This window comes from Rheinheimera pacifica, assembly GCF_024809855.1.
GTDB lineage: Bacteria > Pseudomonadota > Gammaproteobacteria > Enterobacterales > Alteromonadaceae > Alishewanella > Alishewanella pacifica_A.
In genome coordinates, this window is the sequence record NZ_JANUEM010000002.1 from 57,672 (window position 1) to 115,342 (window position 57,671).

The window sequence follows — 57,671 nt, forward strand, 5'->3', positions numbered from 1 at the left end:
TAATCCGGTACAAACGCTGCAATCAGCTTCGGTTGGTACTGTTCTGATGATTAATGAAACACCGCCCGTTAAAAGCGGTGAGTCTGCTGTAGCCATTGGTGTTGTGAAGTAGTTCTTACACCGGCAGTTCAGTGCCGGCGTTCATATCAGCTGGTCATGCGGTTAAACAAGCGCCGGGCTTGTAGCGCCAGCAATACACTTTGCCCAAGCAGGATGCCCAGATGCCAGGCACTGGCAAAGCCCAGATCAGCGCCGATAACCTTCAGCCCCAACTGCGACAGGTGAAAACTGGGCCATAGCCAGGCCAGTTGTTGCAGTGCTTGCGGTAACATAGTGACAGGTAGCCATAAGCCGGACAAAAAGGCCATTGGCAGATAAAGCAAGTTGACCACGCCGGGTGCGGCTTTGTCGCTGAGGGTTAACCCCAGAATTAAGCCAATAAGGGCAAATGGCAACGTACCTGCTAACAGCAGACCAGCCAGTATCAGCCACTGCCCGGTGTGCAGCCGTACGTTAGCAAACAGTGCCGCTACGCTGAACAATAGCAAAATAATAACCAGGGCAAACACCAGGCTGGTAACAAGCTTAGCCAGCAAGTAGGCGCCAACCGGCATGGGCGATAACCGTTTTAATGTCAGCCAGCCGTGGGCCCGGTCACTGGCGATATTCATAGCAAAATTAAACATCGCAGGGCCCATAATGCCAAAGCAGCCATAACTGACCAGCAGGTAAGTAGCATTGCCACCAGCAGAAAACACCACGCCGAAAAACAGATAAAACATCAGCGGAAAGGCCAGTGCTGGCAGTACAAAGCCAGGTGTGCGCCAGACACTGATGAGATCGTACCAGGCTTCTTTTTTATAAATCCGTAGTGTGCTCATGCTACCGCTCCTTTGCTGTTGTGCTTTGCGTAAGTTGTAAAAACGCTTGCTCCAGTGCTACCGGCCGCACTTCAATATCTGTGACATGGCTGTCCTGCGCTAACAGGGCCCGTAAAGTTTGTTCTACCTGATTACTTTGCAGCACAACACTGTGCGACAGGCGGGTAAGTTGCTGTACTGCAGGCAGGGCAGTTAGCTGCACATCATCTAAGGTGCTGCAACACTGAATAAATTTATAGGCTGTCATGGCTTTAAGTTGCGCCGGGCTGCCCTGGGCAATAATCTGTCCGTTGTTCAGTACCAAAATGCGATCGGCCAGTTGCTCAGCTTCTTCCAGATAATGTGTGGTCAGCACTACTGCTACCCCTTGCTGTTTTAGCTGGCGCACCTGCTGCCATAAACTACGGCGTGCTTCAACATCCATACCTAGGGTGGGCTCGTCCAGAAACACCAGTTGCGGTTTACCGGCCAGCGCCAGAGCAAACAGTAAACGTTGTTTCTGGCCGCCGGATAACCGGCCAAAGCGTTGATTAGCATGGTGATCTAACCCGGCCAGGTTAATCAGCTCTGTGGCGTTATGGCCATTTTGATAGTAACTGCTGAATAAATCGCACTGCTCAGATACGGTTAAATTGGCGCTCAGGCTGCCAATTTGCATCATTACCCCCAGTTTTTGCCGCAGAGCCGTATTTCTGGCTGTGCCGGTTTGCAACTGGCCAAACAGCCTGACCTCACCGCTGTCGGCCTTTACCAGGCCTAAAATAATGGATATCAGCGTGGTTTTACCGGCGCCATTAGGACCGAGGATACACAGCACCTCGCCGTTGGCCAGTGCTATGTCGACACCGGCCAGTACCGTTTTATCGGCATAATGTTTGGTCAGGCCGGTTATCTGTAACGGCAGGGCAGACATTATTGCCCCCTGTGCGGATGTTGTTGTAAAAACTGCTGAATTTGTTGGTTCAGCCACTGGGGGGCGTCGGCCATAATAAAATGCTTAGAGTCACGGGCAAATACAAAGCTGTGGTATTGCGTTGGCACATTGGCCAGTTGTTTTTCATAGTTGACCTGCACCTGCCCGGGCGTACTATATGGCGCGCCATGCTGCAGTGCCCCCAGCGTTAGCACCGGCACGCGGATATTGCTTAGCTGTGGCCGCAAATCGGCCTGCATCAGCTCGCCCATCACCCGGCCGCTGGTCATACTGTCGGAGCGGTACATATCAGCAACAATACGTTGCTGCCAGCTTGCGTCGTTGGTCATGCCTTTAGCCATTGCCATAGGGTCAAAGTTGCCACGTTGTGGAGCTTTGTCTGTGGCTTTGGCAGTTGTTGTTACTGTGTTCTGTGGATTACTTTGCGCAAACAGCGCTCCCAGCGCAGGTAAACCATCAACATTAATTGCTGCGCTAATCTGTTCTGGTGCCTTAGCGGCCAGTGCTAATGCCAGGTAGCCGCCGAGTGAGTGGCCAATTATTACCGGTTTATCCAGCTTTTGCTGATTGATATAGCGTAAAATCGCATCTTGTTGTGTCGTCAGGTAACCCTCGCCCCAGCTTTGCATTGGCAGCGGTGCTACCCCGGCAAAACCGGCCAGCGTGAAAACATGTAATTGATAATTGCCCTGCAGCGCCTCAACTGTGCTTTGCCACACTTCACCTGACGACGCTAAGCCGGGAATTAACATAATTGCCGGGCCCTGGCCTGTTACTTTAACCTCAAAACAAGCACAAGCCTGTTGCTGCGCAGCAACAGAGGCTTCTGTTTGTGCGGCGGCACCCAGGCTGCTTAAGCTGCCGGTTAAGGTTAGCGACAGAACCAAAGTGCTGATAGCGGTGTTTAATGTTTTCATGCTGGAAACCCCGTAGGTGTTGTTATGTTTGTAATGTTGACGGGGCCAGTTTAGGTTGCTGTTACGGCGGGCACAGCTAATGCTTGTCATCAGTTGGGCATGACAAATGCCATGACGTAATATGACCTTTGTCACTGGTGCTAAACCGGGGCTATTCATTACACTGGCACAGTGCAAAGTGTGGGAGATACGGATGACGCCTTACGATAAGCTGGAAAACAAATTAAGCTGGGTTTATCTGATAAACCTTATTTTTTATGTTATGCCGCTGTTTACCGGGCACTTTGCATTGTGGCAATACATCAGTATGGCGGCAGCGCTGGCGCTGTTTTTGGTGTGTTATTTCTGGGCCTATCGCAGTAGGCGCAGTGAAATGCACTGGCCAATTGCTGGCATAGTGCTGGTAGCAACACTGATTACCCCGGTTAACCCGGGCTCTATATCAATGTTTGCTTATGCCGGTTTCTTTATCGGTTTTGCTTATGCATTACCGCGTTACCTGCTGCTAATGGCGCTACTGATCACGCTGTTGGTACTGCTTGAGCTGACACTAACCATCTATTGGAACCTGTTTTTAATTATGGGGGCAGCTATAGTCACTGCAGTGAGTTTGCTGGGCCGCGCCGAGCAGGCAAAACTGCTCCACCGTATGGCTGAGCAGCAAAGCGAAGATGAAATTAAACAATTGGCTACTATGATAGAGCGCGAGCGCATTGCCCGCGATTTACACGATATTCTTGGCCATACCTTATCCAGCATTATCTTAAAAGCTGATCTGGCGGCTAAACTGTTGGCACATCAACACACTGATACCGCACAGCAACAGTTAACCGAACTAAGTCAGATTGCCCGCGATGCGCTCAGCCAGGTACGGCAAAGTGTGTCAGGTTATAAACATCAGGGGTTAACGGCAGAAGTCAGCAAATTACTCAGTCGGTTACGGGAAGCGGGCTTTAAAGCCGAGCTAAAAGGTAAGGTGCCAACACTGGATAACCGGTGCGAAACTGCCGTTATTCTGGCACTGACGGAGCTGGTAACCAATGTTATGCGCCACAGTAAAGGTGACAGTTGCCAGTTAAGTTTTACCAGTAAAGACAATATTCTATCGATTTGTTTAACTGACAATGGCAACTGTATTACGGCCAAAGAAGGCAATGGCATTACAGGGTTGCGCGAACGGTTAGCAGCTATGGGAGGGCGTTTGACAACACAGCAAACCGATGGCTTTAGCGCAGCAATTGAACTGCCGCTGCAGGAGAGTGTATGAATATTCTACTGGCTGAAGATCAGGCCATGATCCGCACGGCGTTGGCCAGTTTACTGCGCCTTGAAGCTGGTTTTCAGGTTACCGAAGCCACAGATGGCAACACAGCACTGGCACTGTTGCGGCAACAAACCTTTGATTTACTGTTAAGTGATATAGAAATGCCGGGCCTGACCGGTATCGAACTGGCACAGCATATACAGCAGCATAAGCTGGCTACCAAAGTCGTGATTATTACCACCTTTGGCCGTGCCGGTTATGTAAAACGGGCTATCGATGCCGGTGTCGGCGGCTTTTTATTAAAAGATGCGCCGGTAGAGCAACTGGTGCAGGCAATACAACAGGTAATGGCCGGTAAGCGGGTAATAGACAGTGAATTATTACTCAACTCACTGGGCGAACAAGATCCGCTAAGCGATAAAGAACGCAAAGCGTTGCGGCTGGCTGCCGACGGCCAGAGTACCAGCGAGATTGCTGCTGCGCTTTATATTGCCGAAGGCACAGCACGTAACTATCTGTCAGAAGCAATCAGCAAGCTTAACGCCGCTAACCGTATCGACGCCGCCCGTATTGCCCGGCAGAAGGGCTGGTTATAGTTTCACCTTTACAGGTAGCGGGCTTTTGCGCCACACTGGGTCAATTGGTGCAATACCGGATGCCTTCTATGGATTTTGGCAATAAAATCAAAGCAGAACGCCCGTTCCAAAGCAGTCACAGTGATTTACAAAGTGCGCTGGAAAGTGATCGGGGCCGTATAATTAACTCTGCTGCTGTACGCCGCTTACAGCAGAAAACCCAGGTGTTTCCGCTGGAGCGTAACGCTGCGGTGCGCAGCCGTTTAACCCATTCGCTGGAAGTGCAACAAAGCGGCCGCTTTATTGTGCAGTCGATATTCCGCCTGCTAACACCGCAACAACAGGCAGAATACGGTTTAACTGAGCTGGAGCGGCCCATGGAGTCGCTGGTAGAAATGGCCTGCCTGCTGCACGATGTTGGTAACCCGCCGTTCGGCCACAGTGGTGAAAGTGCTATTAATGCCTGGTTTAGCGACATACTGCCTGAACTGACCAGACACCATAAGCAGCAGGATAACGCTTTATGGCAGACACTGTGCACTGAGCTGGCACAGTTTGAAGGCAATGCCCAGGCAATACGGCTGGTAAACAGCTTACAGCGTATGAACCTGACCTATGCGCAAACCGCCTGTATTTTAAAATACACCCGCTGTGCCACCGCTTCCAAGCCCGATAAGCAGCACAGCCTGAGTTATTTGCAGAAAAAGCCGGGGTATTATTTCTCTGAGCAGCCGTTTATTGACGAGCTGTGGCAACAGCTGGGCACAACGCCGGGCTGTCGCCACCCGCTAACGTATATCATGGAGGCGGCAGACGACATTTCGTATTGCCTTGCTGATATTGAAGATGCCGTAGAAAAAGGCTTATTTAACCTCAAAGAGCTGGCCCACCAGCTTAACATTGCTTTTGCTGAGCTTGAACCCCGCGGCCGCTTAATTACCACCCAGCGCGGTGGTAGCGCCAGCTTTTCTGCACTGATTAAAGCCGCGCTGGACAGCGCTGAGGCTGAGCCGGTAAATACCGCCTCGACGTTTTTTATCAGGTTGCGTGTCATGATGATACACCCACTGGTTCGTCATGCAGCAGGCCAGTTTATCAGTAATATTACGGCGGTGTATGACGGCAGTTTAAACCGCGCCCTGCTGGAGGACGGCAGCCAGTATCATGCTATTACCGCCACCTTTAAACAGGTTGCCCGCCAGTTTGTGTTTAATCAACCTGAGGTAGAAACACTGGAACTGCAGGGCTTTCGTATTATTGCCGGTTTGCTTGGCAGTTATCAGCCGTTATTGTTGTTATCGCGGGCTGAGTTTGACACTGTGTTGCAAAACGACGGTTATCATTTAGCCCAACAGCAGCGGCTGGCACACCGGCTACCAAACAAACACCTGGCGGCCTACCAACTGGCTGTAGCGCAAATAGCCCAGGACGATACCGCGCAGGAGCTGTACTACCGTTGCCGTTTACTGCAGGATTTTATCAGCGGTATGACCGACCATTTTGCCTTTGACGAGTACCAGACTTTGGTGCACTGTCGTAGTTAACCTGGCTTAACGTTTAAACTTGATCAGCCAGTCCGTCAGCGTGCTTGCCAGCTTGCCATAAGGCGGTAGTAACATGCTGACGCTGTTAAAGGTGCCCTGATAAAATACCGGCCGTAGTTTGGAAAAGGTAACAAAACCTTCGTAGCCGTGATAATGCCCCATACCACTGTGGCCGATGCCTCCAAAGGGTAAGTCATGCTGGCCGACGTGCAAAATAGCGTGATTAACCGTTACACCGCCTGACATAACCTGTTCAAGATAAAACTGTTGTAGTGCTTTATCATGGCTAAACGGATAAAACGCCAGTGGCCTGGGTTTGGCGTTAATGTAGTTAACTACTTCGGTTTTATCATGGTAGGTTTTTACCGGCAGCAAAGGGCCGAAAATTTCGCGCTGCATAACCAGCATCTCGTCGGTAACATTAAAAAGCAGTGTCAGCGGAAATTTGCGCAGCCCCGGAGCGGTAGTTTGGCCAGGCATCAGGTTTACCGCAGTGGCGCCTTTGGCAATCGCATCGTCCAGTGTGTGCAGCAAGCGCTGGTAGGCGCGCTGGTCAATAATGGCCGTGTAGTCGTTATGGTTAATGTCGGGGTAGCGCTGTGCCACCAGCTTAAGCGCCAACTCAGTAAAGGCCTGCTCGCTGCCATGCGGTAAAAACAGGTAATCGACGTTGGTACAAATCTGCCCGGCATTAAACGCTTTGGCCCACAAAATGCGATCAGCAGCTTTATGTAGCGGGAAATCCGGCGCGACAACGGCGGGCGATTTTCCGCCCAGCTCCAGCGTTACCGGGGTCAGGTTTTTCGCGGCGCTGGCCATCACCGCTTTGCCGGTTTGTGCTGAGCCGGTGAAAAACAGATGATCAAATGGCTGGGCTGAAAAAGCCGGGCCGCTGCCGTTGTTGTCGGCAAAAAACTGCAGTTTGTCGGGCGCAAAGTACTTTGGCGCAAGCTCAATCAGCAACTGTGCCAGTTGGCCGGAGTTTTCTGACATTTTTACCATAGCGCGGTTACCGGCAGCAAAAATGGCTACCAGCGGTGAAAATGCCAGCATAATCGGGAAATTCCACGGTACTATCACGCCAACCACACCCAGCGGTTGTGGCAGCACTTTGCAGCTTGAGGTAGGAAACAACAAGCTGTCTATATGGCGCCGCTGTGGTTTAAGCCATTTTTTCAGCTGTTTTTTTGTGCGGCTTATGTCTTCCAGCACCATTAAAATTTCAGAAAAACGGGTTTCAAACCGGCTGCGGCTACCGTAATCGGCATTTACTGCTGCAACCAGTGCCGCTTCGTTGTCACTTATCAGTGCCGCCAGTGCGGTTAAATCGGCAATGCGTTGCTGATAACCGGGTACCGGATTGGCATGATAGGCCTGGCGTTGCAGTGTTACAGCCTCTGCAAACAGCGCAAAGGCGGCGTGTGTGCTTACGTCATTCTCAGCAGGCAGATGCATGGTTAACTCGTTATGCTGCTGGCTGAATCACGGCATACCAGCACCGGCTGAAATACATTTTTTAGTTGCAATGCCTGTTGCTGGTAAATGTTTTTTAGTACCCAGCGTGCCGCCATACGGCCCATTTCGCCGATAGGGTAATCAATAGTGGTGAGTTTGGGGTAAATGTAGCGTGCCAGGATCAGGTTATCAAAACCAACAATAGATAAATCCTGTGGCACGTTCAGGCCTTGTGCACGTGCAACTTCCATAGCACCGGCTGCCATCTCATCGTTGGCACACACCAGTGCGGTAAAGGGTATGCCTTTAGCCAGTAGCTGTTGCATGCAGGCGCTGCCACTGCTGTCCTGAAAATCACCTTCGGCCAGTAAGGCCGGGTTAAAACTCAGGCCATACTCTGCCATGGCGCGCAAGTGGCCGTTATAACGATCTTTAGCATCGCTTTTCCACATTGGGCCAGCCATATACGCCAGTTGTGTATGGCCTTGCTGCAGCAATTCTTTTGTTGCCAGATAGCCGCCCAGCTCATTGTCCAGGCTGATGCAATTATCTGCCAGTTGCGGGATAAAGCGGTTAATCAGTACTACAGGCATATTGCCACTGGCCAGTTTAATCAGATAATTGTCGGATACCGCTTCAACATGCAAAATCAGCGCATCGCAGCTACGGCTGATCAAAAACTCAATACCGTCTTTTTCACTGGCTTCTTCACTGTGACCGGCGGCAATAATAACGTGCTTACCGGCAGCACGGCATTCGTTTTCAATACCGCTTAACATTTCACCATAAAAAGGGCCGTGCAGCTCAGACACCAGAATGCCCACACTATTAGAGCGGTTTGACGCCAGCGATTGCGCAATAGAGTTGGGCCGGTAGCCCAGTTGCTCCATAGCCGCCAGCACTTTGTTGCGGGTGTTCTCGCTGACACGGGCGTTGTTATTCATTACCCGGGATACTGTCGCCAGCGATACCCCGGCTAATTCTGATACTTGGTATATGGTTGCCATTGCCTGCCTGCGTAATAAACTTTATGCAGTTACTCTAGCATGCTCAGGTGCATTGCCACCAGCTCGCAGCGCCAGCTGATGGTGGATATCCAGTACCCGTGGCCCGGTTAAGCGATACCGGCTCATTACCACTGCTACCAGTACCGAGCCAATAGCAGGCAGCACGGTAAAACTGAGCAAAATGCCCTGTTGTGCGGTTGCGGTTTGCGGCACGTCAGCCTGATAGCCATACCCGGCCAGTAACCAGCCTGCCAGTGCACCACCTAACGCCAGGCCGAGCTTAATAAAGAACACGATAGACGAGTACACCAGGCCGGTAATACGGATGCCGGTTTTATAGTGGCCGTAGTCAACAGTATCAGCCATTTTGGCCCATAACAGCGGTGTGGCCATTTGTAAAAAGAAACCCCAGAGAAAATACAACGCAAATGCCAGCACCAGTTGCTCGCTGCTGATAAAAAAGCTCAGTATGCAAATGGCTGCCGATATTAACTGTAAACCAATGTAGGCTTTTACTTTATCAACATAACGGCTTAGCCATTGGGCAACGGCGCAACCGGCAATATTACCGATCATGCCCAGCGTAACAAAAGCGGTAATTAAGTCTTCCCGGCCTAAAAAGTATTTTACGTAGTAAATGGCCAGAGTGGTGCGCAGCACCATGCCGGTAAGCAGAAAAAACGCGGCGACACACAAAATACGCCACTGATCATTTTGCCACAGCGAAGCGAAACTGCTGCGCAGTGTCAGTTGTTGATCCACAGGAGCCTGCACCCGTTCCCGTGTGCCGGCAAAGCAGAGTAAAAACAGCACCAGGCCCAATACACTCATAGCGGCGATAGTAAGCTGGTAACCTTTGGCATTATCGCCATTACCGAAAAAGTTAACCAGTGGTAGTGTGCAGGCAGTAACCAGCAAGCCACCGAGCATGCCAAACACAAAACGGTATGACTGCACCGACACCCGCTCGGTTGGATCTGCGGTTAATACACCACCGAGTGCAGAATACGGAATATTAATGGCGGTGTAGGCCAGCATCAGTAAGGTATAAGTAGCAAAGGCATAGATAACCTTGCCGTTGGCAGATAAATCCGGTGTGGTGAATGCCAGCACGCTGCAAAGCGCAAATGGCAATGCCAGCCACAGCAGATAAGGCCGGTATTTACCATGGCGGCTTTTGGTTTTATCTGCCAGAGCGCCCATTAACGGGTCGGTTACCGCATCAATAATACGTACCAGCAAAAACATGCTGCCTACTACCGCCGGTGAAATACCAAAAATATCGGTGTAGAAAAAGGTTAAAAACAGCATTACTGTCTGAAACACAATATTGCTGGCGGTGTCGCCAAGGCCGTAGGCCACTTTTTCCCGTTTTGTCAGCATGCTCACCCCGTGATAACTGCTTTATTATTATTTTTTACGCCCGGCGAACACGTCACGCAGTGCTATGGCACTGTCTTTTAATGTGCGCTGTTGTGTAGCGTAATCAACGTAGACTATACCAAAACGTTTGGCATAGCCTTCGGCCCACTCAAAATTGTCCATCAGGCTCCAGGCAAAATAGCCATCAATGCGCATGCCAGCGTTAATGGCAGCTTCAGTGGCTTGTAGGTGCTGTTCAAAGTACTTCACCCGTTGCGTATCGTGCACTTGCCCATTGTGCACGGTGTCAGGTACGGCGGCACCATTTTCGGTAATATACACCGGCGGCAGTTTATAGCGCTTATGTATTGCCAGTAATATTTCGGTTAAGCCTTGCGGATAAATTTCCCAGCCCATATCGGTTAAAGGCGGCGTGGTGGGTGGCACATCACTGAACCAGCCTTTGTTGTTTGCGCGATACACTGTGCGGGTGTAGTAATTTACCCCCAGAAAATCCAGCGGCTGGGCAATAATAGCCATATCGCCGTCTTTAATCTGTGGCTGTTCGGCCGCAGGCAGTTGTTGCAGCAGTGCCGGATAACAGCCTTCCATTAATGGCTGCAGGTACCATTGGTTGTGGTATTGATCAGCCATATCCGCAGCACGGATATCTGCAGCGTCGTTGCTGGCAGCATGACAGGGGCTGAAATTCAGCACTATGCCGTTAAGCGCTTGCGGTGCGTTTTTTTGCAATATTGGCATGGCTAAGCCATGGGCCAGTAATAAATGGTGTGCTACCTGACGGCCTTGCTGACGGTTTTGTACGCCAGGGGCATGAATACCGGCTTCATAGCTTAAATAAGCACTGCAAAACGGCTCATTTAATGTGGCGTAAGAATATACTCTATCGCCAAAAGCCCGGCTGACAATATCGGCATATTCTGCAAATTTATAGGCGGTGCTGCGGTTAAGCCAGCCGCCGTTGTCTTGCAGATACTGCGGTAAATCCCAGTGATATAGTGTAACAAAGGCTTTGATATTGCGTTTGTTTAGCGCATCCAGCAACTGCAGGTAAAAACTCAGCCCCGCCTGATTTATGCTGCCATCGGCTTTAATTACCCGGCCCCAGGCAATGGAGAAACGGTAGGCGTCTACACCCAGTGCAGCAATAAGCTCAACATCTTCCTGCCAGTGCGCGATATGGTCGCAGGCAATAAGGCCATTTGAGCCGTCTTTAATCCGGCCGGGTTCAGCACAGAACGTATCCCAGATGCAGGCCTCGCGGCTATCGGCGGCACCTTCAATCTGAAACGAGGCAGTGGCAACACCAAACACAAAGTCGGGTTTTAGCAGAGCAGAGCTGTGGGCTAAGGTTATTTTCATCGGTTTTGCTATCTTCCGGTCGTATTGTTACGGGCTGCTGAGCGACAAAAATGATTGCCAACAGCGTGATATATGCTATAAATGAAAGCGCTTACATCATACTAGACGGCGACAACGCGTACGTCAATCAAAAACATAAAACACCGGGGAGGACAAGATGGCTGTAACACCAACGCTTAGCGAGGCTACGCCACAGGCAGCATCAGGCCAGATCAATTACAGATTTGCTTTGACATCATTAACCACATTATTTTTTATCTGGGGTTTTATTACCTGCCTGAACGACATTCTGGTGCCTTACCTCAAAGGCTTGTTTGACCTGACATACACGCAGGCATTATTAATTCAGTTTTGTTTTTTCAGTGCTTATTTTGTTGTCTCTGTACCCGCCGGTATGCTGGTAAGCCGTATTGGCTATCAGGCAGGTATTGTTACCGGCCTGCTGATTGCCGGTGCCGGTTGCCTGTTGTTTTACCCCGCCGCTGCCGCACATTATTATCCGCTGTTTTTGATTGCGCTGTTTGTGTTAGCCGCCGGCATTACTATTTTACAGGTTGCTGCTAACCCCTATGTTAGTGTGCTGGGCCGGCCGGAAACCGCTTCCAGCCGCTTAACCATGACGCAAGCCTTTAACTCACTGGGCACCACTTTAGCGCCCTTTTTTGGTGCCTGGCTTATTTTTGGTGGTATGGAAGCACCTAAACCGGGTGAAGTAACTGAATCTACCGTACAAATACCTTATTTGTTACTGGCTGCGGTGCTGATTGTAATGGCACTGGTGTTTGCGTTTTTGCGCCTGCCCAAACTGGGTAAAAAAGATACAAGCCTGGATATAACCAGTGGCTCGGCCTGGCGTTACCGCCATCTTGTGCTGGGGGCTGTAGGTATTTTTGTTTATGTCGGTGCCGAAGTGGGCATTGGCAGTTTTCTGGTCAGCTTTATTACCCAGCCTGATATCAGCAGCCTGGATGCTCAAAAAGCGTCACATTATATTGCCTGGTATTTTGGCGGCGCCATGGTGGGCCGTTTTATCGGTGCCTATGTTATGCAATATATTGCCCCCGGCAAGGTGCTGGCGTTTAACGCGGTGTGTGCGGTGGTTCTGCTGGCGCTGACAATCAGCAGCAGCGGCAGCCTGGCAATGTGGGCACTGTTGTTGGTGGGCTTATGCAATTCCATTATGTTCCCGACTATTTTCAGCCTGGCTATTCATGGCTTAAAACAACATACCAGCCAGGGTTCGGGCATTTTATGTCTGGCAATTGTTGGTGGTGCAGTACTGCCGCTGGCGCAGGCCCGGCTGGCTGATGTGGTTAATGTGCAAATCGCCTTTATTATTCCTTTGCTGTGTTATGTATTTATTGCCTGGTACGGCGCGGTTGGCAGCAAACCGCGTGCTGTGGCGTAACGGAGAGCCCCTATGACATTTCGCCTGAAACCCTCACTCTTGAGTATAAGCTGCGCTGTTATTTTGACAGCTTGTGCCAAAGCACCAACAGAGCCTGATACCGTGACAGATAACACCGCTGCCATCTGGCCAGAATTACAGTTACCCATAGCCAAAGATGCGGCTATTGAGCAGAAAATCACCGACATTATGGCGGGCATGACGTTACAGCATAAAATTGCCCAGATGATCCAGCCGGAAATCCGCGATATTACCGTGGAAGATATGCGCAAATATGGCTTTGGCTCATTTTTAAACGGTGGTGGTGCCTTTCCAAATGACAACAAACATGCCACCCCTGCCGATTGGATAGCACTGGCTGAGGCAATGTATCAGGCATCAATAGACGACAGCCTGGACGGCAGCCGTATTCCAACCATGTGGGGTACCGATGCCGTACACGGCCATAACAACGTTATTGGCGCCACATTATTTCCGCACAATATTGGCCTGGGCGCGGCAAATAACCCGGCATTAATTGAGCAAATAGCCAAAGTAACCGCCCGTGAAGTGATGGTTACCGGTATTGACTGGGTGTTTGCACCTACGGTTGCGGTGGTGCGCGATGACCGCTGGGGCCGCACCTATGAAGGTTACTCTGAAGATCCTGAGATAGTACACGACTATGCCGCCGCTATTGTTACCGGTTTGCAGGGCGCGGCAGATAAAGACTTTCTCGGCGATGAGCGGGTGATCAGTACCGTTAAGCATTTTGTTGGCGATGGCGGCACCGTGGGTGGTGATGATCAGGGTGACAATATTGCCAGTGAGCAAGAGTTGTTCAGTATTCATGCCCAGGGCTACGTAGGTGGTCTGCAGGCTGGCGCACAAAGTGTTATGGCGTCATTTAACAGCTGGCACGGTAGTAAAATTCACGGTGATAAATACCTGTTAACTGATGTGCTGAAAACCCGCATGGGCTTTGATGGTTTTGTAGTAGGTGACTGGAACGGCCACGGCCAGATCCCCGGTTGCACTAACGACAATTGCGCCCAGGCCGCACTGGCCGGGCTGGACGTTTATATGGTGCCTACGGCAGCCTGGAAGCCGCTGTACTATAACCTGATTGAGCAGGTTGAGAGCGGTGTTATTCCGCTAAGCCGGATTGATGATGCCGTGCGGCGTATTTTGCGCGTAAAACTGCGCGCTGGTTTATTTGATAAACCCAGCCCGGCTAACCGGCCGTTGTCGGGTAAAACCGAACTGATAGGCTCTGCTGAGCACCGCGCTGTAGCACGTGATGCCGTGCAGCAATCACTTGTGTTGCTAAAAAACAACGATGCTATTTTACCGTTAAATCCTAAGCAGCATATTTTGGTAACAGGTGAAGGTGCTGACAATATTGGCATGCAGTCAGGTGGCTGGACGATCAGTTGGCAGGGCACCGGCAATACTAACAGTGATTTCCCCGGTGGCAGCTCAATTTATGCCGGTATTAAACAGGCAGTTGATGCAGCAGGTGGCAGCACAGAACTAAGTGCAGATGGCAGCTACAGCAATAAGCCCGATGTCGCCATAGTGGTATTTGGTGAACAACCTTATGCCGAAGGTAATGGCGATTTAGACAACCTGGAATATCAGCGGGGCAATAAAACTGATTTAGCTCTGCTGCGTAAACTCAAAGCCGACGGTATTAAAGTGGTGTCGCTGTTTATCAGTGGCCGGCCGTTATGGGTAAACCCTGAATTAAACGCCTCTGATGCTTTTGTCGCCATATGGCTGCCGGGCAGTGAGGGCGTTGGTGTGGCCGATGTGGTTATGGCAAAAACAGACGGCAGTGTGAATGTCGATTTTCGCGGTAAATTGTCATTTAGCTGGCCTGCTACAGTGCAGCAAATTGTAAACCGCCACGATGCCGACTATCAGCCGTTGCTGCCATATGGTTTTGGCTTGCGTTACGGTGATAAGAGCACACTGAGTAGCACGCTGGAAGAGCAGATAGCTACCGATACCGCACTGGATGATTTAGTACTGTTTGAACTGGCAGTAAAAGCGCCGTATCAGTTGTTGCTGCAAAGTGGCGGTGAAACCCGGGCTGTGGTTAGCAGTGTGCAGCAACAGGGTAATGTTGCCGTGCGTACTTTTGATAAAGCAGTACAGGAAGACGCGCGCCGTTTTGCTTTTAGCGGCGAGGCAAAAGTAGCGTTAACCAGTGCATTTCCGGCCGACTTACGTTCATACCAGGAAGCGGGCAGTGCGCTGGTGTTGCAGGTAAAACGCAGCGGTGCAGTGCCTGACAGTGTAATGCTGGGTATGGACTGCGCACAAGGCTGTAGCAGTGCACTGAATATAGCCCCGCAGTTACAAGCCATGGCAGATGAAACCTGGCAGACAATCAGTGTCGATTTAGCCTGTTTTGCCCGGCAAGGCGCTGACTTCAGCCAGATTTTCACGCCGGTATCATTAGCCACAACAGCGCCGCTGGTGCTAAGCTTGGCTGATATACGGCTAAAACCTGCGGTAGCAGGCGACGCCACTATTTCCTGCAGCGGAGACTAAAATATGCGTCGTTATCTCGTTACCCTGCTTGCCAGCGCTGTGCTGGCAAGTTGCAGCACTGTGCCACCAAAGCCTACTGAGCAAAGTGTGGCACAGCATCAGCCTGATGCCGTTGCCAGTACTGACTGGCAACTGGTGTGGCAGGACGAGTTTGACAGCAATAGTATTGATCTGAGCAAATGGAGCTTTGAGCAAAACTGCTGGGGGGGCGGTAACGACGAACAACAGTGCTATACCAACCGGCCGGAAAATGCCTATGTCGATAATGGCGTGTTATATATAGTGGCACGCAAAGAAACCTTCACCGGCCCGGCGTTAAATGAAGATGACCCGGATTTCAGCCCGCATCAGCGTAAAACACTGCCTTATACCTCAGCACGCTTACGCAGCAAAGGTAAGGGTGACTGGCTGTATGGCCGTTTTGAAATCCGGGCAAAATTGCCAACAGGTCAGGGTAGCTGGCCAGCAATATGGATGCTGCCAACAGACTGGTTATACGGCCCCTGGCCGTTATCCGGTGAAATTGACATTATGGAAGCGGTAAACCTGGGTACTGTTTCTGATGAACCCAGCGCGCTTGCCGATGACCCTGAGCGGCGCATTTACGGCACCTTACATTACGGTGAGCCCTGGCCGGATAATGTACACAGCGGCCAGAGTTATAAACTGCCCAACGGCCAAAGCCCGGCCGATGCATTTTATACTTATGCGATAGAATGGCAGCCGGGTGAAATTCGCTGGTATGTCGATGATGTGTTATACGCCACGCAAAAAAGCAGCGAATGGCACACCGGCGCTGTAACGTTAAAAACGGCCCTGCCGCGGCATGCACCTTTTGACCGGCCATTTCATTTACTGCTGAATTTAGCGGTAGGCGGCAACTGGGCTGGATCAGTGAATGAAACCGGCATAAACCCCAGCGCCTACCCGCAAAGCCTGCAAATTGACTATGTGCGGGTATATCAACGCCAGCAACCTTAACGGTTTAACCGGCTCAGCAACATGGCACGTAACTTACGTGCCGTTTGCTCCAGCATCGGCCCTAGTATGCCGCGTTTATCTGCCGGTAAATGTGCTGCGGTATCATTATTGGCATTAAATACATAGTGTTCAAACTGTTGCTGCCAGATTTTACGCTGTGCCGGTGGTAAGTCACGTATGCTGAGCATGGCATGCAGCAATGCGTCGGTGGGTAAACCGCAGTAAGCCGGGGTTTGCCGCCACCAGTAGTTAATCAGTAAATTCAGATCACTTAAGCTGTCTACCTGGTGCCACCACATTGAAGGGATATAAATAGCGTCACCGGCGTCCAGCTCTGCCGTGATCGCATGCTGCAGCGCCTGGCGAAAGCGTGGATAACGGGCAAAATCCGGCTGGCGAAAATCTACCATACTTACAGGTTGTCCGGCGGGGGTGAATTCAAGCGGGCCTATATATAAGTTAGCTATCTGCTCAGGTGCGAATAGCGTAAAACGCCGCTGACCGGCCGCTACACAGGCAATGTTGTCCGGCACGTCATAATGCGCAACCACATGGCTACGGTTACCCAGCCAGACGCTGATCAGCGGATTAATGTTGTCCAGTGCCAGCGTGTTTTGTGCTGTTAGCCCCGGTACACAGTAATCTGCGGTGGTAGAGCCCATATAAAACACCGGCGCATCGGTTTGCCCGCCATGCTGCAGTATGCTGCTTAGTACATCGTTAAGTTTGGTCTGGCGCTGCTGAAAATTAAACCCGGTCAGGTCATCATTATAAAAAAAACGGCCTTTTGCTGCGGGCTCTGCAAAAAATGCCTGCACCGGCACATCCGCAACAAAATCTTGCAGATAAGCTGCTGCCGCTGCATCAGATTGCTGTGCCTGCTGTACCAGCGGCCAGTGTTGTACCAGGCCACGCAGTACCAAAGGTGTAGTACGATTTGCCAGTAAGCTGTTGAGATTGCCACCGGTGTAATCTGCTTCGTCAATTGCCTGCATGTTTAACTCACCTGATTATGCCTGCATCGTTGCCAGCATTTTGCTGATATTGGCCTGCGATGCCAGCAGCAGATAAATAGCCTCCAGATAACCGTGCTGGTGCAATGGCTGTAACTGTGCTGCGTTTAGCTGGCTAAGCTGTTGCCGGTCAATATTATATAAACCGCCAACTTTATGCACCGCGCCCTGATAACTCAGTTCCAGTGTCAGGCTTTTTAGCAAATTTAGCTGGTTTAACATGGCACAAAATGCCTGGTTAGCCAGATGCCCCTGCTGGATATGTTGCAACACAGAGCTGATATGTTCCAGCAACGGGCTGTTACCGCCGTGCGGCAAAAATACCGCTTCGCCTTGCGTTAAACTAACACGCGGGTGGTCCAGATCTATACATACCACCGGAACCTGTTGTGGTACGCCGTTGTGCAGTTGCTGCTGAAAGCCAATTAAAAATGGCTGGCGCTGCATACTTAGCGGTATATACCCACTTTGCCAGCTATCGCCCTGCAAAAACAAATTTTGGCCCGGCTTAACGCCCAGTAATACCACCGGCTCAAAGTTATCTTGCTCAGCATTGTGGCGAAAAAACAGCGGATACCAGCTTTGCAACTGCATAAACTCACTGATAAAGGCTGTGCTAAGGCTGACATTGTCGCCGTAAGTGCGGCCACTTTGGGTAATAATTTTTATATCTTTATGGCTGATATTGTCCAGCACTGCGTGGTTGGCCATTATCTCTCCCTGGGTTTTATGCTGATAACTAACAAAAAGCCGCTTATTACAGCGGCTTTCTGGTTTAGCAAAAGGCATGCTGTTTAAAAGGTATAACGTACGCCTAAATTGTAACGGGCACCATACTGATATCCGCGCAGGAACTGCTCCGGAAAGCGGACATAGGTTCGCTGGGTTTCTTCGGTAATGTTTAAGCCTTCTACAAATACCGTCAGGTTGTCGGTTACGGCATAGTTTACGTTAATATCCCATTGGCCATACGACTCGGTAAATACCGGTGCCTGGTGCTGATCAAAACCTGACAGGAATTCGTCACGCCAGTTGTAAGACACCCGCACCGACAGGCCATAATTTTCATAAATTAATGAAAGGTTAGCAGAATCGCTCAAGCCTGGTAGTGCAAACTGGTAGCCAATAGCATTACGGTCTGCTTCAACATCACCATATACAAAGGTGGCATTAGCCTGCACACCGAAACCAGTGTCGGCAAACATATGTTGTGCAGCTAACTCCCAGCCCCAGAGATTGCCCGTTTCAACATTGTTTTGCCTTAATACTGAGAAAATAGTTAAAGGATCATTTTCATCACTGAAAATCGGACCTGATGGATCTGTGCCCTGATTCTGATGAATGCGGGCAAAAATAGCCGGATCCGTTGGCTGAATACCTTCGGCAACTAACTCGGCAATAGCCTGCTCTGCGCGTGGGCCATTAAATATATCACGCAGGTTATCCATTGTTTCTTCTGTGGTAACACCAACCAGGAAGTTATCTACCTGTTTGCGGTAATAACCTGCGGACACATAACTACCGGGCGCATAGTAGTACTCCAGTGACAAGTCGATATTATCTGAAGTGTAAGGTTTTAAAGAGGGGTTACCCACAGAAACCTTGCGCTGCCCTACTTTAGGGTTACCGTCAAACGACGTAACAGAGCGTAAATCATCCACCGGAGGTCTGGTCAGCGACCGGCTATATGAGAACCGGCCCATAAGATCATCAATAATCTCTACGTTTACATCAACATTAGGCAAAAACTCGCGGGTTTTTCCCCGGCCATCAGAATATGACTGTTCATTGGTGTAACTATATGCCCATTCGTTACCATTTACCCATTGCATGCTTATCGCCGGAGTTTCCAGGCTGTTTGCGGTTAAATCTGTCTGTTCGTAGCGCAGGCCAGTAACAATATTTACCGGCATACCGTTAAATTCGGTTTCAAATCTGGCTTGTGTATAAAGTGAAATGTTTTTCTCATTCACTTTATGGTTTTCCAGAATTGCATTGGACCCGAAGCGGCCATTTAGCGACGCAGGCCAGCTACAAGCCCCTATGCCACCGTCAGGATGATCACAATCAATACTCTCTGCAATATTTACAATGTCGTAGAAATCAGCAGCATAAAAATAATTAATTTGCTTATCACTACCGCCGCCGGAGAATTTGTCCAGTAAACTGCTGGTATCTACCCGGTAAAACATATCATCTGGGTACCAGTCAGCGGACCATAACCACCAACCTGCGGCCAGTTGCCCCGAATAGGCATTATTGTAGTTAAAATCCATATTGGTGTAAGAAATACCAAAATCCAGAGCAACCAGTGCGCTGTCGCTACTGTTTAGCCATTCACCTTTTAATTGCACCTGGTCCATGGCATTTTCATTGTGATTTTTACTGACACCGCCAAATAAAGAGCCCATATCGCTGGGCAGTATTTCTGGCTGGCCGTTTGTCAGGGTAAAATCGATAACAGGAATACCGCCAGGGGTAAAGTTGGCAGTTTTGGTTTCCAAATTAGCTGTTGCATTAGGGTGAGCGTCATCTCCCGCCCATGAAGTATTACCAATAATCATATAGGCATCATGGCCAAGACCTGTGCCTTTGCTGATGGCTTTTGAGCTATGAGCATCCAGCTCCAGACTCAGATTATTTGTAACCTGCCACGCCAGATTTAACCCCAGCGATTTTGTTTCACTGGCAGAGCCATTGCGGTTCAGGTTAGTGGCATAGTCGCCATTTACTTCCGTCATATTAACGTAAGTGCCGTTTTCATTAATGGTGGCGCTCTGTACGTTGCCACCGTTATTAAACCAGACACCAAAACCGTAGCGCTCTACATCCAGTTCCTGTTTGGCATAGGTGTAATCCAGCGTGGCTTTAAAGTTGTCGGTAGGTGCAAACTGCATAACCAACTGGCCGTTGGTACGTTTACGATCATTATCCAGAATTTCGTAACCGGCATTTTGCGGATACCAGGTATTGCCATCAGCGCGCTGGTTGTTATCGGTAAGCTGCAGGTTAGGTGAGTTTGACAGATCGACATTGGGGATCCAGTTATCTACGGCCATACCTTCAGCACGGTTTTTACGTTCCTGCACTGAACCTGAAATCAGAATACCAAATTTATCATCAGCAAAGGTGTTGCTGAAAATGGCGGACAGTTCCGGCGTAAAGTCGTCACCGCTTTCATTAGCGGTGTCGTATACTGCTTTTGCGCCTACGGCAGCTTTAAGACCAGGGTTATCCAATGGCCGGGCCGTTGAAATATTTACTGTGGCGCCAATACCGCCGCTGGGTACGTCGGCGCGGGCTGTTTTATGCACCTGCACACCAGAAACACTCTCTGTAGCCAGGTTGGCAAAATCAAATGAGCGGCCATCGTTAGTTGGCATCTGGCGGCCATTTAATGTCACCAGGTTAAACTCAGGGCCAAAGCCGCGTACGGTAATGCGGCTACCTTCGTTATTTGAACGGTCAATTGATACACCGGTAATACGTTGTAACGACTCAGCAAGGTTGGTGTCCGGGAATTTACCAATGTCTTCTGCCGTTATAGCATCCACTACCCCGGTTGACTCACGTTTAATATCCATCGACTTAGCTAAACTGCCGCGAATACCGGTAACCTGTATAACTTCAACTTCAGTAGTTTGTGCTGTATCGTCATTCGCATAAACAGGGGCCATAACACCGGCGCCTGTAATAAGTGACAAACTTATCGCCAGACGCGATAGTTTGAAACGTGTGTGGTTCATACCCTTTCTCCCGTGTTTTGCTGAGTGTGTAATCGTTTTAATTATTTGGTAGCGCTTACATTTTTAATCTTGTGGCTAAAACCTATAATGTAAGCGCTTACAAAAGGTAGATGATTAATGTCATAAGGTCAATACATCAGTAGCAAAAAGCTGCACAATATTGTGCAGGTCTGTGTTTATATTGGTGCATTGCGTTGGGCAGATACAGATGGCGTATTGATTTTACCTTTAAATACAATGCATTAAGTTTTCTGTTGATCTTGCCAAGAGGCGGTGTTGCTCTTTATTGGTGCTTTAAGGAAGGGCAGAGGCAACCAGCGTTTTTTGCCGGATCGGGTTTAGATAATAGGTAGAAAAACAGCAGCATAAAAAGTGCTGCTGTAATAACTATAACTGGAGTCAGCTGGCGTTAGTCAGCTAAATGTTTTAATAGCACCTGATGAAACTCCTGTTCAGCTTCTACCTGGGGTGAGTGGCCCAGTTCAGGTAGTTCCACCAGCGTCGCCCGCATGGCTTTAGCAGCGGCCTGACCCAGTTGTGGGTAGTTACCCAGTTTAGCTGCCAGCTCTTTACTGGCGCGGTTGGCGCCTGGTGCGGTGCGATCTTTTCCGCCAATAATCAGTACTGCCGGTACGCGGATATTGGCAAACTCATGTACTACCGGCTGGGTAAATATCATCTCAGAGGTTTGCGCCTGGTTCATTGCCACTATGTTTTTACCTGCGCCTGCGTAAAGCCCGGCCTGCATATTTACCCATTGCTCATACTCCGGTTTCCAGTTGCCGTCGTAATAAAACTTCAGCTGATACGCTTTAATACTGTCGAAGCTGGTTTTTAGTTCGTTAGCGTACAGGGCGTCAATAGTGGCATAAGGCACGCCTTCAGCCTGCCAGTCTTCCAGCCCGATAGGGTTAACCAGCACAATTTTTTCCACGTTTTGTGGGTATTGCAGCGCATAACGCGCGGTGAGCATACCGCCCATAGAATGGCCGATAACAACCGGCCGGGTAACCCCAATACTGTTTAGTAAACTGTGCGTATTAGCGGCTAATTGTGCCAAACTAAACTGATATCCCTGTGGCTTGCTGGATTTACAAAAACCGATCTGATCAGGCACTACCACGCGGTAACCTTGGCCGGTCAGTACCTTTATACTGGCTTGCCAGGTGGCGGCACAAAAGTTTTTGCCGTGCAATAGTACGGCGGTTTTGCCGTTAGCTGTTGTCACAGGAGCAATATCCATATAGGCCATTTCCAGCTTCTGGCCCTGGGTTAACAACGGGTAGTTTTTTACCTCAAACGGATAGTCAAAGCCCTCAAGGCGTGGGCCATAAGAGGTTTGGGCAAATGCCGGTGCAGAAAAAACATAAGCCATAGCCGTGGCAACAATAGCCGTGAAAATACGCATAAATTGTTCCTGTTTTGTTTTAACACCATTTGAGTGTAAATAAAAACACCGTTATTGCCTAATCTGGTACTGCAGTTAAGTTATTTAACGCGCTAAAGCAGTGTTCTGCCGAAATGCCGGCAATCTTTACCTAATCTTGACGTTTACCGCGTTGAGCCAATGTTAACGCTAACTTATAGTAAGCGCGGATTTTACTCAGGTTACAGGAATTACGGAAAATGGCGTTGCTGAAGAAACCTTTGCTGGTAGCAGGTGTAGTGGTGGTAGTTGCAACTGCAGCTTATTTTTTATGGCCAAAAACCGGTAGCCCCACAGCAGCAGCGCCTGCCAGGCAAATGAACCCCTGGGCGATGCCGGTTCCGGTGCGGGTAGTCACGGCCGATGCTGCCGATTTACGGGTACAAATAAAAACCATTGGTACGGTTACGCCACTAAATACGGTAGTAGTGCAAAGCCGGGTAACCGGAACACTGCAGCAAGTTGCTTTTACTGAGGGCGACAAGGTTACACAGGGCCAGTTGCTGGCAGAAATTGAACAGGCCGATTATCAAATTCAACTGGCGCAAGCTCAGGGCCAACTGGAGCAAAATCTGGCACAGCTAAAAAATGCTGAAGCGGATTTACAGCTGTATAGCAAACTGCGCGAGCAAAGCTCTATTTCGGCGCAGCAGTACAATCAGCAGCAGGCGTTGGTTGCACAGCTCAAAGGGACAATAAAATCGAATCAGGCACAGATTGATGCCGCCAAACTACAATTGTCTTACACCCGTATTCATGCGCCTATCAGCGGACGTTTGGGGCTGCGCCGGGTTGATCCGGGTAACCTTATTCAGGCCAATAATACCGAAGGGTTGGTCACTATTACGCAAAGCTCACCTATTGCAGTGTTGTTTGCGATTCCTGAAAGCCAGTTACAACAGGTACGCGAGGCCGTGCGCCGGGGTGAAAGCTTAACGGTAGAAGCCTGGGACAGATCTGAGCGGCAGTTACTCAGCCAGGGGGCACTTACGACACTGGATAACCAGATTGATGCCGCTACCGGCACACTACGGCTAAAAGCGGAATTTGCTAACGGGCAGGAAGAGTTGTTCCCTAACCAGTTTGTCAATGTCAGGCTGAATGTAGCGGTGCAGCAAGGCGCGGTAACTATTCCGCAAGATGCGGTGCAGTATGGCTCTGCCGGTAATTATGTGTATGTGATTGAGCAAAACAAAGCGCAAATCCGCCAGGTTAAACTGGGCGCTACAGATAACGGCCTGGTCGCGGTGGAAGATGGCCTGCAAACCGGGGATCTGGTGGTACTGGAAGGGCTGGACAGATTAAGGCCGGGCCGTGCAGTTGAGGTGATTACCGACCAGCCGGTTCCGGCCGGTTAAGGGGCGGTAATGAATTTATCCCGTCCTTTTATACTGCGGCCTGTTGCTACGTCGCTATTAATGCTGGCGATACTTATAGCCGGTATTCTCAGTTGGCGGCAGTTGCCGGTAGCTGCATTACCGCAGGTAGATTACCCTATTATTCAGGTGTTTAGTTTTAACCCCGGTGCCAGCCCCGACATTATGGCACGTACCGTTACCGCACCGCTGGAGCGGCGGCTGGGGCAAATTCCCGGCTTAAAGCAAATGTCATCCAGCAGTTCAGCCGGTGCATCGGTTATTACATTGCAGTTTGCGTTGGTAGTGGATATGGGCGTAGCCGAGCAGGAAGTACAGGCAGCCATTAACACTGCTGCGTCATTGTTGCCATCTGACTTGCCTACACCACCGGTGTATCGCAAAGTAAACCCGGCCGATGCGCCTATTCTTACGCTTGCCATCACGTCTGATACGCTGCGCTTGCCTCAGGTATACGACTTAGTTGACACCCGGATGGCGCAAAAGCTGGCGCAGTTGCCCGGCGTAGGCATGGTAAGCCTGGCCGGTGGTCAGCGCCCGGCGATAAGGGTTAAAGCCAACCCGGCCGCACTGGCCAATATGGATTTAAGCCTGGAAAACCTGCGCAGCGCCATTGCCGCCGCCAACACTAACCAACCTAAGGGCAGCTTTGATGGCCCGTTTCGCTCTACTATGCTCGATGCCAATGATCAGATCCGTGATATAGCCGAATATCAGCAACTGATTATTGCCTGGCGTGACAATGCGCCGGTGCGGCTGGCAGATGTAGCCACGGTAGAGCAAGGTGCCGAAGACCGTTTTCTGGCGGCCTGGGCAAATGAGCAGCCGGCTGTACTGCTGAATATTCAGCGCCAGCCCGGCGCAAACGTTATCGAGGTCGCCGACAGAGTACAGGCGCTACTGCCGCAGCTTACCTCCACCATGCCGGCGGCGGTAAATGTAACAGTATTAACCGACCGTACCCTGAGTATCCGGGCTTCGGTACGTGATGTACAAAAAGAACTGATTTTTGCGGTTTGCCTAGTGATCCTGGTGACCTTTGTGTTTTTGCGTACTATACCGGCCACTATTATTCCCAGCCTGGCAGTACCGTTATCACTTATTGGTACTTTTGCTGTCATGTTGCTGCTGGATTTTTCGGTAAACAACCTGACGCTAATGGCTCTGACGATTGCAACCGGTTTTGTGGTGGATGATGCCATTGTGATGCTGGAAAACATAGCCCGACACCGCGAGCAGGGTGCCTCGCCGATGGAGGCTGCGCTTAAAGGTGCGAAAGAAATTGGCTTCACACTGATTTCATTAACTTTTTCTCTTGTTGCTGTGTTGATCCCGCTGCTGTTTATGGCCGATGTAGTAGGCCGGTTGTTTTATGAATTTGCCGTTACTCTGACCGTAGCAATACTGATTTCATTAGTGGTGTCGTTAACCCTTACGCCTATGCTGTGTGCCCATATGCTAACCGCACTGCCACCGCACGAGGATAAAGATAACCCTGGTACTATGCAGCGGGTAATTAACGCCTATGGCCGAGCGTTGCAGTGGGTGCTGCGCCATCAGCGGCTGGCCATGGCCAGTATGCTGGCAACGGTAGCCCTGACAGCCGGTTTGTATATGATGGTGCCTAAAGGGTTTTTCCCGGTGCAGGATAGCGGTGTAATACAAATTATCACCGAGGCGCCGCAGGATATTTCGTTTCAGGCTATGGCGCAGCGTCAGCAACAACTGGCGGCGAATATTCTGCAGCATAGTGACGTTAGCAGCCTGTCGTCTTTTATCGGCGTAGATGGCAATAACAACAGTATTAACAGTGGCCGTATTCTGGTGAACCTGAAACCGCATGGTGAGCGCAGTGCATCGGCGGTGCAAATAATACATCAGCTGGAGCAACAGGTGCTGGCTGTGCCCGGTATTAAGGGCTGGTTCCAGCCGGTGCAGGAGCTTAGCATCGAAGACAGAGTAAGCCGTACCCAGTATCAGTTCAGCCTGAGCACGCCAGACCATGAAATGTTAAGTCTGTGGTTACCGGAGGTATTCAGTGCCTTGCAGCAACGGCCTGAGTTGTCAGAGGTGGCACATGATTTTCAGCAGCAGGGGTTACAGGCTTATATCGATATTGACCGCACAGCCGCTGCCAGGCTTGGCCTCACAGTGGCACAAATAAGCTCGGTATTGCAAAGTGCTTACAGCCAGCGGCAGGTTTCAACCCTGTTTACCCAGGCTAATCAGTACCGCATCGTGCTGGAGGCTGATCCGGCACAGGTTACCGGCATAGATGCGCTGGATAAACTGTACCTTACCAGTAGTAGTGGTGCCACAGTACCGTTATCAGCCGTGGCCACGGTAAGCCAGCGGCCGGCCCGCGTGCTGATTAACCAGCAGGGGCAGTTTCCGGCTATAACGCTGTCGTTTAATCTGGCCCCCGGCTATTCGCTGGGTGAGGCAGTTGCCGCCATTGAGCAGGTGCAGCAACAACTGCAACTGCCGCCTGAAGTTGAGCTAACGTTTCAGGGCGCGGCCGAAGCATTCCGGGCGTCGCTTAGCAACACGCTGTGGTTAGTGCTGGCGGCTATCGTTACCATGTATATAGTGTTGGGTATTTTGTATGAAAGCCTGATCCACCCGATAACCATTTTATCTACGTTGCCCTCTGCTACGGTGGGTGCCTTACTGGCTTTACTGATTACCGGCCAGCCGCTGGATCTTATTGCAGTGATCGGCATAGTACTGCTGATTGGCCTGGTAAAGAAAAACGGCATTATGATGGTCGATTTTGCGCTCGATGCGCAGCGTAACCAGGGCTTAACGCCTGATGACGCGATTTATCAGGCGGCGTTGATGCGGTTCCGGCCTATTCTGATGACCACTTTAGCGGCCTTATTTGGTGCTATACCACTGATGCTGGGTACAGGTTCCGGTGCCGAGTTGCGCCAGCCGCTGGGGCTGGTAATGGTAGGCGGTTTAATGGTAAGTCAGGTACTTACCCTGTTTACCACGCCGGTGGTGTACCTGTGGTTTGACCGCCTGTTCAGCAAGCGCAAACCGGCAATGCAGGCAGAGGCAACCGCAGTATGAACCTGGCACAGCCCTTTATTCAACGGCCGGTAGCCAGCTCGTTACTGGCCAGCGCTATTTTACTGCTGGGTTTATTAAGCTGGCGTTTATTACCGGTATCGCCGTTACCTGCTATTGATTTTCCAATGATTGTTGTTACCGCCAGTTTGCCCGGTGCCAGCCCTGAGAGCATGGCTGCAACGGTGGCAACACCGCTGGAGCGGGCACTTGGCAGTATTTCCGGTATCCGGCGCATCAGTTCGTCCAGCAGCCAGGGGTCTACTCAGGTACGGCTGGAATTTGAATTGCAGCGCAATGTTGATGATGCCGCCCGCGAAGTGCAGGCTGCTATTAATGCTGCCCGTGGCCAGTTACCCGCAGGTATGCCGGGTAACCCGGTTTACCGCAAGTTTAACCCGTCACAGGCACCGATAATGGCGCTGGCGCTAAGCTCAGGCCATCTGGCAGGCAGTGTGTTGTACGACAACGCCTCTACCGTGCTGGCACAAAAACTGGCACAAATTACCGGCGTAGGCGAGGTAGAGGTAAGTGGCTCCTCGTTGCCTGCGGTGCGGGTACAGCTTAACCCCGGTATGCTGGCGCACTACGGTGTGGCACTGGATGAAGTGCGCGCCGCCATCAGTAGTGTTAATGCTTCAGTGCCGCTTGGCGTACTGGAAAGCGATAGCCATCGCTGGCAACTGGCTACCAGTGAAACCTTACGTCAGGCTGCCGACTACCAAAACCTGATTATTAAATACATTAACGGTGCGCCAATCCGGCTGTCAGATGTGGCGCTGGTAACAGATTCCACCGAAAACCGTTACAGCGCCGGTTTTCACAACGACAAAGATGCAGTGATCCTGCTGGTAAGCCGGCGTACCGGTGCCAATATTGTTGAAACGATCGATGCAATCTATCAGCAACTGCCGTTGTTGCAGGCGCTGACCCCGGCCGGAGCTGATTTAGCTGTGGTGATGGATCGCAGCCCGGTGATCCGCGCTACGCTGGCGGAAGCGCAGGTTAGCCTGCTGATCGCTGCCGTGCTGGTGGTGCTGGTGGTTTGGGCATTTCTTGGCAGTTTACGCACGGCGCTGATCCCCAGTCTCACCATACCCATATCGCTGATTGGCGCTTTTACCGTAATGTACCTGTGTGGTTTTTCACTGAACAACTTATCGGTAATGGCCCTGATAGTTGCCACCGGCCTGGTGGTGGATGATGCCATCGTGGTGGTAGAAAATATTAAACGCCATTTAGAGCGCGGTTTGTCGCCGCTGCAAGCTGCCAGACAGGGCGTGGCAGAAGTAGGTTTTACCCTGCTGGCAATGAACCTGGCACTGATAGTTATTTTTCTGTCCATTTTATTTATGGGCGGCCTGGTAGAGCGGCTGTTTCGCGAGTTCTCAATTACGCTGGTGGCTGCAATGGTTATTTCGTTGCTGGTGTCATTAACTCTTACGCCCAGTATGTCAGCACTGATGTTAAAAGCCGCGCCGCTGGCACAGCAGAAACAAGGGCTGTTTTACCGTTTTGGTCAGGGTTACCGGCGCAGCATTGATATTGGCCTGAACCATTATCGCTGGCTGTTATTAGCGTTGGTGTTGCTGTTTGCCGCCAGTGGTTGGTTATACAGCAAACTACCGTCTGGCTTACTGCCAGAGCAGGATACCGGCCAATTGAATGGCTTTGTACGCGGTGATGATGGTGCTTCCTTTCAGATGATGCAGCCAAAAATAGAAGCGTTTCGTCAGTTTGTTCTGCAAGACCCTGCTGTAGCCGATGTTACCGGTTCCAGCGGCGGCACCAGTGGTGTCAGTAATTCATGGATGCGGGTGCGGTTAAAGCCGCTGGCCGAACGTCAGATTTCTGCCCGCGCTGTGGTTGACCGGCTGCGGGCTAATGCACCCAAGGTGCCGGGCGGCATTTTGTTTATGAATGTTGATCAGGATATTCGCTTGTCTTCGCCCTTTAGCCGCAGTGATTACGAAGTACAGCTGCTATCCGACGATCTGGCATTGCTGCGCCAGTGGGGTAAAAAAGTTGGCGAAAAACTACAGGAATTACCTGCGCTGGTTGATGTGAATACGCCAGGCGGTGAGGATGCGCAGCAAATTGAACTGCATATCGACCGAGAAGCCGCACAACGGCTGGGTGTTGATATGCGTACTGTGGCCACACTACTGAATAATTCTTTCTCACAGCGTCAGATTGCCACCTTATATGATCAACAAAACCAGTACCGTATCGTAATGGAACTGATGCCTGGTTACACCGCCCAACCAGAGGTGTTGCAGCAATTGCAGATTATTACCAGTGACGGCCGGCAGATACCGCTATCGGCTATTGCCAGTTACCGCTATGGTTTGGTTAATGACAGAGTACAGCACGACGGCCAGTTTGCTTCAGTTAACATCGGCTACGGCCTTGGACCGGATACCACTATGGAACAGGCATCAGCGGCCATCGATCAGGCACTGGCAGAGCTGATGGTGCCCGGTGCTATTCATGCGATAAGCGGCGAGAACCAGCGCAATGCAATGTTTAAAAGCAGCGATCAAACCTGGCTGATTATCGGCGTGATAGTGGCAGTGTACCTGTTGCTGGGCATATTGTACGAAAGCCTGCTGCAACCGCTGACTATACTGTCAACTTTGCCCTGTGCCGGGCTTGGGGCATTGCTGGCGCTGTATCTTACTAACAGTGATTTTAATTTAATTGCGCTGCTGGGCCTGTTTTTACTGATTGGCATCGTTATGAAAAACGCCATTTTACTGGTCGATTTTGCTCTGGCTGCCGAACGTAACCAGGGTTTATCGCCCCAGGAAGCCGTTGCGCAGGCTGCCAGGCAGCGGCTGCGGCCTATTTTAATGACAAACTTTGCTGCGCTGCTCGGGGCTTTACCATTGTTGTTGGGGGTAGGCGAAGGCTCTGAGCTGCGCCAGCCGCTGGGTATTACCATAGTAGGCGGTTTACTGGTAAGCCAGATCCTCACGCTTTACACCACCCCGGCAGTATATCTGCTGATCAGCAAGTGCCGTAAAAGCCCGGTACGCACTAAGGCTGTAACCTCAGCAGCGGGTTAAGTAGTTAAAACCCTGCCGGTTGCCATCAGGCAGCCGGTGCCTGCGATGGCTTTTTTACCGGTGAACCGGTAAATTTTTCTGCATCGCGCTTATATTGCTGTTTTAGTTTTTTTGCCATACCCCATTCAAACCTTTAAATATCAATAACATAACATGCACTCTAAAAGCTGGCATGTTACTGGCTATATTCCTACTGACAATTGACCCTGTGCATATTGCACATAAGGAGAACATTATGTTGGGCTGGGCATTAACATTCTTAATTATCGCACTTATTGCCGCTGTACTGGGCTTTGGTGGTATTGCGGGTGCAGCTGCAGGTATAGCTAAAGTTATATTCTTTATCTTTATCGTGCTGTTAGTTATTTCATTATTAGCAGGCGCTTTACGCGGTAAAACGCCAAGGTTGTAAGTGGTAAAAAGAGGAAATGTAGTATGACAATAACTAACGTATTATTCCGTTTGATGTTGGTAACAGCGCTGGTATTTTCTGTCGTAGCATGTGAAAAAAATAATGCTGAAGAGGCTGGCGAGAAAATTGATGAAGTGGTTACTGACGTAGGTAACAAAGTGGAAGATTTATGTGAGGATGTCAAAGACAAAGCTGATGCTAAAGACAAAGATTGTTAAGCATATAACGTAGCCGCCACAAGCGGCTGCGTTTGTTTTATTTGTCAGGCAGGCAACTTTGTCAGGAGTACAACCGGCTATGAATATTGCTCTGTACTATGTGTTACTGGCATTACTGTTGGCTGTAGCCAGTTGGTTTGTACCCTACCTGTTGTTACAACTGGTATTAGCCTGGGCTGCGCTTTCGTTTCTGGTGGTCAGTTCTGCTTACTGGTTAAATACTGCAGCAGTATTTCGTAAACGCGGTAATGGTAGCTTGCCTTGGTACAGCCGCTGGTTATTTATTCCTTTCTTGTTTAGTGCCAACTGTTATAACGTGCAGGCCAGACGCCGGGATAAAGTACCGCCAATACAGCGGGTTAGTGGCGGGTTGTATCTTGGTGCCCGTTTAACTGCCGCCGATATGGAGCAGTTACACGCTGAGCAAATAACCGCTGTACTGGATGTTACCGCCGAATTTGCTGCTTTGGACGAACTAAGCCAGTCTGATGACATTAGCTATCTGAATATTCCGGTGTTGGACCACGCCAGCCCCAGCCATACCCAGCTGCAGCAAGCGGTAAACTGGTTGCAACGGCAACGGGTTGCTGGCCGTAAAGTACTGGTGCACTGTGCACTGGGGCGTGGCCGTTCGGTGCTGGTACTGGCTGCCTTTTTACTTAGCCGACATAACAGCCGTAGTGCCGATAAGGCTGTAGCGTTGATCCGGCAGGTAAGGCATACCGCCCGGCTTAATAAACATCAGTTGGCAGCGCTGCGGAAATTTACCGACAATTACACTGAGCAAGGTCAGCAGCCGGTATGGCTGATTGCTAACCCCGCTGCCGGTGGTGGTAAGTGGGCAGATGCCGAAGCTGAGGTTGTCGATTTACTCTCGCCCTTTATGCAACTGAGCCTGCATATCAGCAGTAAAGATTGCACCGCGCGGCAACTGGCACAGCAGGCAAAACAGGCTGGCTGTACCCTGGTTATTGCCTGCGGCGGTGATGGTACGGTAACCGAGGTTGCATCGGTACTGGTTGGTACTGAGATCCGTTTAGGCATTATTCCTCTGGGCACCACTAACGCTCTGAGCCATGCGTTGTGGGGTATAAGTGCCAAGATAATGCCGTTGCGTTCTGCTTGTCTGAACATTATTGAAGGTCAGAGCCGCGCTATAGATACGGCTCGTTGCAACGACAAATTAATGCTGTTGTTAGCCGGTGTGGGTTTTGAACAGCAAATGATTGAGGCAGCTGATCGCAGCAGTAAAGATCAGCTGGGCCAACTGGCGTACCTGAATGGTTTATGGCAGGCGGTACAGGCGAATCATATTCAGCAGCTATGGGTGCAATTTGATAATAAACCCGAGCAAGCGTTAGATACTGCCAGTCTTGTAATAGCCAACGCTGCCCCCCTTACAACGTTACTGGCACAGGGACACGGTGCGCCGGATTTAACAGATGGCAAACTGGATATCACCTGGCTTACGGCCGACAACGCCGACAACAACGCCGTGTTGGGCCTGGCTGAGCTGGCGCTGGCAGGCTTAACCAACATCAGTCTTAATGCGATCAGTCAGCACTGTAGTGCCCGGCAGATAAAAATTCGCCGGCAAGACGGACAACAGCTGCAGTATGTTATCGACGGTGAGTTATACAGTGACAGCGTACTGGATATCAGCGTTGTTCCGGCGTCATTGCAGGTAATGCTGGCCGACAGTCCTGACAGCCAGCAGGGCTCAGGTTGAAGCGCTTACTGTTCAGTTTGCTGATACTTTTCCAGTTTGTTATACAGGGTTTTCACACTGATCCCCAACTGCTGCGCGGTATCGGTTTTATTACCGGCATTTTGTTCCAGCGTATTTAAAATCGCCGCTTTTTCCAGCGCTTCCAGTGACACACCACAAGGAACTTCGGTCAGGCACTGCTCATCAGAATCATCCGTAACGGCTTCTAACAGCAAATGTTCGGGTAAAATAAGCTTATCTGCCAGAATATAAGCGCGCTCTATAGCATGCTTTAACTCGCGTACATTACCAGGCCAGCTGTGCTGGGCTATCAGGTGCAATGTTTCAGCAGCTAGCTGTTTTTGCTGCTGCTCTTTGGCATTGCGGTAAGCCAGAAAATGTTGTGCCAAACCGCAAATATCATCGCCGCGGTCACGCAGAGGCGGTACATGCACCGGAAATTGCGCCAGGCGGAAATACAAATCTTCCCGCAGTGCGCCTTCTGCAATAGCCTGTTGCGGGTCACGGTTTGTTGCCGCCACAATACGCACATTAGCCTGGCATACTTTGTCACTGCCCACCGGGCGGTACTCACCGCTTTCCAATACCCTTAATAGCTTAACTTGCTGATCCAGTGGCATTTCGGTTATTTCATCCAGAAACAGGGTGCCGCCTTCTGCCTGGGCAAATACTCCTTGATGCTCGCGCAGAGCGCCGGTGAAAGCCCCTTTGTTATGGCCAAACAGTTCGCTGTCTACCAACTCCGGGCTTAGTGCTCCACAGTTAATCGCCACAAAAGGCTGCTCGGCACGGTAACTGGCTAAGTGTAATGTGTTGGCAACTAACTCTTTACCTGCACCACTCTCGCCAGCGATCAGCACGTTAGCTTCCGTTACCGCCACTTTACGTAAAATGCGGTAAAGTTTGAGCATACAGCGGGAGGATCCCACCAACAAGCCGAACTGATCTAATGCACTGGCACAGGCTTTTGCCTGTTGCCGGCTGGTGCTGAGCTGTTCGTAAAAATCCTGCAAGATATCGAGAATACAGGCCATATCCAGCGGTTGACGGAAATGATAACCGGCTCCGCTGCGCATCATCTGATCCAGTACCGGATCAGGGCTGCCGTCGCTAACGACAATAAAGTCGATTTCTGCCAGTAATTTGCTATGTAGTAGCCGTTGATAGTCAGCCTGGCTGTGTTTGTCTGCCTGAATAAATGCCAGCTCACAGGGCTGCTGCTGTAATTGCTCAGACCAGGGCGCAGAATCGCTGCTTCTTACTACCACGAAGCGGCGTACAGCGGGAGACTGTAGCAGCTGGGTAGCCAGCCCGGTGTCCTGCACATGCAGAAATAAACGTGGTTGTGTCATCTGTCAGATCTCAGTTGCGATATATAACTCTAAGCCAGCACTGTAACTTTAACAATGTGGATGGGTAAAACTTACCAGTATTTATTACGACGAGATGGTGTATGCAGAAAATAATAAGCTAAATCATTAATTTAAGCCTTGGTACATGAATTGAATATGAACTATGACCGCTAAAACCGCACAGGAGGTACCCTTATGCAGTATGTAGGTTCAGCAAAGTCAGAATATGGCGAAGAAAGAATGTTATCTGGTGTTTATGCTGTTTGTGTCGCTGCACAACGATTTTTCCAGCAGGCAGCACAACATGCTGCCGACAGCAATCTGCGTTATAAATTCCGTGAACTGGCAAATTTGCATGAAACAACCGCACAGCAGCTACCTGCAACAGCAAAACAGCAGGCCACACCACAGGATTACAGCAGTGAACTGGCTGCAGTGCAGTTTTGGTACCTGCACCAGCAAGCTGTATTGCATAGCCAGCCGGTGACGCAATCTGTGCTGACTGAACTGGCCGGTTTACTGCAACAGCAACTACACGCATTAAAGCAACTGATCCGGGCAGTACACTGCCGCACAACTAAAGTAACGCTGGCGCACTTATCTGCTGCACTGCAAATGGCCAGCGATCAGTTACAACCACTGCTGCAAGTTTTACCGGTTGGCAGGCAAAATGTACAAACAAAAAATTAACATAACATGAATGTAAAAATAATATATAATAAAAACATGAAGTTAATTGTTGGCATCAAACTGGCATTAGTTATATCGTCTCAACAAAAAGGAGCGACAACATGAAACGTACAACTTTAGCAATGATGATGGCCCTGGCATTTGCCACCACAACAGTAGCGGCAAATGACTGGAAAGACGGCGCCAAAGATGCGTGGATTGACGGCAAGGCCGAAACAACATTACTGTTAAACGGTAATCTGAATTCGTTTGATATTAATACCGACGTTAAAAACGGTAAAGTTACGCTAACCGGTAAAGTAAAAAGTGATGTAGATAAAGCTTTAGCGGAAGAGCTGATTGAAAATCTGGATGGTGTAACCGGCGTAGACAACCAACTGACAGTGGTTAACTCTGGTCAAACAGCTAACAGTAAAGACGGTAGCGCCCTGAAAGACGCTAAAATTGCTACGGTAGTTAAAACCCGTTTGTTATTTGAATCAGAAGTCAGTGGCACTTCGATCAATGTAGACGCTGACAACGGCGTGGTTACATTGCAAGGTGAAGTTGATTCTGACGCTGAAAAAGATTTGGCGGTAGCTATTGCGAAAAACACTTCTGATGTTACTCGTGTAATTGACAAGTTGCAGGTTGCCCGCTAGTACATCTGTAGCTATAAATAAAAAGCCGATCTGAGCCTGCAAGCCAGATCGGCTTTTGCTGTCTGGTACAGTATCCGGTATGCTTTGTCGATGATTTTCCCGGCACTTTTCCCCTTATGCGTATTCTGCACACTTCGGACTGGCACCTCGGCCAGCACTTTATTGGCCGCAGCAGGCAGGCTGAGCATCAGGCCTTTTTAACCTGGCTGGTGCAGCAGGTAACTGAGCTTAATATTGATGCCATTATCGTAGCAGGTGACATTTTCGACACCGCTACACCGCCTAGTTACGCCCGTGAACTCTATAACCAGTTTATTGTTGAGCTGCAGGGCAGCGGTTGTCAGTTGGTTGTTCTGGGGGGAAACCATGATGCTGCTGCAGTGCTGAATGAAAGCAAAAACCTGCTGCAGTATTTAAACACCAGAGTAGTTGCCAGCAGCAGTGATGATCTGGCCCGGCAGTTGGTTGTGCTGCATAATCAGCAAAAACAGCCCGCCGCGTTGTTATGCGCTATACCTTTTTTGCGTGCGCGTGACTTGCTGCAAAGCCAGAGCGGCCAAAGCGCCCGCGACAAACAACTTAGCCTGCAACAGGCTATAGCGCAGCATTACCAGCAGCTTTATACTCTGGCGCAACAATACAACGCTGAGCAACAACTGCAGTTACCTATTATCATGACCGGCCACTTGACCACCGTGGGTGTTAGCACCTCGGAATCGGTGCGTGACATATACATCGGCACGCTGGAAGCCTTCCCGGCGGATGCATTTCCGCCGGCCGATTATATTGCGCTTGGTCATATTCATCAGAGCCAGCAGCTAAAAGCTGCTACCGACATCCGTTACAGCGGCTCGCCGATAGCACTGAGCTTTGATGAGGCCAAAGCACAAAAGCAGTTATGGCTGCTGGAACTTAGCGCAGCAGAAAAAACCGTTACCAGCCTGCCGGTGCCTTGTTTTCAGCCCTTGTGTAGTATTAAAACCAATCTTGCCGATGTGGCGCTAAACGTGCAGCAGGCACTGCAGGGCATTTCTGAGGGCAACACCTTGTGGCTGGAGCTGGTGATCAGCGAAACGGATGCCTATCTGACAGATTTACAGCAAAGGGTTGAACAAATATTGCAGGATTTACCCGTGCAGTTGCTGCGCTTACGCCGCCAGCGTAGCAGCCAGGCGGCTGGTTTAACTGCACCGGTGCAGCAAAGTTTATCTGAATTAACACCAGAGCAGGTATGGCAAACCCGGCTACAAACCGAAGCGCTGAGCGATGATCAACAACAGCAACTGACTACGCTGCACCGCCAAGTGTTGGCTAAAGTGACAGGCACAGCATGAAAATTTTGTCAGTAAGGCTGCAAAACCTAAACTCTCTACGCGGCGAGTGGCTGATAGACTTTCGCCAGCCGCCTTTTAACCAGAGCAATATTTTTGCTATTACCGGCCCTACCGGTGCCGGTAAAACTACCATACTGGATGCTATTTGTCTGGCGTTGTACCACGAAACGCCGCGGTTAAGCACCTCTGCTACCAATAATGAACTAATGACACGCCATACCAGCGAGTGTCTGGCTGAAGTTGAATTTGAAGTAGCCGGAACAGGCTACCGGGCGTTCTGGAGCCAGCGCCGTGCCCGTGGGCAGAGTGATGGCAAGCTACAGGCTGCTAAAACTGAACTGGCGAAACTGGACGGCACCATTCTGGCAGAAAAAACCAGCGACAAACTGCGCCTGGTTACCGACATCACCGGGCTGGATTTTGGCCGCTTTACCAAATCTATGTTGCTGGCGCAGGGTGGTTTTGCCGCTTTTCTTAATGCCAATGCCAATGAGCGGGCTGAATTGCTTGAAGAGCTTACCGGCACCGATATATACGGCCGTATTTCACAACAGGTATTTAATGACTGCCGTGAACACAAAAGTGAGCTGGATCTGCTGCAGGCCAGAGCTGGTGCGGTAGAGCTGCTTAGCGAAGAACAACAACAGGCACTCAGTAGCGAGCTTTCAGCGTTAAAAACCGCACTTACCGGACAGCAGCAGGTAGTAGCGCAGCAACGTAAAGTGCTGGCCTGGCGCGAGCAACTTAATAGCGCAAAGCAAGAACTGCAGCATGCAGAGCAGGAAGTGCAGCAAGCACAAGCCGCCAACGCCGTACACCAGAATGAGCTGGCCCGGCTAAGTGCTTATCAGCCCGCCAGTAAATTGTTGCCTTTGTATACTGCTATGCAACAACTACAGGGGCAACAACAGCAGTACCAGCAACAGCAGGCGGCACTGGTGCAGCAATTAACCGCTGGCGGCCAGCAACAGGCTAATTTGCTGTGGCAGGGGTTGCAGTTCCTGAAACAACAGCAACAGAGTTTTGCCCGACAGGCACAGCAGCTTACAGAACAACAGCAGCATACCCGGCAACAGCAACTGACGCTGACAACGCAGTTGGCCGGGCTTGGCAGCCAGTTGCAAGAGTTGGACAACGCATTAAGCGGTATCGGGCCAGATAGCCTGCGCCAGCAGCAACAACAGCGTCGCGAACAGCAATACCAACTGCAACAATTGCAGCAAAAATTACAACAGCAAGGCAAGCTGCAGCAAAAAAGCACAGAATTACAGCAGCAATTAAGCCATTCCGCTGAGGCACTAACACCGGTAACTACGCAGTTAGTCATGCTGCGACAGCAATACAAAACGCTGGCAGAGCAGATCAATGACAAAAAGCAGCTACTGGCTCAGCAGCAGTTGATTATGCAACTGTCCGAGCACCGTTCCCGGTTACAACCGGAGCAGCCTTGCCCGCTGTGTGGTGCAACAGAGCACCCTGCTGTTGCTGAATATCAACAGCTTAACAGCTCTGCTGCCGAACAGCAGTTGCTGGCAAAAGAAGCGGAGCTTAGCCAGACACAACGTCAGGGCGAGCAGCTTAACAAGCGTGAATCAGCGTTGCAGGCAGAGCAACAACATGTAACCCGGCAACTTGCACAACTGAATACCGAGCTGGCAGAGCTAAAAGCTGAAATTAGCCGGCAGGCTGAGGACAGTTCGCTGGTAACGGTTAATACCCGGCTTGACGCTATTGCGGCAGAATTGAGTAAAAACGAGCAACAGCTGCATCACCTGGAACAACTGCAACAGCAGCGTCAGCAAGTGAAGGAGCAACAGCAGCAGCTTGAAAAGCAAATAACGGATAATCAGCACCAACTGCAATTATGGCAGCAGCAGGCGCTGCGTTTAGATGAACAGCAGGCAGAGCTGGCAGAGCAGCAAGAACACTGGCAACAGCAATGGCTGGCAATGCAAACCGAACCTGTATCAGAACAAACCACAGTAACTGAGCTGGCTACCGTAACAGCGGCTTTGCAGCAGTTACAACAGCAAATGCAGCAGTGGCAGGGCCAGCAGCAGGTGTTGCAGCGCCAACAGACGGGTGCAGCTGCAGAGTTGCAGCAGGCAATTCTGCAATGGCAACAAGTGCTGGCGGGTAGTACTTTTGCTGACGAAGCGGCATTTAAAGCTGCGTTGCTCAGCGAAGCCGAGCTCAGTGCCCTGCAGCAATTGCAACAGCGTTTACAGCAAAACGAAATCGCCGCCAACCGGCTGCAGGCCGACTGGCAGCAACGGCTGCAGCTTATTGCGCAGCAGCAGTTGTCGGTGTTATCCGCAGCCGAACTGAGTAGTGTGTTACAGCAGCAAGAAGCACAAGCGCAGCAAATGACCGAACAACTAGGGCAGTTGCAACAGCAACTTAATAGTGATGCCCGGCGCCGCGACAGCCAGCAGCAATTGCTGCAGGATATTGCCGGCAAACAGCAGCAGTATGAATACTGGCAACGGCTGAACAGTTTAATTGGTTCAGCAGATGGTGCCAGGTACCGGCGTTTTGCCCAGGGGTTAACCCTGCAGCAACTGATTATGCTGGCTAACCGCCAGTTGGCTTTGTTACATAACCGCTATCAACTGGCCCGTCACGCCGATGCTGAGCTGGAGTTGGTGGTACTGGACACCTGGCAGGCCGACAGTTTACGCGATACCAAAACGTTGTCGGGGGGCGAGAGTTTTCTGGTCAGTCTGGCCTTGGCGTTGGCATTGTCAGATTTGGTCAGCAGTAAAACCCGCATTGACTCGTTGTTTCTTGATGAGGGCTTTGGCACCCTGGACGCTGACACGCTGGACGCAGCTTTAAATGCGCTGGATAACCTTAACGCCAGTGGCAAGATGATTGGCATTATCAGCCATGTAGAAGCGTTAAAAGAACGGATCGCAGTACAGATAAAAGTAGAAAAACAACAGGGGCTAGGCTACAGCCAAATTCGTGTGGTCAGTTAAGTTGCATAAAACAGCCCGCCAACAGGCGGGCGTAGTAATTAAAACGAGTACACCAGAGTCAGAGACGTTTGGGTATCGGTACTTTTCTTACCCACCGGTACGTCGGAGTCATTTTGTACCAGAAAGGCGGCTTTCATCTGCAGTGAGCCATTAATTTTGGCCAGCAATGAGGTTTCTGCGATAGAGCGGGTATTGTCGTCACCGTATTCTACGCTTAATGTCTGGGCGAAACTGGCTGATTCACTGATTGTCCATTTAAACGACGCCGCGCCGCGCACAATCAGGCCATTTTCGGTTTCACCGGTAGAGCGTTTGCCAGTGAAATAACCCGGACCTATTTCCATGTCCAGTGATTTGTCTTCAGCGTTATATACTCTGGTGCCATAACCGACAGCCAGTGTGGTGTATTCGGTATAAGCACCAAATTCGTCATCCGTATAAGAACCAAAAGCAAACAGCTTGTCGAATTCGCTTTCCAGTTTGTAGGCGGTTTTCGCCGAGATCATATAACGCTCTGCCGACTTCTCCGTTACTTTGTCGCCGTCGGCATTGGTTTTTTCATCTTCTTTAAAAAAAGCGCTGAAAATATACTGGTTGCTCCATTGTTCCAGCTCCTGCTTAGCGTCAATTTTACCGGTAATAGAAGTACCAACGGTGTTGCCTGAGGTGGTAATGGCACCCAACTCAGCAGAGGTGGTCCATACTTTACCGGTAGCTGCTGCATCATGTGCCTGAGCCTGCACACCGCCTGCTACCGCCAGTGCCAGAATTGAAAAATACTTCATACTTACTCCTGCTTGTCTTTTTTGATATGAACATCCATTTGCGGGAATGGAATGCCGATACCTTGCTCATCGAAACTCAGTTTTACTTTTTCCAGTGTGTCCCAGTATACGCCCCAATAATCGGCCGAGTTGACCCAGGGCCTTACGTTAAGGTTAACTGAAGAGTCAGCCAGTGCTGCCACTTTCACTGTAGCGGCTGGTTGTTGCAGCACCCGCGTATCATTTTTCAGAATATCTTCCAGTATCTGCTTGGCTTTGCGTAAATCAGAGTCGTAGCTGATGCCAATGACCAGATCAACCCGGCGGGTTGCTTCAGCTGAGAAGTTAGTTATAGCGCCTCCGGTTATTTTGGCGTTAGGCACAATAACCTTTTTGTTGTCTGGTGTTTTCATCAGGGTTTGAAAAATCTCAATTTTATCTACAGTGCCGGTAATGCCGCCTGCATCGATAAAATCGCCGGATTTAAACGGCCGGAACAGAATAATCAAAATACCGGAAGCAAAGTTTGCCAAAGACCCCTGTAATGCCAAACCCACTGCTAAGCCAGCAGCGCCTAAAATGGCGATAAAGGATGTAGTTTGCACACCAACTTGCGATAACGCCATCAACACGGTAGCAATCAGAATAATGGCGTAAATCAGGCTTGCGATAAACGCGACGACGGCTTTGTCTACCGAGCGTGCCACAAGCGTTCTTTCGATAAAGCGTGAAACAGCTTTTGCTACCATGCGGCCAATATAAAAAATGAAAAGTGCAGCAAGAAGCTGCAGCACAATGTGTAGCGAATAGCCGAGCAAAAACTCGTGATTATCCTCCAATAACTTGGTTATTTGTTCCATAACGCTCTCCGGTAGCACAGGTAAGATGGCAAAACATTGAAAGGATACCACAGAATAAAAGCGGGCTAAATGAAAACGACAACAAGCTGTTAACTGATTTACCGCCTGAAAAGACTTGGTGTTGAAAAAAAACTTAGTTAGAATAAGCGCCCGCAACGGTGACTGTAGCTCAGTTGGTAGAGCCCCGGATTGTGATTCCGGTTGTCGTGGGTTCGATCCCCATCAGTCACCCCAATTTTTCTCCCGCTGCTAAGCTTGTATCACTATGTTATTAACTACCGGCTTGCCCGCTATGACCGATTTGTCTGCTTTACAGCACCATCTTACCCAGCCGGGCCTGGCACCGGTTGAAAGCTGGAACCCGCCGTTTTGCGGTGATATTCCGCTGCATATTGATGCTCAAGGCCAGTGGTTTTATCAGCAAAGCCTGATCCAGCGCCCGGCTTTGGTGAAACTTTTTGCTTCGGTATTAATTTGCCAGCACGGCGAGCACTTTTTGCAGACGCCGGTAGAGAAAGTACGCATCAGTGTCGCAGATGCCCCATTTTTAATTACCGACTGGCAGTGGACAGATACCGCAACCGGCCCGGCATTGTTACTGACCACTAACCTGGAGCACCAGTTGCTGCTAAGTGCGGAGTATCCAATGATGGTCAGGCCGGATCCGCAGCAGCAATTATTGCCCTACATTCAGTTATGGCGTGGTTTGCAGGCTAAGCTTAGCCGTAATGTGTATTATCAGCTTAGCAGCCATGCCTGGCCGGTGTATTGCAATGGCCAACAACATTTCCAGTTAAAAAGCGCCGGTTATCCTTACACTTTTGCTATTGTTTAAGCCTGCACTGGTCGGTTAAAACCGTCCAACTGTCTCAAGCTGGTTGTTCATTGCTACGGTAATGCTATCACTGAAGCGCAACTACTATTAAAAGGCACTAATAATATGAATAAAACGCCCCTTGCTATATTTATCAGCACCTTATGTATCAGCCCGATCGCCAGCGCCGCTACATTGATCCACGCTGGCACGCTTATTACTGCTGAAGATAAAAAAGTACATAGTAATCATACTATTGTGATAGAGCAGGACAAAATTACCGCTATCGAAGCCGGTTTTCGCAACCCTACTGCGGCAGATCAGGTTATTGATCTGCGCCAGCATACGGTTATGCCGGGTTTAATGGATATGCATACGCATTTTTACAGTCAGTTCAGCCCGACGGTGTACAGCGAAGGCTTTACTATGAATGAAGCAGACTATGCTCTGCGTGGCGCAACATTTGCCGAAAAAACCTTAATGGCGGGTTTCACCACAGTACGCGAGCTGGGTGATAATCATCAGATCAGCAATGCGTTGAAAAAAGCGATTGCCAAAGGCTATGTTAAAGGGCCACGTATTTTTGCTGCCGGTAAATCAATTGCTACCACCGGCGGCCATGCCGATCCAACCAATGGTGTGGCTTACGCATTAATGGGCGATCCCGGCCCGAAAGAAGGCGTAGTTAATGGCGCAGATGAAGCACGCAAAGCAGTGCGTCAGCGTTATAAAGAAGGCTCGGATCTGATTAAAATTACTGCGACAGGTGGTGTGTTAAGCGTTGCGAAAAGCGGCAGTAACCCACAATTTACCGATGAAGAACTGACGGCTATCGTCAGCACAGCCAACGACTACGGTATGAAAGTCGCAGTACATGCACATGGTAAAGAAGGTATGGATCGGGCCATTAAAGCCGGGGTACATTCTATTGAGCATGGTACTTACATGGATAAAAACACCATGGCGATGATGCGTAAGCAAGGAACCTACTTTGTGCCAACCATCAGTGCCGGTAAATGGGCAGCCGAAAAAGCAGCTATTGCAGGCTTTTTCCCTGAGCTGGTACGGCCCAAGGCTGCAACTATCGGCGCTAAAATTCAGCAAACCTTTGCCGAGGCATATAAAGCCGGAGTGAAAATTGCTTTTGGCACCGATGCCGGAGTGTATGAACACGGAGAAAACTGGCGCGAGTTTATTTATATGACAGAAGCCGGTATGCCGATGCTGGAAGCTATTCACAGCGCCACCATTGAAGGCGCGCGTTTACTTGGTGTAGCAGATGAACTGGGTAGTATTAAAGCCGGCAAAATTGCCGATATTATTGCAGTACCGGGTGATCCGCTGCAGGATGTACACCAAATGGGCAAGGTAAGCTTTGTGATGAAAGCCGGTCAGATATACCGGCAGTAGAGTTGCGCACAGCCATTAAAATGCCAGCCGGCTTAGCCCGGCTGGAAGCGCTGCAACAGGGCGGCAGTATCTGCCAGAATAAAATCTTTTAAGTCTTGCTCCGCTTTTAGTCTTATTTCATCCTGCTGGCGGGTAAGGGCTTTATCCTGCTCTTTGCGGGCTTTGTGGGTTGGCATATCTTTAACCACCTGATACATCTGGTGCAAGCCAGGATAAGTAATAACCGGATCAGGTTGGCGCTGAGGCACCAGATGATCCAACAATACCCACAGCCGTAACGCGCCTTCTGATAGTTCACACTGTTGTTCCAGCATGGCTTTACAAATCAGCGTAATGCTGTCGCGCAGGTGCTGTTCTTTTGCGTTCTTTTGTTGCTGTTGTTGCCGGTTTTGCTGTTGCAACTGCCACAGCAGGCTGCCGGCATAAAACGCCAGCGCTGCTACGATCAGGCTGCCAACAATTATTACCGCTACCAGAGTACTGCTCAATGTTAGTCCTCGTCGCCCAGTAAATCTTTACGCCAGTCTTTACTCTCAAAAGCTGCCAGAGGCTCAACAATATCATCTTCTTCGTCTTCTGTTAAACCGAGCTGCTGCAATAGTTGCTCCAGGCGTGCTGTCTTAGCGTTAAAGTATTTAGCGTCTTTACCTGTCAGCACTTCATTGTTTTCAACCCGTTCCAGCAGTTGCTGCAAATGGCTGTCATTTTCAATTAATGCCAGTTCCTGCTCCGCAGTTAATTCTACCGCTTTTACTTTTGCTAAGCTGGCTTTGGGTTGTAGCAGTGGCTGGATCACAACCGGCTGCTCAGCTACAGGCACCAGAGCTATGGGGGTTTTGCTGCCAATACGCTTGTCTTTTTTGGTACCGCCTTTAGCCGCTTCAGCTGTTTTCACCGGCGCAATATTGTTGCGGCTGCCAGATTTAAGGCCTGCTCCCTTTTTTTTGGTTTCTTCTCTGGGCTCGCGGGTTTTGCGGGCATCTTCCGCAGACAGATGGCGTAAGCCATTAGGGCCGGCGGAACGGGTTTTTTTCTGACGAGTCATGTTTGTTACCTGTAAAAAAGGGCGCACATTTTAACCAGTTTTGCACTGAAACACTAATGCTTTATGCGCTGTAGAATAACCACATCTTTATCAGCAAAGTTCAGGCTAAAACCATCGCGTTGGGCTAGGTAAGTAAAAGTGGATTCAGAAAAAAAACTAACGTGGGTTGGGTCCAGCTTGTAGTGCCAGTCAGCAAAAGCAGCGGCTGTGGTATAGCGTTTGGTCATAATCGCCAGAGTACCGTGCGGTTTGAGTAAACTAAGCCACAGTGCCCATTCGGCAGCGGGCTGCGAAAAATGCTCTATTGCTTCGCTACAGCTGATAAAGTCGTATTTTTGCTGTAATGCTGTGTTGTCAGCTGCAAAATAAGGGTCCCATACCGACATCTGCTGGCCAGCTTCGCTTAGCATCCTGGCCAGCAACGGGCCGGGGCCGCAGCCAAAATCCAGCCCGTTAAGCCCTGTAGCCGGTAAAGCAGCCAGCAGCGGGCCGGCCAGACGCTGTAAAAAGCAGCGATAACCTGCGTCGTTGATATCATTATTGTGCAGCTGATATTGCGCCAGTTCATCTTCGGCAGACAACAGGCTGGCACGATCGGCAAATACCAGCTGACATTGCTGGCACTGGTAGTAACAACGGCGTTTATCTTGATGAAATAAGCCACAGTGCAGGTGTAAGCACAGCGGGCATGCGGTGTCGGGCATAATTGCTATTGCTGAATTCAAAATAAAAGAAAAGGCGATAAGATCACTTATCGCCCTGGATATGCTTGTGTCAAATGGACACTTCTCTCATTCGCTGTCATCATCCTGATGTTGCTGCAACGCCCTGTCAGTGTGTTCCCTTTGTTATTTTGGCTTTCCGTACCAATTATTTATTCTTTACGATCATCCTGATACTTTCGTAATCATCCCTGAGCGTGAATCACGCAGCACATCATCCAGATGTGTTTACTAAGGCACCGCGCACTTTCGTACTGGTACAACCCCTTCCTTGCGACGAATCCCTGTTTTTTTCAGTTACAAAATGTAACAGGTGGTAATTTACTCTGATCTGCTAATATGGCAAGACATTGCTGCAAAAAAAACCACAATTTTCTTTTGGATTTAAAGTATAGAGATTATTTTCAATGACTTAGTGTTGATTTACTAAATTTGAAAAGTTCCCTAAAATTACAATGCAGGCGTTTTTCCTACAGCATTTGTAAGATATATCTCACAAATTTCGGCTGTGTAAATAGCAAAAACCGGCGGTGAACGCCGGTTTTTTTGCGATTATCTGCGTAAAATTGGGTAATTAATGCAAGCCGCCAAGGTACTGCGACAGTACGTCGATATCATCGTCAGTTAATTTTTTCGCGATATCCTGCATCATACCGTTAAGGTCATTGGAACGCTGTCCACTGCGGAATTCCTGCAGAGTGGTTTTTAAATAAGTAGCATTTTGAAATGATATCTTCGGGAAGCCGCCCAAACTGTTGCCCGAACCACGTGGGCCATGGCAGGCAATACAGGCTGCAATGCCGCGATCTGCGTCACCACCGCGATAAAGTTGTTCGCCGCGGGCAATCACATTTTCCGGAGTCGTACCCGACTTCATTTTTTGCGACGCAAAGTAGGCTGCCAGATCTTTCATGTCCTGATCAGACAGCGATGCGACCATACCAAACATAATACTGTTGTTACGCCCTTGTTTGCCGCCGGTTTCCATGCCTTGTTTGTACTGGCGCAACTGCTTATACAGATAAGGCGCATGTTGTCCGGCAATTTTCGGATACATATCAACCGGGCTGTTGCCATCGGGGCCATGACAGGCCGCACAGGTTGCCGATTTAGCTTTACCTGCTTCGGCATCACCGTCAAATGCATGGGCTGTTCCGATTAGACCGAATAACAGCGTCAGTGGAAGTAGAAGTTTTTTCATTTTTTATCCGTCTCTGTCCGCATTAAACCGCCAGCATACTGGCAACCAAGAGTAATAACCTTAATTTTTATGCCTATTTTACACGAAACTGCCCAAAGTAAAATCCCATACAGCGCGCAAAAGCTTCTGCCGATCTGCCAGATCCGCTACAATGGCATCAAATTATTCGCCGGAGAAGGCTGTGTACAAGTCAAAAATCAATTATCAGCAAACTACTTTTTTAACCAGTGCGCCTGATATCAAAGCATTACCAGCAGACGAAGGCATTGAAGTTGCCTTTGCCGGCCGTTCAAATGCCGGTAAGTCCAGTGCGTTAAATACGCTGACGCGGCAAAATAGTTTGGCCCGCACCAGTAAAACCCCTGGCCGTACCCAGTTGATTAATACCTTCAGCCTGGATGGGCAGCGCCGGTTAATTGATTTGCCTGGGTATGGTTTTGCCAAGGTGCCACTGGCGGTAAAAGAAAAATGGCAAAAATCTCTTGCCGAATACCTGATGAAGCGCACCAGTTTAAAAGGTTTGGTGGTGCTGATGGATATCCGTCATCCGTTAAAAGATTTGGATCAGGATCTTATTCACTGGGCAGTGGAAAGTAAGCTACCGGTGCTTATTCTGCTAACCAAAGCCGATAAACTGGGGCCGGGGGCAAGAAAGAAAACATTGCTTGAGGTGCGTGAAGCAACACTGGCATTTATGGGCGATATCACGGTGCATGCATTCAGTTCGCTGAATAAACTCGGGCTGCCAGAGTTAGAGCAAGTATTGGACCTGTGGTACGGCGCGGCTGCAGATAGTGAAAGTACAATGTAGTAGCTTGCAGACATAAAAAAACCGACACTCGGAAGTGTCGGTCATAGCAAACGGGGAGAAGCTATAATTTCAAATCAACAGGGTGTCTTATCGCTAAGACAACTTCATTATACAGCAAATCTTTATTGTTTGAAGTATTTGCTCTAAAAAATCTAATAAATTTTCATTTTAGCGGGTGTGCCGTTACTCAGTAACCAGATTGATGTGCTGGTATTATGAACATATAGTAGCAGGCTTGCTGGTTTTTCAGGCAAAAAAAACGCCCCACTGTAAGCAGTGGGGCGGCTAAATAAGCCTACTTTCATTCGCTGGAGCGCTAAAGCTCTGGCACTGAAAGATAGAACATCTTACCTCTGTACCCTACGCATCAAATTTTAACCAGCCAGCTTAATAAAGCAAGTTCTTTTTGTAATAAAACTACAAAAACTGCTTGTTTTTCGTTCTTATTACCATTTTTGGTAATTTAATTACCTTTTGTGCAGTGCTAAGCATAAAAAAGCCCCGCTAGGTGGCGGGGCTAAAAAGTGTACACAGGAGAGATGAATAACTTAACTATAACGTCAGACAGGCGCTGACATAATTAGTTCAATATTAATGTGCTTCGTCCCAATTATCTCCGTCGCCTGCCTCTGCCAGCAGCGGCACATCCAGCGTTGCGGCCGTTGCCATCAGCTTAACTAACTGCTGCTTTGTCTGGTCAACTTTGTCGGCGTCCACTTCAAATACTAACTCGTCGTGTACCTGCATGATCATGGCGGCAGCGGGCTGTTTTTGCTGTTGCAGCCAGTTATCTACCACTATCATGGCTTTTTTTATAATGTCGGCAGCGGTGCCCTGCATGGGAGCGTTAATTGCTGCACGCTCTGCACCTTTACGCCGGGCCATATTCTGCGCATTAATTTCTGGCAGATATAAACGCCGGCCAAACAGGGTTTCAACATAGCCCTGCTCATGGGCTTGCTTGCGGGTACGCTCCATATAATTAAGTACGCCGGGAAAGCGCTCAAAGTACCGATCAACGTACTGTTGTGCTTCTGAGCGGCTGACGCCAAGTTGTTTGGCTAAACCAAATGCTGACATACCGTAAATCAGGCCAAAGTTAACGGCTTTGGCACTGCGGCGTTGATCTGGAGTGACATCGTCCAGTTTAACGCCAAAAACTTCTGCTGCTGTAGCACGGTGAATATCACGACCCTGGGCAAAAGCATCCAGCAGGGCCCGATCCTGTGACAGATGCGCCATAATACGCAGCTCAATTTGGGAGTAATCCACGGCAACAATTTTTTTGCCTTCAGAGGCAATAAACGCCTGCCGGATACGCCGGCCTTCTTCAGTGCGAATGGGGATATTTTGCAGGTTAGGATCGGTTGAACTTAAACGACCTGTTGCTGCAACCGCCTGATGATACGAGGTGTGTACCCTGCCTGTTGCCGGGTTCTGCATTTTCGGCAGTTTGTCGGTATAAGTAGATTTAAGCTTACTTAAACCGCGGTGTTCGGTAATCAGTTTGGGGAATTCATATTCCAGCGCCAGTTCTGCCAATACGTCTTCAGCGGTAGAGGGGGTGCCGGTTGGGGTCTTTTTCAGCACTGGCAGTTTCATCTGCTCAAACAGAATTTCCTGCAACTGTTTGGGCGATGCCAGGTTAAACGGTTTACCTGCCTGCTCGTAAGCCAGTTGTTCCAGTTCAGCAATACGGCTGGCCAGTTGCTCACTTTGTACTGCCAGTAACTTGCTGTCTATCAGTACGCCATGGCGTTCAATCCGCGATAAAATATCTACCAGCGGCATTTCAATATCCTGCAATACGCTAACCAGGCCGTTATCACGCTGTAGTTGCGGCCAAAGTGTCTGGTGCAGCTGTAGGGTAACATCGGCATCTTCTGCGGCATACCGGGCGGCTTTTTCCAGTTCTATCTGGTTAAACGTCAGTTGCTTAGCACCTTTGCCTGCAATATCTGCAAAGCTGATGGTTTTACGGCCTAAATACTTTAGAGCCAGGCTATCCATATCATGGCGCGAGGCTACTGAGTTCAGTACATAGGATTCAAGCATTGTATCAAAGCGCACACCTTGTAGCTTAATGCCGTAGCGCGCCAGTACACTTTGATCATACTTCAGGTTCTGGCCGACTTTGGCTTTGCTGTTGTCTTCCAGCCAGGGTTGAAGCTGTACCAGCACCCAGTCGCGGCTTAACTGCTCTGGAGCGCCGATATAATCATGTGCTACCGGCACATACCAGGCTTCACCTGCTGCAGTAGCAACGGATAACCCAACAAGTTCAGCCTGCATATAGTCCAGGCTGGTGGTTTCAGTATCAAAAGCAACCAGTTCGCAACGGTTCAGTTGTTGCAACATGCTGTTGAAGGCAGCTTCGTCCAGCACCGTGAGGTAGCCGTCAGCTTCCGGGTTACCTGCATCGGTGGCGCTGTCGGTATCATCGCTGCTGGCAAACATATCCGCTTGTGCAGCTTCGGTTTGCGGCTTGGCTGCTACCGGTTCATTGCTTAGCACTTCACTTAGCCAGCGGCGAAACTCACACTGCTTATATAACTCGGCCAGTTGCCCGTTATCGGCAGTTTTAATCATTAAGTCTGTGAGCTGATAAGGCAAATCAACATCGGTTTTTATCGTTGCCAACTGATAAGATAATTCCAGTTGTTCACGGAATTCTTCTAACTTTGCTTTCATGGTTTTGGCGCCACGAAAACTTAACTCAGCTACCTGATCCAGTTGCTGATAAATCTGTGTAATTGAGCCCAGCCCCTGCAATAATGCGGCAGCGGTTTTTTCACCTACACCAGGCAAGCCCGGAATGTTATCCACTTTGTCGCCCATCAGCGCCAGATAATCAATAATCAGCTCAGGGCCGACACCAAACTTGTCTGTAACGCCCTGCGGGTCAAGCAGGGTGTTGGTCATGGTATTAATTAACGTGACATGCTCATCTACCAACTGCGCCATATCTTTATCGCCGGTAGAGATCAGCGTATGGCGGCCTTGTGCGCTGGCCTGGCGTGCCAGAGTACCAATAACATCGTCGGCCTCCACACCACTAATACACAACAGCGGCAACCCCATAGCTTCTATAATACGGTGTAACGGTTCGATCTGGCTGCGCAGGTCATCTGGCATCGGGGGGCGGTGTGCTTTGTATTCACTGTACATTTCGTTACGAAAAGTGGGGCCTTTAGCGTCAAATACCACTGCCATTTGCGAGGGTTGATACTGGCGCAGCAAACTTTTCAGCATATTAACTACGCCATAAATAGCGCCGGTGGCTTCGCCGCGCGAGTTAGTTAAATGTGGTGGTGAATGATAAGCACGGAACAAATAAGACGAGCCATCGACCAGGATCAGCGGAGTGCCGGAGATAGAAACCATGGGTAGTAATATCCTGCAGAAATAAAGTTATAGCATGCCACAGCACGTGCTGTGCTGCCAGTAATACGGTGTTGGGCTGCTGGGTGATAAGCTGTGGATAACTTTGTGCAAAACATAGCTGAACGAACCATAGCCTTTTATAAGGCATAGTTTAGTTTTATTTTAATGCTTTGTTTTATAAAGAAAAAATGGTGCTTGTTGCAGCGCCCATATTACTATTTTCTAATTTTTATTTTGTGGAAAAGCTTTTCCATGTTAACCCAGCACTTCACAAAGCTGCAGAAGAAATCGCGAATTACCGGCCGGATAGACTACCACAAACCTGGCGGATTCAAAGCAAAAACATTAAATAATTTAGCTTTAAAAGAATGTCTGCAAGGAACAAAAAAGCATATAGCAGATCCGCCAATATTTGTTGCAGATCTGGCGACAGACTGGTAATAACAACTTACTTTGTTGCGCATTTATAACTGCAGCCATGTTGGGGCTTCCCCTTGCTGTAGCTTGGGGGCTATAATGCCTCAAATTTTGTGCGGCTTTTACCACAGGAACCCAGTAGATGAAAAAATTAACTCTCGCTTTCGCCTTGTTGTTAACAACAGTGAGTGTCAATGCCAGTTCGGATGCGGATAAAGAAGCGCTGGCTAAACGTCTTGCTCCTGTTGGTCAGGTTTATGTAGCCGGAGCTGCCGCTGCATCTGACGCTGGCCCATCTGGCCCGCGCAGTGGTGAAAAAGTATACCAGACTGCCTGTTTTGCCTGTCATGGCACCGGCGCACTGGATGCACCGAAAAAAGATGATGCCGCCTGGAAAGCACGTATGGAGCAAGGCTTCGATGTTATGCTTAAGCATGCCATTGAAGGCATTCGTAATATGCCGGCCCGCGGTACCTGTGCCGATTGTTCGGATGATGAAATTGCTGCTGCTATTAAGTTTATGACCGACGGCGTATAACATTATATTGCTACACTAAGGCCGCTTGATGCGGCCTTAGTTGTTTTTATCTGCGCAGAAAACAAATTAGCCTAAGCAATTGTTAATTAGTAGCGGTTCGGCTCTTCCATGTGGTTAAACTTTGTGCATAATGAGTCGGTCAAAAATAAAATTGGCCACCTGCAACTGGCCATATAAGAATCGTATCTGCGTTGGAGGGATCAACTACACTGAATAAACGTTTACGTCAGGCTGAAATCAGGCTGCGGCGCCTTAGGTTATTAGCGCAGCGCTATAAGCAAGCCTATATCATTCAGGGCGCATTACTGCAGCTATCTGAACTGGCCAGTACTATCAGTGATATGCGGGAGTTTTATCCGGCTATTCACAAGATGGTATCTGAGCTGTTGCACGCAGAAAATTTCTATGTTGTTTTCTATAACAGCGCTACCGAACAATATTTACCACAGTATTTTTCTGATGAAAAAGATCAACAGATTATTGCACAGGTACCCTCAAGTGCCTTCTCAACCGGTTTAACCGGTTATGTTGCCCGTAGTGGCAAAGCGTTAATGTGCGATAGCCAGCAGTTTGAGCAACTCGTGCTTAACGGCCACATTCAGGCACAGGGCTCACCCTGCGCGCACTGGTTGGGCATCCCCTTGTGCCGTGGCGGGCAGGTTATTGGTGTAATGGCTATTCAGTCGTATAACGCTGAGCATTTATATACCGAGGCCGATCTGGCATTGTTCAGCAATATTGGTGGCCACACTATTACTGCGCTGGACAGAGTAAAAAGCCGCGAACTGCTTGAAGACACCGTGCGCCAGCGCACACAGCAACTGCAAAGCATTAATCAGTCATTGCAAAAAGAAATAAAAGAACGCACCAGTGCTGAACAACTGCAGGTGGCGTTGTACCGTATTTCTGAGCTCACTGCCAGCAGTAGTGATATGAACAGTTTTTATCGCGCAGTGCACCAGGTGCTGTCTGGTTTGATGCACGCCGATAACTGTTATATTGCCTTGCTTAACAATGAAAAAACTAAACTCACCTTCCCGTTTTATATTGACCAGTATTCGCCACCGGCGCGTGAGCGGCCGCTAAGCCGTGGTTTTACCGAGTATGTAATACGCTGTGCCGACGTAAAACTGATTAACGCCGATACCGCCGAAAAACTGGTTGCCGACGGTGAAATATGCCGTGGTGTAAACGGCCTGGCTTCTGCTATGCGCTACTCTACCAGTTGGCTGGGGGCGCCGCTGATGCTGGATAAACAGGTTATTGGTGTTATTGCCCTGCAGTCTTATGAAAAAAGTTATTGTTATTCAGAGGCTGAGCTGAATATTCTGCGCTTTGTATCGCAGCATATTGCGGTAGCGATTCATCGTAAGCAAACAACCGAACAGCAAAAGCGCCACCAGGAAGAGCTGGAGCGCAAAGTATTTGAAAGCACCCGCGAGCTGCGTCAAACCAATCTGTTTTTACGGCTGCAGGTGGAAGAGCGGAAAAAAGCTGAACAAAAGTTGTTTTACGAAGCCAACCATGATGCCTTAACCGGGCTGGCTAACCGGCAGATGTTTTTGCAGCAACTCAAACAACAATTTGCGCTGAGTAAACGCCAGTCGCAGTTGAAAACAGCTTTGCTGTTTATTGATCTGGACCGTTTTAAGCTAATTAACGACACCTTGGGGCATCATATTGGGGATGCATTTCTGGTTGAGGTAAGTAAGCGCCTGCAAACCATAGTACGTGAGCATGATCTGGTTGCGCGCCTGGGTGGGGACGAATTTGTGGTACTGCTCACCAGCCTGGTTGATGAAGTGGATGCTGAAGAAGTAGCCGAGCGCATTATTGAAATGATTCGCCAGCCATTTCTATTACATGGTCAGCAGGTGCACTCTGGCGGCAGTGTTGGCATTGCCTATTTTAGCCATGAACACAGCAAAGCAGAAGCTCTGCTGCGGGACGCTGATGCTGCTATGTACCAGGCCAAATCGATGGGCCGTAACCGCTTTGTCATTTTTAATGAAACTATGCGCGAGCAAATGCTGCAGGCCCTTAGTACCGAGCAGGTGATGATGCAGGCGTTAGAGCAACAGCAGTTCACTGCCGTATATGAGCCGGTGTTGTGTGGCCAGGCACGTAATTTAATGGGCTATGAGTTGCATGCACAGTGGCAGCATCCGCAACTGGGCACCCAGTATAATTTTTGCCAGCATGCGGCCCAGGTAGGTATTTTACCGCAAATTGAACAACTGCTGTTGCAACAGGCTTGCCGCCAGCTAATGCTAAGTGAAGCCAGCGCTGGTTTGCTGACTGTGCGCCTTAGTGTGCAGCATCTGCAACAACATGACTTGTATGATGCATTAAAGCGGCAACTGGCAGGGGTAGCAGAATTACACCGCTTGTGTCTGGCGTTTTCAGAAGCTGACTTACTGCAAAGTGGCAATGCCGCAACAGTGCAGCATAATTTGCAGCAATTAAAACAGCAGGGTGTGCGATTGGCGCTGCACAACTTTGCTGCCGACATGGCACCACTGAGTTTATTGCTGCAGCAGCAGTTTGATTTTGTCAAACTGGATGCGGCTTTTTGCCGCCAACTGGTACGCAGCGAACAAAAACGCCAGTTACTGCAAATGCTGCAGTCGCTGGCGCTGAGTTATAAGTTCCGCTTACTGGCCGATGGGGTTGATAACGCCGATTTACTCAACCTGCTGCTGGCCGAAGGTTGCTGCTTTATGCAGGGAAAATATGTGGCTGAGTTGCTATCGGCGCAGGAGTTAAGTACAACACCGTCAGTTGTTTTTCAGCATCTGGCGTAAGCGTTCAATATGCGCCAGGCCGGTTTGCTGGCGCTGTTCGGCAGTTTTTACCGGGGCGGCGCTTTGCCATTCTAAATCGTCCTGCGGTAATTCATATAAAAACCGGCTTGGCTCGGGCCGTACAACTTCGCCAAACTGGCGCCGCTCTTTGGCGTAGGTAAAGAAAAGCTCGCGCTGGGCGCGGGTAATGCCCACATACGCCAGCCGGCGTTCTTCCTCAACGTTATCTTCGTCTATGCTGACCTGATGCGGCAAAATACCTTCTTCCATGCCCACCATAAACACGTAAGGAAACTCTAACCCTTTAGAGGCATGCAGCGTAAGCAACTGTACCTGATCAGCGTTATCTTCCTGTTCCTGACGCTCCATCATATCGCGCAGCGTCAGGCGGGTTACTACCTCGGGTAGTGTCATCGGCTCGTCGTCATCTTTGCCTTGCAGCATTTCGCTGATCCAGCGGTATAGCTCATTAACGTTTTTCAGCGCCATTTCGGCCGCTTTGGGGCTGGTGCTGGTTTCAAACAGCCAGGCTTCGTAGTGGCTCTGGCGAATTAAATCACGTATCGCTTCGGCCGGATCGGCGCGCTGCACATTGTCGGCAATGCCAGTAATCCACTGGGCAAATTGTTTCACTGCATTATGCGCTCTGGCCGATAAGTGCATCGACAACTCACTGTCGCAGCAAGCCTCAAATAAACTGACTTGTTTTTCATTGGCCAGGTTACCTATATGCTGCAAGGTAGCCGCGCCAATTTCACGCCGTGGCACATTAATAATGCGTAGCAGGGCGTTATCGTCGTTCTGGTTTACCACTAAACGCAAATATGCCATTACGTCTTTAATTTCACTGCGTGAAAAAAACGAGGTACCGCCGGAAATTTTGTACGGAATGCGGTTGGTCATCAGCGCTTTTTCAAATAAACGTGACTGATGGTTACCGCGGTACAATAAGGCGTAGTCGCGGTATTGGCTGCGGTTAATAAAGCGGTGTGAAATAATCTCGGCCACTACTTTTTCCGCTTCGTCTTCCTCATGTTTACAGGGGATCACTTTTAGCGGCACGCCGTAACCGTTTTCGCTAAACAGCTGTTTTTCAAACTCGTGTGGATTGTTGGCAATTAAAATATTGGCGGCTTTTAAAATACGTTCGGCCGAGCGGTAATTTTGCTCCAGCTTAATCACATTTAAATTGGGAAAATCGGTTTTTAACAACACCAGATTTTGTGGCCGTGCGCCGCGCCAGGAGTAAATAGACTGGTCATCATCGCCTACTACAGTAAAACGCTGGCGCTCACCTACCAGCCATTTCACCAGTTGGTACTGGCTGGTGTTGGTATCCTGATATTCATCCACCAACAAGTACTGAATTTTTTGCTGCCACTTTTGCCGTACCTCCGGGTTATGGGTGAATAGCAAAGTGGGCATTAAAATTAAATCGTCAAAATCCAGCGCATTGTAAGCAGTTAGCTGCTGGGTGTACTGCTGGTAATAATTAGCAAAGCTGATGCTTTGCGCATCCTGTGCTTGAGCAATGGCTTTGGCAGGCAGTGTTAGCTCGTTTTTCCAGCTACTAATCCGGCTTTGCAGTGCGCGCAGTATGTCTTTATCGCCCTGAATATCGTTTTCGCTCAACTCCTTTAACAGCGCCATACTGTCCTGATCGTCAAACAGGGTAAAATTGGCTTTATAGCCGATATGGCGGTATTCCTTTTTCAGAATTTCCAGCCCCAGGGTGTGGAAGGTAGAAATAGTCAGGCCGCGGGTAGCGGTTTTCGGTAGCTGATGGTTAATGCGCTCGCGCATTTCGCGGGCGGCTTTATTGGTAAAGGTAACCGCAGCAATATGCCTGGCCGGCATGTCGCATTCCTGGATCAGGTAGGCAATTTTATTAATAATTACCCGGGTTTTACCACTACCGGCACCGGCCAGCACCAGGCAAGGCCCGGAGATAAATTTAACGGCAGCATTTTGTTGCGGATTTAACTTCATTCACTCACCCTTACACTAAGGCTGGCATTGTAACGAAATTTGCCGCTAAATAGCATTCGTGATTACGGTTTTGGTCTGTAGAATAAGGCTTACGGTTCAGCATAAGATCGCAAGTTACTGATGCGATACAGGAGAGTAGCATGATAGACCCGAAAAAAATTGAAGATATTGCCAAGCAAATCGGCAACGCCATTCCACCACAACTACGCCAGTTTGCCGACGACGTTGAAACCAAGGTAAAGCAGGTACTACAAAGTAAGCTGGCTGATATGGATTTTGTCAGCCGCGAAGAGTTTGACGTACAGCGCCAGGTATTACTGCGCACCCGCGAGAAAGTAGAAAAGTTGGAACAGCAACTCGCCGCGTTACTGGCCGAGAAAACCCAGCAGTTTGACACCAAAGAACTGCCATCGTCTGATCAGCAGTAATCCTATAGTGCAATATCAGGCTGATATTGCACCATTTCCTAAAAAATATACGGCTCTTGTCAAAAGCTTTTATATCGCTGATATCTCATTTTTGTTGGTATATGATTTAAAAATTGAATATTAAAAATTAACAAATTGTTTATTTTGTGACTATATAGCACTATTATCATGGCTTTCAACGCAGAGGGATAAGCTATGGTAAAGGTACATATTTGGTTAAGGGATGAGAAGCATGTTGGCCATGCCGCACTGACTATAAGAGACGTTTATGTCAGCTTCTGGCCCGATGGTGAGGCAGGCAAAAAAGACTTGAAGATAAAAACCAGCCACCCGGGCGCTTATGTTGAAAGCCTTGAGCATGATATTGAGAATGAAGGTGGCCGCAAGCCGATTACAATTGATATTGCGAACCTTGATGAAGTGTCAATGTTGCATTATGTAAACTTCCTGCAGAACAACGTGCCTCGTTACCAGATAGCCCGCCATAATTGCTCGCATTTAGTCGTAGATGTTTTGAAAAGAGGCGCGAATAAAAAGCCGTCATTTAAACCCAATGCGGCAGAATATGCTAAAGTCGGTCGCATATTAGGTTACGGCATCTGGACTCCTGCAAACGTGATGCGCTATGCAAATGAACTGAAGTCAGCATGAAAATTATCTATCACGAAAACTACAACATCGACGTAGGTATTTTTAAATTTCTGCATCCATTTGACGGCTGCAAATCTAGTAAAGTGCACGCGGTGTTAAATGACGCAGATATCATTGCACCGCAAGGTCCTATTGCTGAAGATGCCATTCTCAGCTCGTTAAATGAGCTGCTTAAAATTCAGATCAAAGATAAAGCCGCGTTGTGCAGGGCGCTGGAAATTCCGAAAATCCCTTTTCTATCGGTTGCATGGTTGGATAGCCGAATATTGTCACCTATGCGCTGGGGCGTTGCTGGCACTTTAACTGGCAGCCGTTTAGCACTTGGCGGTGACGATGCCTGGAACCTAGCCGGCGGTTATCACCACGCCAGCCCTCACCGAATGGAAGGTTTTTGTATTTACAACGATATTGGCATTAGCTATCAGCAGCTTATTGCCAGTGGCGAGTTAACTGCAGATGACAGAATACTGATTATTGATATCGACGCCCACCATGGCAACGGCAACGCCCGAACCTTTAACGAAAA

46 protein-coding genes and 1 tRNA gene (2 of these 47 cut by a window edge) are annotated in these 57,671 nt (G+C 49.5%); 27 read left to right on the forward strand and 20 right to left on the reverse strand.

All coding sequences use genetic code 11. From position 1 onward, the window contains the following. Positions 1–112: the 3' portion of a M14 family metallopeptidase gene (locus tag M2404_RS03180; protein ID WP_259238278.1), read on the forward strand. The gene continues 935 nt to the left of window position 1, outside the view; the window shows 112 of its 1,047 coding nt (coding positions 936–1,047); the start codon falls outside the window, past its left edge; it ends in the stop codon at positions 110–112. 34 nt (positions 113–146) lie between these two features. Here the strand turns inward: M2404_RS03180 and M2404_RS03185 are convergent, their stop codons facing one another. Genes M2404_RS03185 through M2404_RS03195 form a run of 3 tightly spaced genes read right to left on the reverse strand, consistent with a single transcriptional unit; the run spans position 147 to position 2,732 of the window. Beyond that, positions 147–881: an ABC transporter permease gene (locus tag M2404_RS03185; protein ID WP_259238279.1), complete on the reverse strand. Its 735-nt coding sequence runs from the start codon at positions 879–881 to the stop codon at positions 147–149. A gap of 1 nt (position 882) precedes the next feature. Then, a complete protein-coding gene (locus M2404_RS03190) occupies positions 883–1,794 on the reverse strand; it encodes an ABC transporter ATP-binding protein (RefSeq protein ID WP_259238280.1) in 912 nt (303 codons plus the stop codon). Continuing rightward, complete coding sequence (locus M2404_RS03195; RefSeq protein WP_259238281.1) at positions 1,794–2,732, reverse strand: alpha/beta fold hydrolase; 939 nt, start codon at positions 2,730–2,732, stop codon at positions 1,794–1,796. Before M2404_RS03195 ends, M2404_RS03190 begins: the two co-directional genes overlap by 1 nt. A 121-nt stretch (positions 2,733–2,853) precedes the next feature. Here M2404_RS03195 and M2404_RS03200 point away from each other — a divergent pair, with 121 nt between their 5' ends. The 3 genes from M2404_RS03200 (at position 2,854) to dgt (ending at position 6,115) form a co-directional block, all read left to right on the forward strand. Next, a complete protein-coding gene (locus tag M2404_RS03200; RefSeq protein WP_259238282.1) occupies positions 2,854–3,999 on the forward strand; it encodes a sensor histidine kinase in 1,146 nt (381 codons plus the stop codon). Then, positions 3,996–4,592 (forward strand): response regulator transcription factor, encoded by a 597-nt coding sequence (locus M2404_RS03205; RefSeq protein WP_259238283.1) that lies wholly within the window; start codon positions 3,996–3,998, stop codon positions 4,590–4,592. The genes M2404_RS03200 and M2404_RS03205 overlap by 4 nt, the downstream gene beginning before the upstream one ends. 68 nt (positions 4,593–4,660) lie before the next feature. Beyond that, entirely contained in the window at positions 4,661–6,115 is a 1,455-nt protein-coding gene (dgt, locus tag M2404_RS03210) for a dGTPase (RefSeq protein WP_259238284.1), read from the forward strand. Between the two features lie 6 nt (positions 6,116–6,121). Here the strand turns inward: dgt and M2404_RS03215 are convergent, their stop codons facing one another. Genes M2404_RS03215 through M2404_RS03230 form a run of 4 tightly spaced genes read right to left on the reverse strand, consistent with a single transcriptional unit; the run spans position 6,122 to position 11,322 of the window. Continuing rightward, positions 6,122–7,570 (reverse strand): coniferyl aldehyde dehydrogenase, encoded by a 1,449-nt coding sequence (locus tag M2404_RS03215; RefSeq protein WP_259238285.1) that lies wholly within the window; start codon positions 7,568–7,570, stop codon positions 6,122–6,124. A 2-nt stretch (positions 7,571–7,572) separates the two neighbouring features. Continuing rightward, on the reverse strand, positions 7,573–8,577 hold the full coding sequence (locus M2404_RS03220) for a LacI family DNA-binding transcriptional regulator (protein WP_259238286.1): 1,005 nt from the start codon (positions 8,575–8,577) through the stop codon (positions 7,573–7,575). Positions 8,578–8,598: 21 nt separating this feature from the next. Beyond that, positions 8,599–9,960 carry a glycoside-pentoside-hexuronide (GPH):cation symporter gene (locus M2404_RS03225; protein WP_259238287.1) on the reverse strand — a complete coding sequence of 454 codons (1,362 nt, stop codon included), beginning with the start codon at positions 9,958–9,960 and terminating at the stop codon, positions 8,599–8,601. A gap of 27 nt (positions 9,961–9,987) precedes the next feature. After that, positions 9,988–11,322 carry a GH1 family beta-glucosidase gene (locus tag M2404_RS03230; protein WP_259238288.1) on the reverse strand — a complete coding sequence of 445 codons (1,335 nt, stop codon included), beginning with the start codon at positions 11,320–11,322 and terminating at the stop codon, positions 9,988–9,990. A 157-nt stretch (positions 11,323–11,479) separates the two neighbouring features. Here M2404_RS03230 and M2404_RS03235 point away from each other — a divergent pair, with 157 nt between their 5' ends. From M2404_RS03235 to M2404_RS03245, 3 genes are read left to right on the forward strand one after another with little or no spacing between them, the layout of a single operon-like run. Then, a complete protein-coding gene (locus tag M2404_RS03235; RefSeq protein WP_259238289.1) occupies positions 11,480–12,730 on the forward strand; it encodes a sugar MFS transporter in 1,251 nt (416 codons plus the stop codon). Positions 12,731–12,742: 12 nt separating this feature from the next. Continuing rightward, on the forward strand, positions 12,743–15,268 hold the full coding sequence (locus M2404_RS03240; RefSeq protein ID WP_259238290.1) for a glycoside hydrolase family 3 protein: 2,526 nt from the start codon (positions 12,743–12,745) through the stop codon (positions 15,266–15,268). A gap of 3 nt (positions 15,269–15,271) precedes the next feature. Beyond that, on the forward strand, positions 15,272–16,249 hold the full coding sequence (locus M2404_RS03245; RefSeq protein ID WP_259238291.1) for a glycoside hydrolase family 16 protein: 978 nt from the start codon (positions 15,272–15,274) through the stop codon (positions 16,247–16,249). On the opposite strand, the gene M2404_RS03250 is transcribed toward M2404_RS03245, so the two are convergent. From M2404_RS03250 to M2404_RS03265, 4 genes are all read right to left on the reverse strand, one after another. Continuing rightward, on the reverse strand, positions 16,246–17,244 hold the full coding sequence (locus tag M2404_RS03250) for a cupin-like domain-containing protein (RefSeq protein WP_259238292.1): 999 nt from the start codon (positions 17,242–17,244) through the stop codon (positions 16,246–16,248). The two genes, M2404_RS03245 and M2404_RS03250, sit on opposite strands and share 4 nt — an antisense overlap. A gap of 15 nt (positions 17,245–17,259) precedes the next feature. Continuing rightward, the gene (locus M2404_RS03255) at positions 17,260–17,973 is read right to left on the reverse strand and encodes a SapC family protein (RefSeq protein ID WP_259238293.1); all 714 of its coding nucleotides are present in this window, start codon (positions 17,971–17,973) and stop codon (positions 17,260–17,262) included. Between the two features lie 83 nt (positions 17,974–18,056). Then, positions 18,057–21,008 carry a TonB-dependent receptor gene (locus M2404_RS03260; RefSeq protein WP_259238294.1) on the reverse strand — a complete coding sequence of 984 codons (2,952 nt, stop codon included), beginning with the start codon at positions 21,006–21,008 and terminating at the stop codon, positions 18,057–18,059. Between the two features lie 409 nt (positions 21,009–21,417). After that, positions 21,418–22,416 carry an alpha/beta fold hydrolase gene (locus tag M2404_RS03265; RefSeq protein ID WP_259238295.1) on the reverse strand — a complete coding sequence of 333 codons (999 nt, stop codon included), beginning with the start codon at positions 22,414–22,416 and terminating at the stop codon, positions 21,418–21,420. A 218-nt stretch (positions 22,417–22,634) separates the two neighbouring features. On the opposite strand from M2404_RS03265, the gene M2404_RS03270 reads away from it, so the two are divergent. The 6 genes from M2404_RS03270 to M2404_RS03295 all read left to right on the forward strand — a co-directional run bounded on the left by M2404_RS03270 (position 22,635) and on the right by M2404_RS03295 (position 32,309). Continuing rightward, positions 22,635–23,792, forward strand: coding sequence for an efflux RND transporter periplasmic adaptor subunit (locus M2404_RS03270; protein ID WP_259238296.1), 1,158 nt, complete (start codon positions 22,635–22,637; stop codon positions 23,790–23,792). Between the two features lie 9 nt (positions 23,793–23,801). Next, positions 23,802–26,885 carry a multidrug efflux RND transporter permease subunit gene (locus M2404_RS03275; RefSeq protein ID WP_259238297.1) on the forward strand — a complete coding sequence of 1,028 codons (3,084 nt, stop codon included), beginning with the start codon at positions 23,802–23,804 and terminating at the stop codon, positions 26,883–26,885. Next, on the forward strand, positions 26,882–29,950 hold the full coding sequence (locus M2404_RS03280) for an efflux RND transporter permease subunit (protein WP_259238298.1): 3,069 nt from the start codon (positions 26,882–26,884) through the stop codon (positions 29,948–29,950). Before M2404_RS03275 ends, M2404_RS03280 begins: the two co-directional genes overlap by 4 nt. 235 nt (positions 29,951–30,185) lie before the next feature. Continuing rightward, entirely contained in the window at positions 30,186–30,362 is a 177-nt protein-coding gene (locus M2404_RS03285; RefSeq protein WP_259238299.1) for a DUF1328 domain-containing protein, read from the forward strand. 23 nt (positions 30,363–30,385) lie between these two features. Continuing rightward, complete coding sequence (locus M2404_RS03290) at positions 30,386–30,580, forward strand: hypothetical protein (RefSeq protein WP_259238300.1); 195 nt, start codon at positions 30,386–30,388, stop codon at positions 30,578–30,580. A gap of 79 nt (positions 30,581–30,659) precedes the next feature. After that, on the forward strand, positions 30,660–32,309 hold the full coding sequence (locus tag M2404_RS03295; protein ID WP_259238301.1) for a diacylglycerol kinase family protein: 1,650 nt from the start codon (positions 30,660–30,662) through the stop codon (positions 32,307–32,309). Positions 32,310–32,314: 5 nt separating this feature from the next. Here the strand turns inward: M2404_RS03295 and M2404_RS03300 are convergent, their stop codons facing one another. Beyond that, positions 32,315–33,661: a sigma-54 interaction domain-containing protein gene (locus tag M2404_RS03300; protein WP_259238302.1), complete on the reverse strand. Its 1,347-nt coding sequence runs from the start codon at positions 33,659–33,661 to the stop codon at positions 32,315–32,317. A 195-nt stretch (positions 33,662–33,856) separates the two neighbouring features. Here M2404_RS03300 and M2404_RS03305 point away from each other — a divergent pair, with 195 nt between their 5' ends. The 4 genes from M2404_RS03305 to sbcC all read left to right on the forward strand — a co-directional run bounded on the left by M2404_RS03305 (position 33,857) and on the right by sbcC (position 39,307). Continuing rightward, positions 33,857–34,351 (forward strand): PA2169 family four-helix-bundle protein, encoded by a 495-nt coding sequence (locus tag M2404_RS03305; protein ID WP_259238303.1) that lies wholly within the window; start codon positions 33,857–33,859, stop codon positions 34,349–34,351. Between the two features lie 101 nt (positions 34,352–34,452). Next, positions 34,453–34,992: a BON domain-containing protein gene (locus M2404_RS03310; protein WP_259238304.1), complete on the forward strand. Its 540-nt coding sequence runs from the start codon at positions 34,453–34,455 to the stop codon at positions 34,990–34,992. Positions 34,993–35,108: 116 nt separating this feature from the next. Continuing rightward, entirely contained in the window at positions 35,109–36,326 is a 1,218-nt protein-coding gene (gene sbcD / locus M2404_RS03315) for an exonuclease subunit SbcD (protein ID WP_259238305.1), read from the forward strand. Continuing rightward, positions 36,323–39,307, forward strand: coding sequence for an exonuclease subunit SbcC (gene sbcC, locus M2404_RS03320; protein WP_259238306.1), 2,985 nt, complete (start codon positions 36,323–36,325; stop codon positions 39,305–39,307). Before sbcD ends, sbcC begins: the two co-directional genes overlap by 4 nt. Positions 39,308–39,345: 38 nt before the next feature. Here sbcC and M2404_RS03325 read toward each other — a convergent pair whose 3' ends face one another. Then, on the reverse strand, positions 39,346–40,092 hold the full coding sequence (locus tag M2404_RS03325; RefSeq protein ID WP_259238307.1) for a DUF481 domain-containing protein: 747 nt from the start codon (positions 40,090–40,092) through the stop codon (positions 39,346–39,348). Positions 40,093–40,094: 2 nt separating this feature from the next. Then, positions 40,095–40,931, reverse strand: coding sequence for a mechanosensitive ion channel domain-containing protein (locus tag M2404_RS03330; RefSeq protein ID WP_259238308.1), 837 nt, complete (start codon positions 40,929–40,931; stop codon positions 40,095–40,097). A 158-nt stretch (positions 40,932–41,089) separates the two neighbouring features. Here M2404_RS03330 and M2404_RS03335 point away from each other — a divergent pair. From M2404_RS03335 to M2404_RS03345, 3 genes are all read left to right on the forward strand, one after another. After that, a tRNA-His gene (locus tag M2404_RS03335) sits at positions 41,090–41,165 on the forward strand. A gap of 31 nt (positions 41,166–41,196) precedes the next feature. Beyond that, positions 41,197–41,766: a DUF1285 domain-containing protein gene (locus tag M2404_RS03340; protein ID WP_259238309.1), complete on the forward strand. Its 570-nt coding sequence runs from the start codon at positions 41,197–41,199 to the stop codon at positions 41,764–41,766. Between the two features lie 105 nt (positions 41,767–41,871). After that, positions 41,872–43,155 (forward strand): metal-dependent hydrolase family protein, encoded by a 1,284-nt coding sequence (locus M2404_RS03345; protein ID WP_259238310.1) that lies wholly within the window; start codon positions 41,872–41,874, stop codon positions 43,153–43,155. A gap of 32 nt (positions 43,156–43,187) precedes the next feature. Here the strand turns inward: M2404_RS03345 and M2404_RS03350 are convergent, their stop codons facing one another. The 4 genes from M2404_RS03350 to M2404_RS03365 all read right to left on the reverse strand — a co-directional run bounded on the left by M2404_RS03350 (position 43,188) and on the right by M2404_RS03365 (position 46,123). Then, positions 43,188–43,643, reverse strand: a complete 456-nt coding sequence (locus M2404_RS03350) for a DUF2489 domain-containing protein (RefSeq protein WP_259238311.1) — start codon at positions 43,641–43,643, stop codon at positions 43,188–43,190. A gap of 2 nt (positions 43,644–43,645) precedes the next feature. Further along, on the reverse strand, positions 43,646–44,200 hold the full coding sequence (gene yihI, locus M2404_RS03355; protein WP_259238312.1) for a Der GTPase-activating protein YihI: 555 nt from the start codon (positions 44,198–44,200) through the stop codon (positions 43,646–43,648). 53 nt (positions 44,201–44,253) lie between these two features. Then, positions 44,254–44,904, reverse strand: a complete 651-nt coding sequence (locus tag M2404_RS03360) for a class I SAM-dependent methyltransferase (RefSeq protein WP_259238313.1) — start codon at positions 44,902–44,904, stop codon at positions 44,254–44,256. A gap of 592 nt (positions 44,905–45,496) precedes the next feature. Beyond that, the gene (locus tag M2404_RS03365; RefSeq protein WP_259238314.1) at positions 45,497–46,123 is read right to left on the reverse strand and encodes a c-type cytochrome; all 627 of its coding nucleotides are present in this window, start codon (positions 46,121–46,123) and stop codon (positions 45,497–45,499) included. A gap of 181 nt (positions 46,124–46,304) precedes the next feature. On the opposite strand from M2404_RS03365, the gene yihA reads away from it, so the two are divergent. After that, positions 46,305–46,934: a ribosome biogenesis GTP-binding protein YihA/YsxC gene (yihA, locus tag M2404_RS03370; protein ID WP_259238315.1), complete on the forward strand. Its 630-nt coding sequence runs from the start codon at positions 46,305–46,307 to the stop codon at positions 46,932–46,934. 591 nt (positions 46,935–47,525) lie between these two features. Here the strand turns inward: yihA and polA are convergent. Further along, complete coding sequence (polA, locus tag M2404_RS03375; protein WP_259238316.1) at positions 47,526–50,318, reverse strand: DNA polymerase I; 2,793 nt, start codon at positions 50,316–50,318, stop codon at positions 47,526–47,528. A gap of 252 nt (positions 50,319–50,570) precedes the next feature. Between polA and M2404_RS03380 the strand changes: the two genes are divergently transcribed. The 3 genes from M2404_RS03380 (at position 50,571) to M2404_RS03390 (ending at position 54,077) form a co-directional block, all read left to right on the forward strand. After that, positions 50,571–50,759 carry a hypothetical protein gene (locus M2404_RS03380; RefSeq protein WP_259238317.1) on the forward strand — a complete coding sequence of 63 codons (189 nt, stop codon included), beginning with the start codon at positions 50,571–50,573 and terminating at the stop codon, positions 50,757–50,759. A 118-nt stretch (positions 50,760–50,877) separates the two neighbouring features. Continuing rightward, positions 50,878–51,273: a c-type cytochrome gene (locus M2404_RS03385; RefSeq protein ID WP_259238318.1), complete on the forward strand. Its 396-nt coding sequence runs from the start codon at positions 50,878–50,880 to the stop codon at positions 51,271–51,273. Positions 51,274–51,464: 191 nt separating this feature from the next. Then, positions 51,465–54,077, forward strand: a complete 2,613-nt coding sequence (locus tag M2404_RS03390) for a bifunctional diguanylate cyclase/phosphodiesterase (protein ID WP_259238319.1) — start codon at positions 51,465–51,467, stop codon at positions 54,075–54,077. Here the strand turns inward: M2404_RS03390 and rep are convergent. Further along, positions 54,051–56,066 carry a DNA helicase Rep gene (gene rep / locus M2404_RS03395; protein WP_259238320.1) on the reverse strand — a complete coding sequence of 672 codons (2,016 nt, stop codon included), beginning with the start codon at positions 56,064–56,066 and terminating at the stop codon, positions 54,051–54,053. The two genes, M2404_RS03390 and rep, sit on opposite strands and share 27 nt — an antisense overlap. A gap of 140 nt (positions 56,067–56,206) precedes the next feature. Between rep and ubiK the strand changes: the two genes are divergently transcribed. The 3 genes from ubiK to M2404_RS03410 form a co-directional block, all read left to right on the forward strand. Next, positions 56,207–56,494 carry a ubiquinone biosynthesis accessory factor UbiK gene (gene ubiK, locus M2404_RS03400; RefSeq protein WP_259238321.1) on the forward strand — a complete coding sequence of 96 codons (288 nt, stop codon included), beginning with the start codon at positions 56,207–56,209 and terminating at the stop codon, positions 56,492–56,494. A 195-nt stretch (positions 56,495–56,689) separates the two neighbouring features. Next, complete coding sequence (locus M2404_RS03405; protein ID WP_259238322.1) at positions 56,690–57,145, forward strand: hypothetical protein; 456 nt, start codon at positions 56,690–56,692, stop codon at positions 57,143–57,145. Continuing rightward, a protein-coding gene (locus M2404_RS03410) for an arginase family protein (RefSeq protein WP_259238323.1) crosses the window boundary here: on the forward strand, positions 57,142–57,671 show its 5' portion. The gene runs 379 nt beyond the window's last position; the window shows 530 of its 909 coding nt (coding positions 1–530); the start codon lies at positions 57,142–57,144; its stop codon lies beyond the right edge, outside the window. Before M2404_RS03405 ends, M2404_RS03410 begins: the two co-directional genes overlap by 4 nt.

What these genes read in the sequence shown, in the direction of transcription:
- M2404_RS03330 (WP_259238308.1), bottom strand. Translation starts at nt 40,931, where the DNA reads ATGGAACAAATAACCAAGTTATTGGAGGATAATCACGAGTTTTTGCTC.
- M2404_RS03255 (WP_259238293.1), bottom strand. Translation starts at nt 17,973, where the DNA reads ATGGCCAACCACGCAGTGCTGGACAATATCAGCCATAAAGATATAAAA.
- M2404_RS03265 (WP_259238295.1), bottom strand. Translation starts at nt 22,416, where the DNA reads ATGCGTATTTTCACGGCTATTGTTGCCACGGCTATGGCTTATGTTTTT.
- M2404_RS03215 (WP_259238285.1), bottom strand. Translation starts at nt 7,570, where the DNA reads ATGCATCTGCCTGCTGAGAATGACGTAAGCACACACGCCGCCTTTGCG.
- M2404_RS03365 (WP_259238314.1), bottom strand. Translation starts at nt 46,123, where the DNA reads ATGAAAAAACTTCTACTTCCACTGACGCTGTTATTCGGTCTAATCGGA.
- M2404_RS03325 (WP_259238307.1), bottom strand. Translation starts at nt 40,092, where the DNA reads ATGAAGTATTTTTCAATTCTGGCACTGGCGGTAGCAGGCGGTGTGCAG.
- M2404_RS03345 (WP_259238310.1), top strand. Translation starts at nt 41,872, where the DNA reads ATGAATAAAACGCCCCTTGCTATATTTATCAGCACCTTATGTATCAGC.
- M2404_RS03220 (WP_259238286.1), bottom strand. Translation starts at nt 8,577, where the DNA reads ATGGCAACCATATACCAAGTATCAGAATTAGCCGGGGTATCGCTGGCG.
- ubiK (WP_259238321.1), top strand. Translation starts at nt 56,207, where the DNA reads ATGATAGACCCGAAAAAAATTGAAGATATTGCCAAGCAAATCGGCAAC.
- M2404_RS03385 (WP_259238318.1), top strand. Translation starts at nt 50,878, where the DNA reads ATGAAAAAATTAACTCTCGCTTTCGCCTTGTTGTTAACAACAGTGAGT.
- dgt (WP_259238284.1), top strand. Translation starts at nt 4,661, where the DNA reads ATGGATTTTGGCAATAAAATCAAAGCAGAACGCCCGTTCCAAAGCAGT.
- yihI (WP_259238312.1), bottom strand. Translation starts at nt 44,200, where the DNA reads ATGACTCGTCAGAAAAAAACCCGTTCCGCCGGCCCTAATGGCTTACGC.
- rep (WP_259238320.1), bottom strand. Translation starts at nt 56,066, where the DNA reads ATGAAGTTAAATCCGCAACAAAATGCTGCCGTTAAATTTATCTCCGGG.
- M2404_RS03275 (WP_259238297.1), top strand. Translation starts at nt 23,802, where the DNA reads ATGAATTTATCCCGTCCTTTTATACTGCGGCCTGTTGCTACGTCGCTA.
- M2404_RS03290 (WP_259238300.1), top strand. Translation starts at nt 30,386, where the DNA reads ATGACAATAACTAACGTATTATTCCGTTTGATGTTGGTAACAGCGCTG.
- M2404_RS03405 (WP_259238322.1), top strand. Translation starts at nt 56,690, where the DNA reads ATGGTAAAGGTACATATTTGGTTAAGGGATGAGAAGCATGTTGGCCAT.
- sbcD (WP_259238305.1), top strand. Translation starts at nt 35,109, where the DNA reads ATGCGTATTCTGCACACTTCGGACTGGCACCTCGGCCAGCACTTTATT.
- M2404_RS03340 (WP_259238309.1), top strand. Translation starts at nt 41,197, where the DNA reads ATGTTATTAACTACCGGCTTGCCCGCTATGACCGATTTGTCTGCTTTA.
- M2404_RS03230 (WP_259238288.1), bottom strand. Translation starts at nt 11,322, where the DNA reads ATGAAAATAACCTTAGCCCACAGCTCTGCTCTGCTAAAACCCGACTTT.
- sbcC (WP_259238306.1), top strand. Translation starts at nt 36,323, where the DNA reads ATGAAAATTTTGTCAGTAAGGCTGCAAAACCTAAACTCTCTACGCGGC.
- M2404_RS03250 (WP_259238292.1), bottom strand. Translation starts at nt 17,244, where the DNA reads ATGCAGGCAATTGACGAAGCAGATTACACCGGTGGCAATCTCAACAGC.
- M2404_RS03235 (WP_259238289.1), top strand. Translation starts at nt 11,480, where the DNA reads ATGGCTGTAACACCAACGCTTAGCGAGGCTACGCCACAGGCAGCATCA.
- M2404_RS03305 (WP_259238303.1), top strand. Translation starts at nt 33,857, where the DNA reads ATGCAGTATGTAGGTTCAGCAAAGTCAGAATATGGCGAAGAAAGAATG.
- M2404_RS03225 (WP_259238287.1), bottom strand. Translation starts at nt 9,960, where the DNA reads ATGCTGACAAAACGGGAAAAAGTGGCCTACGGCCTTGGCGACACCGCC.
- M2404_RS03280 (WP_259238298.1), top strand. Translation starts at nt 26,882, where the DNA reads ATGAACCTGGCACAGCCCTTTATTCAACGGCCGGTAGCCAGCTCGTTA.
- M2404_RS03380 (WP_259238317.1), top strand. Translation starts at nt 50,571, where the DNA reads ATGTTAACCCAGCACTTCACAAAGCTGCAGAAGAAATCGCGAATTACC.
- polA (WP_259238316.1), bottom strand. Translation starts at nt 50,318, where the DNA reads ATGGTTTCTATCTCCGGCACTCCGCTGATCCTGGTCGATGGCTCGTCT.
- M2404_RS03270 (WP_259238296.1), top strand. Translation starts at nt 22,635, where the DNA reads ATGGCGTTGCTGAAGAAACCTTTGCTGGTAGCAGGTGTAGTGGTGGTA.
- M2404_RS03240 (WP_259238290.1), top strand. Translation starts at nt 12,743, where the DNA reads ATGACATTTCGCCTGAAACCCTCACTCTTGAGTATAAGCTGCGCTGTT.
- M2404_RS03300 (WP_259238302.1), bottom strand. Translation starts at nt 33,661, where the DNA reads ATGACACAACCACGTTTATTTCTGCATGTGCAGGACACCGGGCTGGCT.
- M2404_RS03185 (WP_259238279.1), bottom strand. Translation starts at nt 881, where the DNA reads ATGAGCACACTACGGATTTATAAAAAAGAAGCCTGGTACGATCTCATC.
- M2404_RS03260 (WP_259238294.1), bottom strand. Translation starts at nt 21,008, where the DNA reads ATGAACCACACACGTTTCAAACTATCGCGTCTGGCGATAAGTTTGTCA.
- M2404_RS03200 (WP_259238282.1), top strand. Translation starts at nt 2,854, where the DNA reads ATGACCTTTGTCACTGGTGCTAAACCGGGGCTATTCATTACACTGGCA.
- M2404_RS03245 (WP_259238291.1), top strand. Translation starts at nt 15,272, where the DNA reads ATGCGTCGTTATCTCGTTACCCTGCTTGCCAGCGCTGTGCTGGCAAGT.
- M2404_RS03195 (WP_259238281.1), bottom strand. Translation starts at nt 2,732, where the DNA reads ATGAAAACATTAAACACCGCTATCAGCACTTTGGTTCTGTCGCTAACC.
- M2404_RS03205 (WP_259238283.1), top strand. Translation starts at nt 3,996, where the DNA reads ATGAATATTCTACTGGCTGAAGATCAGGCCATGATCCGCACGGCGTTG.
- M2404_RS03360 (WP_259238313.1), bottom strand. Translation starts at nt 44,904, where the DNA reads ATGCCCGACACCGCATGCCCGCTGTGCTTACACCTGCACTGTGGCTTA.
- M2404_RS03285 (WP_259238299.1), top strand. Translation starts at nt 30,186, where the DNA reads ATGTTGGGCTGGGCATTAACATTCTTAATTATCGCACTTATTGCCGCT.
- M2404_RS03295 (WP_259238301.1), top strand. Translation starts at nt 30,660, where the DNA reads ATGAATATTGCTCTGTACTATGTGTTACTGGCATTACTGTTGGCTGTA.
- M2404_RS03190 (WP_259238280.1), bottom strand. Translation starts at nt 1,794, where the DNA reads ATGTCTGCCCTGCCGTTACAGATAACCGGCCTGACCAAACATTATGCC.
- M2404_RS03310 (WP_259238304.1), top strand. Translation starts at nt 34,453, where the DNA reads ATGAAACGTACAACTTTAGCAATGATGATGGCCCTGGCATTTGCCACC.